A 56,702-nucleotide genomic window follows, 5' to 3' on the forward strand; every position below is an offset into this window, starting at 1 on the left:
GTTCATCGTCGCCATCGCCTGCGCCAGTCCTGTTATCACCAGTGAGCCAGATATTTCCTGACGGATGCCGCATTGAATTAAAGAAAATCACATCTCCCTCAAATAATCCAATCTGACGTCCGTTTTGATTAACAGTTCTGCCCAGATTGAGGATTTTATCATTCCCATCCAACAAGAAAGCAATCGCATCCAGATCGAACTCTTCTTCTTTTGGCGCGAATAGTTTACCTAAAAAACCTGTATTTTTTTGACGAACATCCCATCCCAGTCCCATGGTAACCTTCGATAAATCGAATGTTTCCCCCTTATCATTTTTGCGGAGGTCAATGGTTTGACCTTTTACTAAATTTATAGCCATAAAGCGTGTTTAGATATTATTTAATAATCTGTCCTTTAAAATATTTTGACAGGAAAAATGATAAATCTTCCCGGTAACCGATGCCAGATGCTTCAAACTTCCATTTGCCTTCACGTTTGTATAAGCGACCAAATTCTACTCCTGTTTCGATAGAAAAATCTTCACCCAGTTCATATTTAGCAACCTCTTGTCCATTACTGTCATCTACAATGCGGATATAAGAATTCCGAACCTGTCCGTAATTTTGTTTACGGCTAATGGCCTCATGAATGGTTACTACGAATAAAATTTCCTGGATCTGGGGATCAACTTTTGATAAATCAACCTGTATACTTTCATCATCACCATCTGCGCTATTTCCACCAGTTGGATCATCACCGGTATGATGTAAAGCCTGATCGGGAGAATCCGTATTGCCATAAAAAACAAAATACTCTTCTTCAGGGATCAATCTACTCGAGTTAATCATAAATGCTGATGCATCCAGGTCGAAGTCATAACCAGTACCTTCATTCGGGTCCCAGCCTAACCCTACAGTAATTTTCGATAGTCCGATATCAATTTTTTGTCCTTTTTGTAGATTAATAGCCATTATTAATTTGATTTTTTTTGAAATATTGTAAATAAATAGGATGTACATTATCAATACTGCATGTTAACGCAATAAAGCACGAAAGAAAAGAACACATTACTTTTTAAAAGCAATTGTTATTTTAACTTGAATAATAAGGATGTGGGATGGCTACAGCGACGTTGATTGAGCGCTAATTTTTTAATATCCTGTAGCCTTGATTATCTGTTTAAATGTTTATAAACAAATATATTAGTTTGGATGCTAATTCCAAATCCGGATTTAAAAAAAATGCCAGATTCTTTTTCGAATCTGGCATTAAAGATTATTGTTACCTGAACTTTTTCATCGCTGTCCAAAGTTTTTCATCCATACCATAAACATCAGGCCGGTATTCTATCTTATCGTTTTGAGACCAGGCTGTAATATAAGTGATAATTAATGGCACAGCTTTTTTAGGTCCAAACCACGCTGGTTTCAATTGAAATGGTTTAGTGGTATCTGCCTTTTGGGCCATGCGTTTTTTATACCATTTTACATGGGTGCTATCAATCGGCGGCAAATCTACCTCAGCCCTAAGTTTATCATAAGTATAAGAATCTTTCACTAAAAGTTCGGCGAACTCCAAAGGTTTTTCTATACGTACACAACCGTGGCTAATCGCCCTATTGGTTAAATTAAATCCGTTCTTATTATTGGTATCATGAAGATAAATACTCGAGCTATTATCGAAGATAAATTTGAACTTACCTAAGGCATTTCCACCACCTGATCCCTGCTTAAATTTGAATGGTAATTTATCCCTCGAATACTTGTTCCAGTTAATGGTATCAGGCTCGCCAATCAGCTTATCTTTATAGTAAACTTTGATGTTACTGTTCGACAAATAAAAAGGATCTTTCCGGGCCATCCAATAGATCTCACTTTGTGCAATACTTACCGGAATATTCCATATCGGATTGGCCTGAATGGAGTTGATTTTACTAAACAATAATGGCGTTTCATGGTTCTTAGGTTTATCATCTAAATTTCCCGATTTTGCATAAGCTTTTAGCTTGTCTTCATAACCACTTTCACGTTTACCCCCAACGCAAACTTTCATCGAAATTACAGTGTCTAATTTATCCATCCACGTTAACCTAAAATCAGGAATATTTACCTGCACATAATTGTCTCCGGTCTCAGGCATTTTCCAACGGAAGCGTTCCATGTTTAACAACAAAATCCGCTTTTCATCGGCAGCATCTGTATTTAAATATGCAGCCTGCAAAGCCTTATATTGAATTGATTTTGGCTGAACAGATTTTAACGTATCTAAAAGGTTTTTACTGTTCAAAAGATTAAGCATTCCAACGCTGTCCGGGCGCCTCACTTTTATGTAGTAACGCGAAAAAATAGAGCGGGGATTTATCACCCCATATTTGAGGTAATTATTATAATTTAAATAAGCATTTGCGGATAACAGCTCTAATTTGGCGATAACCGGATAGCTCTCCTCTACTTTTTTAATTTTATTAGCGGTTAGTTCTGCTAAAAGCGCTTTAATTTCTTCTCCTTTAAAAATCTTAGGATTAAAACCATGTACATTACTTTGATCTAAATAAGTCACCAGCGAATCTAATTCCCCGTTAATATAAAACCGGGTAACTAATTTAGGTTCAGCATTATTGCGTGCATAAAAAGCCTTTATGGTTTTAGGATTAACAAATTTACCAGAGAGACTGTCCATTGTCTTCACAAAAACGCTATCATAAGCTACAGTATCAAAATCTTTGTAGATTTTGTTCTTAAAATGTTCTGACAGTACTTTTCCAATCTCAGGGGGGCTTTTAAACCACCCACAGGCAGATATGAATAGAATAAAGGGTAAAATTAGAAAGCGAAACTTTTTCAACAGATTAAAATTTAAATACAAAATAAAGGTTAATGATACTAAAAACACCATAATGGCAAATTAAGTGCCATTATTTTTTGTTTTACCATTTCAAACACTATATTTGCCAGCGCTTATCAGCTAACGTATTGATACTGGCAGAAATAATTTATGAATTTAACTTTGAACCATCACTTACATTTACACCATCGCCGATAGGCGATATGATATGTTTGTTTTGTACTTCAAAACTTTTTTCCGTAAAATAATTTCCTGTTCACTCTATATTCAATACATTGAAAACACTTAAAATTGCTATCCAGAAATCGGGTAGGTTAAACGAAAAATCTGTAGAAATACTTAAAAACTGTGGTTTATCTTTCGAAAACTACAAAAGTTCCCTCATCTCAACCGTTACTAATTTTCCCTTAGAAATTCTTTTCCTTCGTGATGATGATATTCCAGAATATGTACAGGACGGCATTGCCGATCTGGGGATAGTTGGGGAAAATGTAATTGTGGAAACAAAAGCTGAGGTAAATTTTCTACAGAAATTAGGCTTTGGAAAATGCACCTTAAAAATCGCGGTTCAGGCCACCAGCAATATCCAAAATCTTGAAGAACTAAATGGTAAAGCCATTGCCACTTCTTACCCGGTAATACTCGAAAAATTCTTACAGGAAAAAGGTATCAAATCTGATATCAGAACCATTTCAGGATCGGTAGAAATTGGTCCGGGTTTAGGCTTAAGCGATGCCATTTTTGATATCGTTTCTACCGGTGGAACATTAAAGAGCAACGGACTAAAACCTTTTGCAGATGTAATGCAATCCGAAGCGGTTTTAATCGGAAATAAATCAATTGCAGATAATCCGGAGGTGGCAGAATTACTTCAACGTATCCGCTCTGTGCTTAGCGCAAAATCGAACAAATACGTGGTGCTGAATGTATCAAAAGATAACCTTCAAAAAGTAGTAGATCTTCTTCCAGGTGTTAAAAGCCCAACCGTTGTTCCACTCTTCGAACCAAACTGGGTAGCGGTTCATTCGGTAATTGCAGAAGAAGATTTCTGGGATAAAATAAACAGTTTAAAAGCTGCGGGTGCAGAAGGTATTTTAGTAATGCCTATCGAAAAAATTATCAGGTAAAAATATTTAAAATCATATTAACTATTAGTTAATTTTAAATTATAAAACATTGAAAATCTACAGCTATAAAGATTTATCTAAATCAAAAATTGAAGAGCTTTGTTCGAGGCAGATTGAAGACGATAAACTGATTGAAGAACGGGTAACTGATATCATCAACACGGTAAAAAAAGATGGCGACCAGGCGCTCTTTAACTTTGCAAAAACATTTGATAAAGTTGATTTAGAAAAACTTTTTTTAGATGCAGCGGAATTAAAAGCTATTGCAGCAACCATTCCGGCCGAGGCTAAAAAAGCAATTGATACGGCTTACCAGAACATCAAAACTTTTCACCAGTCGCAATTAAAAGAGGAGGCTAAAATTGAAACCATGCCAGGTGTTGTATGTTGGCGCGAATCAAGAGCAATTGAAAAGGTTGGGCTTTATATCCCAGGTGGAACAGCCGTTTTGCCAAGTACTTTTTTAATGCTGGCTACCCCGGCAATCATCGCAGGCTGTAAAGAAATTGTGGTGTGTTCTCCGCCACAAAGTGATGGTAAAACCAATTGTTATCTGGCTTATTGCGCAGTGCTCTTGGGCATCGAAAAAGTATTCCTGATTGGCGGTGCACAGGCCGTTGCTGCAATGGCTTTCGGAACGGAAAGTGTGCCACAGGTATATAAGATCTTCGGCCCTGGCAATAGATATGTAACTACGGCAAAAACCATGGTTCAAAACAAAGTGGCCATTGATATGCCTGCAGGCCCTTCAGAGGTGCTTGTAATTGCTGATGAAACTGCAAATCCATCATTTATTGCTGCAGATCTGCTTGCACAGGCTGAGCACGGAACGGATAGTCAGGCCATTTTAGTGGCTACCTCCAAGGAAATCATCAATCAAACTTTAAAAGAAATTGAAAATCAGCTTTCTGTATTACCCAGAAAGGACATTGCAGCCAAAGCAATTGCCAATTCTTATATAGTTTTAGCAGAAAACCTGGAGCAAGCGATGCGATTTTCGAATGAATATGCTCCTGAACACTTAATATTGGCTACAGAGCAATGCCAAGGCCTTATTCCATTGATTATCAATGCAGGATCGGTTTTTTTAGGCAACTTTACCCCAGAAAGTGTTGGCGATTATGCCTCGGGAACCAACCATACTTTACCAACGAGCGGCTTTGCAAAAGCTTATTCAGGAGTATCTACGGATGCTTTTTTGAAGAAAATCACTTTTCAGCAATTATCCCGTGAAGGTTTAAATAATATTGGCAAAACGGTTGAGATCCTTGCAGAAGCAGAAGGCCTGGAAGCACATAAAAATGCTGTTAGTATCAGACTGAGTTTTGAGTCCCGAGTCGGAAGACCGAAGACCGAAGATAAAACGGCATAAAAAATTAAAAAAAATCGGTGTAATCCCACAATCTGTGTAATCAACCCGAAGGAAAAGAATAGTATATCGGCGGTAGCAACCAATGATATAATGAACCTACAAACAATGGACATTAACGATTTAGTAAGAGAAAATATAAAAAACCTTCGCCCCTACTCTACCGCAAGGGACGAATTTAAAGGTCAGGCATCCGTATTTTTAGATGCAAATGAGAACAGTTATGGATCGCCATTACCGGCAAATTATAACCGTTATCCAGATCCGTTACAACTCGATTTGAAAGATGCGATCAGTAAAATAAAAGGTGTGCCGATCGAGAATACTTTTTTAGGAAACGGCAGCGATGAAGCGATCGATTTATTATTCCGCGCTTTCTGTAATCCAGGAAAAGATAACGTAATTGTGCTCCCTCCAACTTATGGAATGTACGAAGTTTCGGCTAACATAAACGATGTAGAAATACGCAAAGTAAGCCTGCTTCCGAACTTCCAATTAGACATGGAAAAGATCGCAGAAACGATTGATAAAAACACCAAATTAATCTTCATTTGTTCACCAAATAATCCGACCGGAAATTCGATAAACAGAGAAGATATTGAAACCATTTTGGCCAACTTTAACGGCATCGTTGTGGTGGATGAAGCGTATATAAATTACGCCCGTCAGAAGACCTTTATACAGGAGTTAACCGAGTACGGAAACCTGGTGGTTTTGCAAACTTTTTCGAAAGCATGGGGACTTGCTGCTTTACGTTTAGGCATGGCTTTTTCTTCAACAAAAGTGATCGACGTTTTGAACAAAATTAAGCCACCTTATAACATTAATCAGGCCACGCAGGATTTAGCTTTTGAAGCCTTAAAAAACATTGCCCAGGTTAACGATTGGATTAAAGAATCTGTTGCAGAAAGACAGCGTTTATCGATCGCTTTAAACAATGTAAATGCAGTAACAAAAGTATATCCATCAGATGCAAATTTCATACTCGTAGAAGTTACCGATGCATTGAAAATTTACGATACTTTGGTAGATCAGGGTATCATTGTACGCGACCGTTCTAAAGTAACTTTATGCGAAGGCTGTTTACGAATCACTGTGGGCACAAAAGAAGAAAACGATAAACTATTAACTGTACTAGAAAATTTTTAAGATGAAAAAAGTATTATTTATAGACCGCGATGGAACCTTAAATATTGAGCCTGATGATGAACAGGTAGACAGTTTCGCTAAGCTTAAATTTTATCCGCGTTCTTTATATTATTTATCAAAAATAGTAGCCGAGCTGGATTATGAACTGGTTATGGTAACCAACCAGGATGGACTGGGAACATTGTCAAACCCTGAAGAGAATTTCTGGCCAATCCATAATTTCATGTTGGATACTTTTGAAGGAGAAGGCGTTCATTTCAGCGAGATTGTAATCGATAGAACTTTTGCAAAAGACAATGCCCCTACCCGAAAACCCGGCACGGCTTTATTAACCAAATATTTTAGCGAAGATTACGACCTGAAAAACTCTTTCGTAATTGGCGATCGGTTGAATGATGTGGTTTTGGCGAAAAATTTAGGTGCAAAAGCCATTTTCCTCCGTCAGAATGATGCATTGGGCTCTACAGAAACATTGGATAAACATGAAACGCTTTTAGACGTTATCATTTTAGAAACCAGGAAATGGGAAGATATTTACAACTTGCTTAAAGCAGGAAGCAGAAAAATCCACCACGAGCGCAAAACCAACGAAACCGACATTACCATTAATTTAGATTTAGACGGAACCGGAAAAGCCAAAATTGAAACGGGCCTAAACTTTTTCGATCATATGCTTGACCAGATTGCCAGACATGGAAGTGTAGATTTAGAAGTAATTGCGAAAGGTGACTTACACATAGACGAACACCACACCATAGAAGATACCGGAATTGCACTAGGCGAGGCTTTTGCCCAAGGTTTAGGGAATAAACTGGGCATTGAGAGGTATGGTTTTTGCTTGCCAATGGATGATTGCCTGGCACAGGTGGCCATTGATTTTGGAGGAAGAAACTGGATTGTTTGGGATGCTGAGTTTAAACGCGAAAAAGTGGGCGATATGCCAACGGAAATGTTTTACCACTTCTTTAAATCGTTCAGTGATGCTGCAAAATGCAATTTGAACATAAAAGCCGAAGGCGATAACGAACACCATAAAATTGAAGCTATTTTTAAAGCATTTGCCAAAGCCATTAAAATGGCCATTAAACGCGACGCCGAGAAAATGGTATTGCCGAGCACCAAGGGAATGTTGTAAAAAAGGTGGAAGGCTGAAAGGTTTAAGGCAGAGGGTTTTGAAGCCCATCCGCTGTTAAATAAACCTGATAGCAGTGGAAAGTTTTTTATTCAGCAGCGACCTTGAATAAGCTGTCATGCTGAAGCACGAAGCATTTGCAACCGATAAAACAGATGCTTCGTACCTCAGCATGACAGAAGTTAAAAAACTTAAAACGGATAGCGGGACTACAGCACCTTTGAAAAACTGACATTCATTTTCAAACCTATAAAAGAAATCTGAACTATTAAACTATGGTTGGAATTATAAATTACGGAGCAGGCAACATTTTTTCGCTTACCGCAGCATTAGATCGCTTAAATGTAACCTACGGCATGGTAAATACAGAAAATGACCTCGAAAAATATAGCCACATCATTATTCCGGGAGTGGGCCACGCGGGTGCTGCCATGGAAAAACTAAAAGGTACCGGCCTTGTTGAAGCCATTAAAAAACTCACTAAACCCGTGCTGGGCATTTGTGTGGGCATGCAGCTGATTACCGAACACTCCGAAGAGGGTGATGCGGCGCTTTTAGATATCGTTCCGGTGAAAACCAAAAAATTCGATAAGTCGCTGAATATCAAAATACCACACATGGGCTGGAATGCGGTGAGCACAAAAAACAATCCGCTATTTACAGGTGTTGAAGATAATACACAATTTTACTTTGTGCATTCGTACTTTATTGAATATAACCCTACTTTTGACATCGCATCTGCTGATTACGGTTTAAAGTTTTCGGCAGCGGTACAAAAAGACAATTTTTACGGCGTTCAGTTCCACCCCGAGAAATCGGGAAAAGCCGGCGAATTAATATTAAAAAATTTTTCAAACTTAAGCTTATAAAATGTACATCATACCTGCTATTGATATTTTGGATGGAAAAGTTGTCCGTCTGCGTGAAGGCGATTATAACCAAAAAACAGAATACGACGTTTCTATTGCCGAGATGATAGAAAAATACCGCTCAAATGGTACGGATTTTATCCATATTATCGATTTAAATGGAGCCAAAGGTGATTTTAGCAACCAAAAATCACTTTTCGAGATCATCAAAAAAACCGAGATGAAAGTGCAGTACGGTGGAGGAATCAGGACGATTGAGCAGGTTACCAATCTGCTTGATGCTGGCATACACCGTGTAATTGTAGGTACGCAGGCCATTACCAATCCTGATTTCTTGCCTCAATTGAGTGAGACTTTCGCTAAAAAGGACGATTATGCCAACCGTATCGTCATAGCGATTGACGTTTTGGATGAAGTAATTAAATATTCGGGCTGGATGGAAAGTTCGCCGATTAAACTGATGGATTACGTTGACAAATGCCTTTCGCTGGGTTTTTTCCGTTTTTTATGCACTGATATCAGCAAAGATGGAAAATTGGGTGGCGCAGCAGTCGATTTATACAAAAAATTGCTTGAGCACTCTCCTATGATCAAATTAATTGCTTCGGGTGGAGTGAGTTCAATGGAGGATATCTACGAATTGGCTAAATACCCGATCAGAAGTGTAGTGGTTGGAAAAGCCATTTACGAAGACCGAATTACTATTGAAGAAATAAAAGATTGGAATTTGAAGGCGCTAAGTTCAATCTAATTCCATAAATATTTATGTCATCCTGAAGAATGAAGGATCTGCCCACGATGAAACAGATGCTTCGTTCCTCAGCATGACAACCAAACAAAACACATGCTTTCAAAAAGAATAATCCCTTGTTTAGACGTTAAAGATGGCCGCACCGTAAAAGGTGTAAACTTTGTTGATTTACGCGATGCGGGCGATCCTGTTGAGCTGGCTGCCCAATATGCACAACAAGGGGCAGATGAACTCGTTTTCCTGGATATTACGGCCACACACGAGCGTCGTAAAACGATGATCGAAATGGTTAAATCGGTCGCAAGGCAATTGAATATTCCTTTTACCATTGGTGGGGGAATAACAGAAATTGCAGATGCTGACGCGCTTTTAAACGCAGGTGCTGATAAAATCAGTATTAATTCTGCAGCCGTACGCAACCCTAAATTAATTGAAGACCTGGCCAAAACCTTTGGGGTACAATTTGTAGTTTTAGCAGTTGACACTAAACATGTAAACGGCAAAAACATGGTCCACTTAAACGGTGGCAGGTTAATTACCGAACTGGAAACCGAAAACTGGATTAAACAGGCGGAAGATTTAGGTGCAGGAGAAATTTTGTTAACCTCTATGGATCACGATGGCACCAAAGCAGGTTTTGACTGTGGATTATTGGGTAAAATAAACCAAATGATCAATATCCCGATTATTGCATCAGGCGGTGCAGGTAGCATGGAACATTTTACAGAGGTTTTCCAGAAAGCTAACGTTGATGCCGCACTTGCAGCTTCGGTATTTCATTATGGTGAAATTTTAATCCCCGATTTAAAACAGGAATTAAGAAGGAACAATATTCCCGTAAGGATATAATATAAGTCCGGAGTCGGCAGTCCATATTCATGAGTCTGTCTTTCCGAAATAAAAAAATAAAATGAACATCGATACATCAACCCTTGACTGGGATAAAACAGCTGGCTTACTTCCAGTAATTATTCAGGATTATAAAACTTTAGAGGTTTTAATGCTGGGTTATATGAATGCCGAAGCTTTGGAAAAAACACAGGCCGAAGGCAAAGTAACTTTCTTTTCGCGCTCTAAAAACCGTCTTTGGACAAAAGGTGAAACCAGCAATAACTTTTTGTTTGTTAAAGAACTTTTTGTGGATTGTGATAACGACACCATTCTGATTAAAGCTGATGCCGTTGGCTCAACCTGCCACACTGGTAGCCGCAGCTGTTTTAAAACAGATTTTAATCAGAATTTCATTTTCGAACTCGAAAACATCATTACTGATCGATATGAAAATCCTGTTGAAGGATCGTATATCAACAAAATGCGTGCTAAAGGTCTAAATAAAATTGCGCAAAAGGTTGGCGAAGAAGGTGTAGAAACCGTAATTGCCGCATTAGCCGAAACAGAAGAAGAATTTATTGGAGAAGCTTCCGATCTTGTTTTTCATTTGTTGTTTTTATTAAAAGAAAAAGGATTGTCTATCCAGGATATTGCCAAAAATTTAGAGAAAAGACATCAATAAGGTGGAGGGCTGGAAGGTTGAGGATTTCAACATCCTTCCAACCTTCTAACCCTCCAACCTTCCAACCTTACCCGTATGCTCAAACACCTACAAACCCTTCCCGGACATCAAAACCCTGTATATGCTTTAGCTAATGCTGATGAAGACGGCGTATTTTTTAGTGCCGGAAATGATAAGGGCGTAGTAGAATGGTCTTTACATAACATGGCTTTTGTGAAGGTTAAAATGCCGGTACAAAGCTCGGTCTATTGTCTTCACTACTATAATAATCAATTATTTATTGGAGAGCGTAGTGGCGCCTTTAGTGTTTATGATCTGAAAGAACAAAAGGTAATTGTAAGGATTAATGCTCATATTAAACCCATTTTCAATATACAAACGGTTAAAAGCAAAAATGAGCTTTTAACTACTGGCGAAGATGGTAGTGTTGCGGTTTGGTCTCTAAATGATTTTACAGAGATTTATCGTTTCCAGGTCGCTTATGATACCGTTAGGGCCATTGCAATTGCACCAAATGAAAACGAAGTCGCTTTTGGCTGTAAAGATCATCTGATCAGGATTTATAACCTGGCAGATTATAGTTTAAAACAATCTCTGGAAGGGCATTCATTACCAGTAACCTCTTTGGCCTACCATCCTACAGGCAAATACCTGATTTCGGGAAGCAGGGATGCCCAATTAAAAATATGGGATCTGCCGAATTATGAATTGCGGGAAACCGTTCCAGCGCATATTTTTACCATTTACGATATTGCCTTTCATCCTACTCTTCCCTATTTTGCCACCAGCAGTCAGGATAAAAGCATTAAACTTTGGGATGCGGAAAACTTTAAACTATATAAGATATTAAGCCTGGAAAAAGCAGAAACCGGGCATACCCATTCCATTAATAAAATTATTTGGAGCCGTGATGGTAAATACTTGATTTCTACAGGTGATGACCGGCAGGTAATGGTTTGGGAGATGGAATAGTTTAAGATTTCTTTTTATTTATTCTTTTCTGCAGTTCTTTTATATCAGCTAAGTCTTTGAGCCTTCCAGAAGCAACCTTATTGGCAATAAAGTCCTGAACATTGATAAAAGGCGTGACTAAACCATCAATTTCAGCATCAATTTTGTTTTCGTAAGCTTCGTCAAACTCAACACCCGAAATCGCATTCAAAATATCAATCCTTAATGGTGGATAGCCAATTTGTGAAACATAGTTTTCTTTTAAAAAATCATCTTTCTTAAACCCTAGTGATGCGAAACCGAATTCAGTCAATACAATAATCATTTTTTCAGCATTTTCTTGGTCTGGCTTAATCCAAATGTCCAAATCACCGGTATGCCTGGGTCTACCGTGATACGCTAAAGCATGAGCTCCCACAATTATATATTTAACATCATTCTTATTTAGAAGTTCAATAAACTCTATAAAGTCAGGTTCAAATATCATAATTTGCGGCGTGTTATAACCCTCTCCATTTTTTCAGGAAATGAACCGTTTAACCAAGTGAAGTAACTTTCTCTCAAAGAAACAACCGTTTTAAGCCGTTCTTCTGGGGCTTGATTTAGCCAAAAAGCAATATCTAAAGCATCCTCATCCTCCATTCTAACCTGATTGAACACCATTGCCATTTTCCTAATTTTCGGCTCCATTTTCGCTATAATTATCTACACAAATATAATCAAAATGGAATGAAAATGGACTATAAAAGGTTTTAGAACATCTGAAAACTAATTTCTCTTTGTATAAAATGGGTTAATATCCTTCAGTTGATTCTTTGCCTTATAAAGAATTCTTCTCCAAAGAGAATGCCTGATAACTACAACTTCTGGACCGCCTAAAACGTATTCACTCATGCATAATTCGAGGTTTAATTGGCCTCCTTTAGCTAAATTTACCTTCGAATTTAAAGTCTTATAGCCGATATAACTTATCGTTAAAACACAACTTTCATCATCAAAATTTGCAGGTAACTTAATTTCGAAGTTTCCTTTTTCATCGGTAGAAGCAAAAGCTAACCGCTGGTTTACCATAACAGATACTGAAGGAAGTGGCTGTTTATCATCTTTATCTATTACCCTACCCTTTATTGTTTTTAAGGTATCAGCTAGAATCTCTGTTTTCTTTTCAAAAGCAGTGCTACTGTGGTATCGATCTGTTTGATTAAAAGGTGTTTTGATCACTTTAGCATCGCTCAACTTAGGAAAACTCAAAAAAGCCAATAAAGATGCGGCGATCAGGCTTGGTTTAAATCTACTGAGCGAATAATTATCTTTTGCACTGATTAAACGGTCAAGTTGCTCCGGTTTTAACCTTCCACAGCTCTTCCCTTTGTTTTCACTAAACCAACGTTTCAGCTCTGCGTCCGTAAAATTGGTAAAATCAATAACTGATTTTTGACATGAACCACAAAATTTACCATTTGCATTTGGCTGCATCACTTCCCATTGTTCTTTGCATGGATTAGCAATCTGAATTTTAAACTTGAGCTCATCAATTCAATCTAATAAATTATCTAAAAATATTGATAACAGAGCTTACAATTCTCCTGGTTACCGTTGTTTTTATCGAAATGCCTCCAAGCCTCCCAACCAATTGCTCGCTTAAATTATCCATCACTATCTGATTTGTTAAATCCATTTGCATTGCAGGTTGTAACACAACTGTGATTTCTTTTTCCTCATCTAAAAGGAAAAAACTTTTTTTTGTTTCAAAAGCATTTGAAGTAAAGATTAACTCCGAGATTGTTCTATTTTTTGGTTTTTTAATTTTAATATAAAATGACCCGTCTGCTGCCGTTTTCACATCAATATTTTGCTCCTTTAATGCTATATTGATATGATTTAAACCTATACCATCCTGGTCGTACACTCTCCCTTTTATAAAAGTATATTCCCCTACCTGATCATCCAAAATTTTTTCATACTGTACTTCGGTTCCTTTTTCTAATACTTCAGCATGTTTTGCATAAGTAAATTTAGGAATACTTAAAAAGGTTAAAATTGAAGCCGCGATTAAACCAGGTTTAAAAACTTTGAAAATTGGATGATTTTTTCTACCACCGATATAGCGATCAAGCTGCTCAGGCCTAAATTTACCACATCTGTTCCCTTTGTTTTCACTAAACCAACGTTTCAGCTCTGCGCCCGTAAAATTGGTAAAATCAATAACTGATTTTTGACATGAACCACAAAACTTCCCATTGGCATGCGGCAACATCAATTCCCATTGTTCTTGACAAGGATTAGAGATTTGAATTTTAAATTTAGATGGCATAAAAAATGTACCTTTTATTATAGGATACATTTTTGGCTACTATTCCACAAAACGTTTAATAATTCTCAATTTATGTGAGTATTTCCCCAGTTCTTTATTAAAAATCCCCTGATCATCAATTGGATCAATTTTCACCTTGGCTGAAGAATGGATAATTTCATTTGGACTCAGCATAATACCCACGTGAGTAATTTTGCCTTCTTCATTATCAAAAAAAGCTACATCACCAGCTTTGCATTCGGCTAAAAAACCTACCAATTCACCTTGTTCGGCCTGTTGCGAAGCATCACGGTTTAACTTAATGCCCAACATTTTAAATACGGTTTGGGTAAAGCCTGAGCAATCTAAACCAAATAAATTCCTTCCGCCCCATAAGTATGGAATGTTTTGAAAAAACTTAGCAGTATCAGTCACCTTATCTTTAAAATTAACGGCACTATTGTCATGTACTTCAAAATTCAGTTTAAATTTTTCTTCACCGGCATAACAATGTCCATCTTTTAAAAAAGGAATGTTACTTGCCGGACTTAAATGATAGGCACTTCCATCTACAGCCGTTAATACATTGCTGAAGCTTAAAGGAGCTAGTAATTTACAATCGTGCATTTCTGCAAACTGGCTTTGACTGATCGGGGCCAACTGTCTGAAATCCATCCAACCCTCATAACCATCGTAGCCATTCTGGATCAGCCACCAACGCTCTTCTTTTTGAATAATTTCTACATGATCGCCAAATAAAAGTTGCGAAACAATTTCTGCTTTATCTGATGCATCTGCTCTCAAAGGCGCTACAGCAACCCTACAAATACCGTATTGATTTTCCATTTAAATCTGCTCGTGAAACTATTGTAAAACTAATAAAATACATCCATTGCCTAACATTTTGCATGCAAATTTGTTATTTTTATGATGTTCACCTTTTAAATGTACCGCCATGAATTTTAAAAAAATATTAATTGCCGTTGATAACAGTACCTGTTCAGAAAAAGCAGCTAAAGCCGGTTACGACATGGCTGAAAAATTCGGAGCAGAAGTAGCATTGGTTAACATTATCGAACCCGTTCCAGCCAATGTAAATCCCGATTTAACTCTGGCACCAGTATTTTTGGAAACATACGATAACAGCGAAGAAAACAGCCATATTTTATTAAAAGAAATGGAAACCAAATATGGTAAGGGTATTACAACAACTTATTTAAGCATAGTAGATACTGCAGCACATGGCATTATTCAACAATCAGATGAGTGGGGATCTGACTTAATTGTTATAGGCACTTATGGCCGTACAGGTTTGTACCACTTTTTAATGGGTAGCGTTGCTGAACATGTGGCACGGAAATCAGCCTGCCCGGTTTTGATTATACCTAATAAATGTGAAGTAGACTAGTTCACTGGTTCAATAGTCATTAGTTCATTGGTTAGCACGATGCAAAAAAACCTCCTTGTTAATCTTTGTATCCGTGGCAAAAATTTATTGGTACATGAATGTTATCTTGCTAGTTAACTGTAAATTGGTTAATTGCACAGAATTCCAATCTCCTCACGGTTGTCATCCTGAGGGTTAATTTATAGTATAAAATCAATTAATGACAGATGGATAAATAAGATAGTCTCTTAGAATCGTCATTTCGACCGCAATGGAGAAATCTGCCTGGGTAGATTTCTCCATTCCGTTAAGTTACAATCGAAATGACGAAACTTAGGATCCCATATAAATTCATTGATCATTGAATATTGTTTATTGGTAATTAAAAACAAAAATCCTTTTAAACAAAAAAATCCCGCTTTATGCGAGACTTTCATTATAAATATGTGATAAAAGTTTATCCTTCCTGGTGTAACCAGGCTTTCTTAGCCAATAATTCTTCTTCAGTTTCGCGGATATCCTCATCATCCACACAACAATCAACTGGACAAACAGCCGCACATTGAGGTTCGTCGTGAAAGCCCTTACACTCTGTACACTTATCGGATACAATGTAATAAACCTCATCCGAAACTGCCTCCTGAGCTGCATCAGCTTCGATTTGTTGATTACCAAAATCAATGATACCATTTAAATTGGTACCATCAGAAAAACGCCATGCAGTACCGGCATCGTAAATTGCGTTATTTGGACATTCCGGTTCGCATGCCCCACAATTTATACACTCATCTGTTATTTTAATCGCCATGTTTTCGTCTAATTCTTTTGCTTAGTTTACCTTTGCGCTGCAAATATAATATATAATCACTTAATAATAATTCTAAATATGTCAGCATTAACTCAAGAAAAAGTAATAACCGCGTTTAATAAACTGGGCATATTGCTTACAAACCCTACTGACATACTAGGAAATGCAATTTATAGTGCCGAAAATGCCAATGCCTGGTTCACTACAGAAAACGTAAAAAAATCTGTTTTATCTTTTGCCGAGATGTTAATTGAGGCAGATTTAACCGTTTGGTTTAAATCAATAGGCTTTAGCCAATCGCCTAAAAAGGTGGGATTGATCCTGGCAGGCAACATTCCGATGGTAGGCTTACATGATGTTTTATGTGTATTGGCTACCGGAAATATTGCATTAATCAAACTTTCTTCAGCTGACGACAAATTAATTAAAGCGGTTCTTGCCGAATTGATTAAAATAGAACCTGCATTTGAAGCTAAAATTGAATATGTAGAGCGTTTGAAAGATTTTGATGCGGTTATTGCCACAGGAAGTAATAATTCGTCACGTTACTTTGATTATTATTTTGGTAAAGTGCCAAACATCATCCGTAAAAACAGAAATAGTGTAGCAGTTTTAGATGGTTCGGAAAGTTTTGAAGATATACAGCACTTAGGCGCCGATATTTTTGATTATTTTGGTTTAGGCTGTAGAAATGTATCTAAAATCTATTTCCCAAAAGATTACGACATTGCAAATTTTTATGAAGGGATCGAAAGTTTTCAACCCATTATTAACCACTTTAAATACAACAACAACTACGATTACAATAAATCTATTTATTTGGTTAATGCAGCCAAACACTATGATAATGGCTTTTTGTTATTAAAAGAAGATACCAGCTTAACATCACCATTGGCTGTTCTTTTTTATGAAGAATACGATAATCTTCAAGAGGTAGAGGAGCAGTTAAAGGATAAATCAGAAAATATCCAATGCATTATTACCAAATCGCCATTAAGTTTTAACACTTTTGGCTTTGGTCAAAGCCAGCACCCGAAGCTCTGGGACTATGCAGATAATGTAAACACGATTGAATTTTTGAATAAGTTGAGTTAGTACGCTTTACTGAAAACACATTATTATTACAGTTAGTTATTCGTGTTTAAATTTTATTTAATATTGCATAAACCCTGAGCCAGTAAATGCACCGTTTAGTAAAATCACTATTCTTCCTTTATTTAGCAGTATTGGCTGGAACGGTAAAGGCTCAACCTTGCAAAGGTACTTTTGGAAAGCCTTTAATTAACCAAACATTTGGACAGGGCAACAATACAGACAGCTGGTATGGGCCATTGGAGCAATATGCACCAGGAGCCTATACTTTTACTACTTTCATGGGGCCTCCGGGCCGAAGCCCATCAGCCTTAAGCCCTAATCAGTCCGGATTAGTAAAAACACCTGCAACCCCAGGAAATCCTTACCCTATTTACTGGCAGCCGCACGCAGATCATACCGGGGATGATAATGGATTAATGCTTTTAATTGATGGTATTGCTACACCACTGTCTTTTTTGAACAAAAAATGGATAATCTTTGTCCAAATACCATTTTGCGGTTATCTATTTGGGTACTAAATGCGAACTCTCCGGCTGCAAATTCGCAGGATCCAAATATGATATTAAGGATTATCGATCCAGCTAACCGGGAATTAGGGAATAAGTCTACCGGAAATGTTCCTGCAGATCGAATTTGGCATCAATATTTTATAGATTTTAATAATGGGAACAGTTCAACCATCACGCTGCAACTGATCAACAATACCGCCACAAACAGTGGCAATGATTTTGCCTTGGATGATATTACTGTTCAGGCCTGCGGACCAAGTCTCAATCCATATTTTAATGGAAATGATCAATCGCTGAGCATGTGCGAAGGTAATACACAAAATTTTACGTTAAATGCCAACATTACTTCATCATACGCTGATCCGGTTTACCAATGGCAGGAAAATACCGGTAACGGCTGGACTGATATCGCAGGTAAGACCACCAGACAGGTTTCTATAGATTTTTTAAACCGCGCAAAAGGCACATATCAATATCGTTTACTTACGGCCACAAACGGAAATATTGATAAAATATATTGCAGAACTATATCAGATCCGGTAACCCTTACTGTTAATCCTCAATTAAATACTTCTGCAGGCAATAGTGGCCCTGCGTGCCCTGGTTCTAATGTACAACTTATGGCCGGTGATGGCAATTCATTTAAATGGATAGGTCCGAATGGCTATACTTCTGATTCAAAAAATCCAATTATTAATAATGTACAGGCCAATATGGATGGTGTATATACCGTTACAGCTAGCTTAAACGGCTGCACCATTACTGCATCTACAACATTAACCATGTTAAGTCCTGCCGTAATTTCTACCAATATCAATGCTATTTCTATATGCGAAAATAGCCCGGTACAGCTAATGGCAACCGGAGCAAGCAGTTACATCTGGTCGCCCAGCGAGGGCTTATCTGATCCTAACATTGCAAATCCAATAGCACAGCCTAAGGTTACTACAGTATACCGCGTTACCGCAAATGATGGAAGCTGTAGTACCACAGCCCAGGTAACGGTTAATATTTTAAAACCTTCTTCAACAGATGCAGGAACAGATCAAAAGATTATAACAGGCCAAAGCATCACCTTAAACGGCAAAGTAAGTGGCGATGACATTACTTATTACTGGGCGCCATCAGATTATCTTGATGATCCGACAAAGCTAAACCCCGTTGCCACCCCACCACACGATATCATTTATACATTAACCGCTGTGTCTAATTTAGGCTGCACCAGTAGCACTGATGATGTTTTTATAAAGGTTTACCCGGAAGTAGTTATTCCCAATACCTTACACCAAATGGTGATGGCGTAAACGATACCTGGAATATTCCTGCGGCTTCGGCCTTTCCCGGTCCGATTATTAAAATTACCAATCGTTATGGCCAGTTGGTGTATCAAAGCACTGGCACTTTTAAGCCCTGGGATGGCAAAATGAATGGAAAAGACCTCCCTCCGGCAGTGTATTATTACAGCGTTTATTTAAATGGAGACTTTAAAACCTATAGCGGCTGGCTAATGCTGATGAGATAAAAAGGACTTCTTGCTTCCGCTTCTCATTTGGAAATGCTATTTTTGAGCACAATGTATATCGTTAAAGTTAAAGGCATAGCCAAAATTCCGGATTACGTACAGCTAAGAGATGACAAGTTTACGCTTTTAGCTTATTTTAGGGTAGATAGGCCTGATAAATCTCTGGAAAAGCTCGGACTTGGCGACAAGCAGGATTACATTATGGAAATGGTTAAAGGTTTGCCTTTTGGGCAGATAGCAAAATTGGAAATATAATATGGCAGGCAACTCAGTAATTCATTTAAGCAACGTTGATGTTTTTCAACAAAAACATTTAGTCCTCTCAAACGTAAATTTACATATCGAAAAAGACGAATTTGTGTTCCTGATCGGTCAAACAGGTTCGGGCAAGAGCAGTTTGCTTAAAATATTATATGGCGATCTTCACATTGGTAATGGCGAAGGTAATATTGCCGGTTTCGACCTTAAAAACTTAAAAGAAAGTCAGGTACCATTTTTACGCCGCAAATTAGGGGTGGTATTTCAGGATTTTCAACTACTTACCGACCGTACCATCGAAAAAAACCTGGAGTTTGTGTTAAAAGCAACTGGTTGGAAAGACGAAAAACTGATTAACGAACGCATTAAAGATGTTTTGGATAAAGTTGGTTTACGTTCTAAAATAAAAAAAATGCCACACGAAATTTCTGGTGGCGAGCAGCAGCGTATTGTAATTGCAAGGGCTTTGTTAAACGACCCGGAGATTATCCTTGCTGATGAACCTACGGGCAACTTAGATCCAGAAACATCAGAAGAAATTGTAACCCTTTTAAAACAGATTAGCCAGGCCGGAACCGCGGTTTTAATGGCTACACACGATTATCATATTATCCGTACTTTCCCTTCGCGCATTATCAAATGTGAAAGCGGAGTAGTACATGAAGATGCCCAAATTGTATAAAAAATTCTGACATCCGTCAGCTAATCAGCCAAACTGTTCAGATAAATTCAAATAAATCTGACAGCTTGGCTGATTTCGGTTTATGGCAAAATAGTTGAGATTAACACAAAAAAATTCAGCCTAGTATTATGTTTAATAAGAAGAAAAATAACGATAAAGAAGAAAATATAATGAATACTGAAAATACATCAGAAAATACTGCTGAGAATGTAGAGAATACTGATGCTTCTACGAATGAAACTGAGCAGGCTCCAGAATTATCTGCAGAAGAAAAATTGCAGGCAGAGGTACAACAGCTTAACGATAAATATTTACGTTTATACGCAGAGTTCGACAATTACAAACGCCGTACCCAAAAAGAACGTGTAGAATTATTGCAAACAGCTGGTAAAGACGTAATTGTATCGCTTTTACCTGTTTTAGATGATTTCGACCGTGCGTTAAAAGCAATGGAAACAGCTGCTGATGTTGCTCCTGTTAAAGAAGGTATTTTATTGGTAAGCACTAAACTAAAAAACACTTTGGCACAAAAAGGACTGAAAGATGTAGAAAGCATCAGTCAACCTTTTAATACCGATTTCCACGAAGCAATTACCAATATCCCTGCCCCTACTGAGGATCTTAAAGGAAAAGTAATTGACGAAGTTGAAAAAGGTTATACTTTAAATGATAATGTGATCCGCTTTGCTAAAGTAGTAGTTGGAGCATAAGAAATAATTATTGAATGTGAGAATTTTGAATGATTGATTAAGATTCTCTCATTCCATCATTTAATCATTCAATCATTTTATAAAGAAGATGAGTAAAAGAGATTATTACGACGTATTAGGCGTAACTAGGGGCGCAGCTGCTGATGAGATAAAGAAAGCCTATCGCAAGATGGCAATTAAGTATCACCCGGATAAAAACCCTGGGGATAAAGCTGCTGAAGATAAATTTAAGGAAGCTGCTGAAGCTTACGAAGTTTTAAGCAGTGCGGAGAAAAAACAACGCTATGATCAATATGGTCATGCTGGTGTTGGCGGTGCCAGTGGTGGTGGCTACGGCGGTGGCGGCATGAATATGGACGATATTTTTAGCAATTTCGGAGATGTATTTGGTGGCCATAATCCTTTCGAAAGCTTTTTTGGCGGCGGTGGTGGTCAGCAACGTGGCGGTCGCCGTGTAGCTAAAGGCTCCAACCTGCGTATAAAAGTTAAATTAACCTTGGAAGAAATTGCACACGGTGCAGAAAAGAAAATTAAGGTTAATAAACTAATTGTTTGCAAAACCTGCGATGGTTCTGGCGCAAAAGATAAATCATCAGTAAGTACCTGTGGTACCTGCGGTGGCAGCGGCCAGGTACGCAGGGTAACCAATACCATTTTAGGACAGATGCAAACCGCATCTACCTGCCCTACCTGTAACGGAAGCGGGCAACAAATTACTTCAAAATGTACAGTTTGTCATGGAGATGGCGTAGTACGTGGCGAAGAAACGATTACCATTAACATTCCTGCAGGTGTAAGCGAAGGCATGCAGTTAAGCATGAGCGGAAAAGGAAATGCAGCACCAAATGGTGGTATCCCGGGTGATTTGATCATCCTGATTGAAGAAATCCCTCACGAAACCTTGAAACGCGAAGGAAACAACATTGTTTACGATCTACATTTAAGCTTTGTTGACGCCGCTTTAGGGATGAGTATCGAAGTACCAACCATTGATGGTAAAGCAAAAATCAAAATAGATCCAGGCACACAAAGCGGAAAATTATTACGCTTAAAAGGTAAAGGTTTACCTGAAGTTAATTCTTACCACAGAGGTGATGAAATTATCCATATCAACATCTGGACACCAAAGGCCTTAAGCAGCGAAGAACGCAGTGCTTTAGAGAAGTTACGCGAATCACCAAACTTTAAGCCTCAGCCGGGTAAAAATGATAAGAGTTTCTTCGAAAGAATGAAAGAATATTTCGAGTAATTAATTCAATATAAATTGAAAAGCCGATGTTTATAACACCGGCTTTTTTCGTTTTAACATTAATCTACAAAATTGTTGTAAGCAGAGCGCATACTGTCCTGGTCACGAACCAATTCTTCAATATTATAGTCGGTTAGCTTGCCAGAAACAGCTGCATCACGCATCATTTTTCTTGCAGCAATTAAATAATCATTTAGTCTTTCGTTAAAATTTCTAAAATAACCGTCTTTTCCAGGATATTTGGTCGCATCAGGTGCAGCCATAGCTACGTGTTTATTGTGCTGGTCTTCAAGCGCCTGATAAGCGGCTTTAGCCTTTGCCTCGATCGCTTTATAACTTTTGCTACCCGCCAATAATTTAGTGAACTCAGCAGCTTTACTTCGGTCATCTTTTAACGCGAATATATACTCTTTTAGCGGGTGTGTTTTTAAAATCACACGTTCTGCATCGTCTCCAATCAAATTTAATTTGGCAAGAACCACTTCATCATAAGTATAATATTTTTTTCCCATGCTGTAAATAGAATCTACCAGAGTTTTCCCTTTAGCACCCTTGTCGTCTTTCCAGTCTTCTGCTTTGATGTATTCATCTAAAGATTTATACGTTTCTTTAATTTTATCCAGCAAACTGGTCATCGATACCACATTTTCCTTAAAAAATTTCTGATCATCATTATTTAAAGCACTTGGAGGTGTATCTGGTTTTATTCTGCTGTTACTAATGGTACTCATCGAAAAAGGTGTCATTAAACCAAGGAAAGCAAAACGGTCATTCGGCTTAGCAAGGCCCTTCTCGATTCTATCCAAATTGCTTTCAAGACTCTTGAGATAACTATTGTTTTTATCTGTAAAGCTTACCATCACATTATTATACTCAATAATGGCATTTACATCTTTTTCATCCGCTTCAGCATAGGCGGTTTTGGCATTATTGTCTTTTTTCTTATCATTTTTGCAGGCAGTAAAAGACAGTGCGAGCGCAAGGGCAGTTAATTTTAAGATTGTTTTCATAGTTTTTAATTTGTTTTCATCATCTGATCTCCGATAACAGCAATTTTTAAACCAAAAAGTTGTGTTGGTTATAAGGATTTTCTGATTCCAAAGTTGGTGGCTCGTCAGTGTAGTCATTTTGTTTAAATAAATAACTCCCCTCGAGCTATCGTCATTTCGAGCGGACCCGATAGCTATCGGGTGCAACGCAGTCGAGAAATCTATTTGGATAGATCTCTCCATTTCGCTACACTTTAGTCGAGCTCACGATAGTATGTTTTTCACATTTATAAACCTTTCCGTTTATAACCTGTTTTCTATACATGAAATGGAGAATTGGTTGTTCAGGATTTTATTACCGGGAGTGGAAAGAAATTTTCTATCCAAAAGGATTGGCACAAAAAGATTGGTTTAAATATTATTGCGAGCATTTCAACACCATAGAAATCAATTCTACCTTTTATAAAATGCCTACGCAAAAGTCGTTTGATAAATGGTACGGCGAGAGTCCGGACGATTTTTTGTTTACCATTAAAGCACCGCGGTTAATTACCCATTACAAACAACTAAATGATTGTGAACAACTCATTAACGATTTCTATGAAGCCATTCAATTGGGTTTAAAAGAGAAATTGGGATGCGTATTGTTCCAGTTTCCACCAAAATTTGATTATACTGAAGAAAGATTAAAGCTATTGATTGATCTTTTAAGCCCAGAATTAAAAAACGTGGTAGAATTCCGCCATTTAAGTTGGTTTAAAGAAGATATTTATAAGAAACTAACCAAAAACAATATCATTTTCAGTGGACAGAGCTATCCATCTGCCCTATCCGATGATGTAATTCAAAATACAGGAACTGTTTATTACCGTTTTCATGGGAAACCTGTTTTGTATAAATCTGAATACGATATTAAAGTGATTAATGATTTTAAAAACCAGATTGGAGATAAGGAGAAAGAGGTTTTTGTGTACTTTAATAATACATGGGGCGTTGGCGCATTACACAATGCCAAACAATTGCAGGAATTGATAAAACAGTAAATCATTTCAGTTTTTCAGAAAAGCAATTGCAGTGCTTATTTTAATGTTAGCCGGGCTATACGCTGTAGTCCCGATGAAAAATCTGGAGCTGCCGCTTCTATCCCGTTTATTTAACCCGTGTTTGTGCTGCTATTTATGGAAACCTGACAATAGTCCGGTTTTTTTATACCCTTAGCTATCTTGCCAAAACCTGCTAACGTAAAAAAATAAACCTGATAGCAATGATATTTCGGTGCACTAACTTTAATTTAGCACGAATATTAACGAAATTTAATGGATAGCAGGACTGCAGCCCCCGAAGAAATGCTGTTTCTGCTTTCCAAAAAAATAAAACAAAAAATATGCGTGTTGCCGTTATCGATCTTGGAACCAATACCTTCCACTTACTTATTGCTGAAACAGCAGGGAAAGAGTTGAAAATCCTCTACAAAACTAATGTCCCTGTCAAACTGGGCGAAGGTAGAATTAACGATAACATCATCATTCCGGCAGCATTTGAAAGGGGCATAAAGTGCCTAAAAGATTTTAGCCATAGCATTGCCGAATATCAGGTAGAACAAGTAAGGGCTACAGCAACTTCAGCCGTTCGGAGTGCAGAAAACGGTCAGGATTTTGTTAATGCTGTAAAAGAACAGGCCGGAATAACGATCGAAACCATTAGTGGGGATGAAGAGGCTGAGCTGATTTACCAGGGCGTTAAACTGAGCGGTGCCATTACCGATCTTTCACTGATTATGGATATTGGTGGTGGCAGTGTAGAATTTATCCTTTGCGATACCGAAAAACTGATCTGGAAAAAAAGTTATAACATCGGTGCAGCACGTTTAATGCAACAATTTTTTAAATCAGATCCTATAAATGATGGGGATAAAAATGCCATTTTATTCCATGTTCAAAATCAATTGGCCAATCTTTTCGACATCTGCGAAAAACACCAGCCAAAAGTGCTGATCGGATCAGCTGGGGCTTTTGAAACCTTTGCAGAGCTCATCATCAGAAAAAATAACCTGAAAGCAGATATAAATACCATCAAAACTTTCGAATTCAACTTTGATGATTATATCGAAATTACAGGTAAATTATTGAATTCTACCCATCAGGAAAGATCAGCAATGCCTGGAATAATTCCATTAAGGGTTGATATGATTGTAATTGCGGCTTTAATTACCAATTACGTTTTGGGCCGATCGAAGATAAACAGGTTAAGGCTTTCCACTTACGATTTAAAAATGGGCGTATTGGCTAGCCTGATATAAAAAAATGATCCATCAGCAGATGGATCACAGAGAGTTTAGCGTATATTAATTTAGGATTAATTCTTTTTTGGCGCAATCATGATTCTACCCATAATCATTGGTTCAGCTTTATTAAGCTTAAGATTATTTTGTTTCTCTTTAGAAAAATCGAGTGTTAAAAAGGCTGAATAACGGATACTTTCAACTACCAATTGGTTTTTACTTAGATCAAATTTATTATCCAAAAGCATTTCATAGCGACCATTTTTATCAGTCAAGGTTGCGTATCTGGTGTCGAGAATGGATAACCTGATTCCAGCTGCCGGTTTATTATCGGCACCGATAACATAACCGTAGACTTTTTTGGGCGCAACCGGTTTTTTATCGTCGGTTTTATGGTGGATCGTTGTAGTGATTTCAACAGGAGTATTAAGCTTTTCGGCCTTCGCATCCATTACAAAAATGCTCATGCCAATAGCAAGTACGCCGAGGTACTTCATCCAGTTTCTATTGGTAGTTGGCACAATTGACAGGTGAAGGTTTAGCTGGTTTAATTGGCTTTGGCCCATACGACCGCATACTGAAGAACCAGCATTAGCCAATACCTGGATAATTTCTGCATTGGTATAACCCGAAAAATCAATTACATTTTTGCTGCAGGCTGTACAGAAATTAAAACCTGCTCCTTTTTCCATTTTATCCCAGTTCTGTAAGCAGGGTTCGGCGATGCTAACTTCGTTAATTCTCGGTTTCATTGTGTGTTTTTCTTAGATGATGATAATCTTAAGAAAATTCCACAAAGCGATTTAAATAAATTTTAACAGCTCGTTATAAAGCTTCTCTGTTGGCAAGCCCATTACATTGGTATAAGAACCTTCGATACGCTCTACCACAACAATACCCCACCAATCTTGCACACCATAACTTCCGGCTTTATCAAAAGGCTGGTAGTTGTCGATATAGAAATCGATTTCCTCACTTGTAACGGCTTTACATAAAACTTCTGTCCGATCATAAAAGGAATAAGTTTTATCCCCTTTAACAATGGTTACTCCTGTAAAAACCTCGTGTTTACTGCCCGAAAGTTTTTTTAACATTTCCTGTGCATGCGCGCGGTCGGTTGGTTTGCCTAAAATTTCGCCATTTAAGGCCACGATGGTATCGGCGGTGATTACAATTTCGCCATCACCAGTAAAAGCCTTTGCTTTTTGTTCTGAAATATAAACCGCAATTTCTGCCGGACTTAAACCGTCAGGATAACTTTCATCCACATCTTTTAATTCTACTTTAAAGTTTAAACCCATTAAAGTTAAAAGTTCTTGCCTACGGGGCGATTTAGAAGCTAAAACGATAGGAGGAAAATTTACTGGCATATTTTAATTTTTTGCTAAAATAAGAAAAGCGGCATAAAGCCGCTTTCTTATTTGATATTTTAACAAGATTTAGTTGTTTCCACCACCTTGTCTACGTTTTTCCATTTCGGCACGTTGCTCTTTTTGCCAGGCTTCATAAGCTTTTTTCTGATCGTCAGTTAATACTGCAGTAACTTTTGCATCGTTATCAGCACGCATTTTCTGCATTTTCTCTCTCATTGCATCTCTATCACCACCACCTTGCATTTCATCACGCATTTTTTTCATGGTTTCTGCCTGCTCAGTAAAAACAGCTGTTAATTTTGTTTTTTGATCATCAGATAACTTTAATTTTTCGTCTAACTGTTTTACACGTTCTTCAGGTTTCATCATCATCCTGCCTTGTCCACCACCTTGCTGCGCGTTAGCGAAACCAGCTATTCCTAGCATCAATCCGCAAATCATCATTAATTTTTTCATGTTGTTTTTGTTGTTTTTGGTTGAAAATTGAGCATGTTGGAGTATCAAAAAGGATAAAAGTTTAATCTATAAATGTAACTTAGCTGTTGCAGATTAATACAGGTTAATCCTTCAATAACAGCACAGGAACATGCGATTTAATCGTCAATTTTTGAGATACACTTTCGTGCAGTAAACTTTCGAAAAAACTATATTTTTTAGGTAATGCGATAATCAGCTGTGCTTCTTCGCTTTTGGCAAATTTTACAATGCCTTTTATGGTATCAGGATGATCTGAGTAATGATAAGCCGGAGAAAAATCTTTAAGCATTTCGTGTAGAAAATGTTCTTCTTCTGAATCTATAGTATGCCCGGAATTGATGTTGAGCACCAAAAGTTCGAGGGCATGTTTGCTTAAGATATTCTTTAGGGCATGCATCGGGATTACTTCTTTAACTTTTTTAAAATCGCAGGCTAAAATCGCTTTACGGATAGATTGATAATCGGCTTTAGGCGGAACAACCAAAACTGGTACCGGACTTGATTTAGAAATTTTAATGGCATTCGAACCGATATCACTTTCATCTTTAGCCTTTTTACCATTGCTGCCAATAATAATGAGTTCGATCTCCTCTCTATTTACCCGATCGATAATGGATCTCAGCAATGTTTCCCTTGTTAAATAAATTTCTATTTCAGCACGAGAATTAATTTCCAGCATTTTTGACTTTAGTTTTTCAAGGGCCTCCATCCTTTTGGTTATTTCGTCGGCAATGTGATCATCAGTAGTGATGACCATATCAGGTGTAGGAAGGATGCTCTCATATTCTGAAACATAGTAAGCATTAAGCAGGATAATTTTTGAGTTCTCCATCGCAAAACTCAGCCTGGCGGCATATTTGGCAGCATGATCTGCTGTTTTAGAAAAATCTACGGGTACAAGGTATGTGCTCATAATATTAAAATTAACATTTTTTACATTTATAAATTAATCAATCGATTGATTAATTTATAAATGTAAATTTCGGATATAATCTTATTTATTACAAATTTTGAGGTTGAAGATTTATAATGGGAACGTCATTCTGATGGGTAGTGTGTAGCTAAAGATCCTTCGACTACGCTCAGGATGACAATCGCGGTTATGGTAGTGACCAATATTCTACTAGCAATTACTAATGAACCAATGACCAATGAACTAACAAATCTATTTACCAGAATCGGCAGCGTTTGGGTTTTCATCGTGCCATCTGCCCTGCACTTTCATTACTTTTTCAATGATGTCGCGGACAGCGGTTTTGCCTCCGTTATAAGGAGATATAAATGTAGAAATGGCTTTTATTTCTTCTACGGCATCAGCCGGACAAGTTGGAAGTCCAACCAGCTTCATTACTTTGAGATCAGGAATATCATCGCCCATATAGAGCACTTCTTCTGCAGTAATATTTTTATCCTGAAGATATTGGTTAAAAATAGCCACCTTATCTCCAGTACCAAGGAAAACATCAGTTACGCCAAGGTTAAAGAAACGTTTGCCCATGGCAATACCATCACCGCCAGAGATAATACAGATGTTGTATCCCCTTTTAACGGCCAATTGCATGGCATAACCATCCTTGATATTAAAAGTACGCAAAGATTGACCGTTATCAGTAACCTGAACAGATCCATCGGTAAGCACACCATCTACATCGAAGATAAAAGTGGTGATTTCTTTTAATTTCTGGAGAAACATTAGCGTGTTTGGCGTTAAGGGTTAAGCGTTCGGAGTGGACTCAGGACTAAAGACTCCGAACTCATGACTTATTTACTGATTATCTCTCCACTCGTAAACCCAGGCAGATTGAATTTGCTCTAAATGGCCTTCACTGCTTTCTTCACGGGTACCTTTAAAGTTTGGCAAAGATAATACCCATTCTAAAAGTTCGGTAAAGCGGATGCGGTAGATTTTAGCTTCAGTAAAATCATCGCCAAATTTCTCATATAAAGACATCGCAATATCTTCATAATCGTTCCAGTAAAAAGGTAAGGCAAATTTATCGTTGTTCATGTTTTGTTCGTTGTTGTAAGGTTGAAAAGTTTTAATATTGTAAGGCTTCGGACTCCCGACTAAAGACTCCGGACTAATTAGTGTCCCATAAAACCAGACTGATCTGGAATGGTTACTTCGATATCGCCGTTAATCACTACACACTGACATCCAAGGCGGGAAGTAATTTTCGGACGTACAGCCCTATCAATAAAATCTTCTTCCTTATCAGAAATCTCTTCGATATTATCCATGCCCTTTGTTACGTAAACGTGGCAGGTACTGCAACCACAAACGCCGCCGCAGTTGTGCTGTAACTCGATTCCGTTATCCAGACAAACATCTAAAACAGATTCGCCCGCTGCTATTGGCAATTCAATAGATTCGTGATCTGCTTCTTCAAAATTTATTTTTAGTTTAAAAATGCTCATAATTATTTTGCAAAAGTAACAAGCAAAAGCCGTAATTATGCTATTTCGGCATTAATTTTATGCTATTGCTTAGTGTTTGATAAATGTTTTGCAATTCGGGCATATCATTTAACATGCTCAAATGCTTATTTAAGGTGTTTTCGTCGGCCCTCACCGCAGGTCCGGTCTGCACATTTTCGGGCAAATTGCCCATTACCTTGTCCGCTGTTTCAGCGATTAAAGGTCTAATGATTTCAAAATCTAAACCATTCTGATTTAAAATTTTATTGGCCAGTGCGTACAAGTGGTTTGGAAAATTACAGGCAAATACTGCAGCAAGGTGCAACACTTTTCTCTTCTCGCCATCCAGCTCATATACCTGAGTGCTGATTTTATTTGCAAGCTCTTTTAAAATAGCCAACTGATCTTCATCACTTGCTTCAATACAAAGCGGGATATTTTCAAATGAAACTTCCTTACTTTTTGAAAAAGTTTGCAAAGGATAAAAAACACCCGCCTTTTTTACCTGGAAAGCCAGTACATTAATATCGGTAGTGCCAGAAGTATGTACGACCAAACCAGTGACATTTTTTAAAGATGCAGCTACCGTATCAATGGCATCATCCTTTACTGAAATAATATATAAATCAGCGTTCTGTTTAACCTCATTTAAATCACCTGTTGCTTCAGCTCCGATAGCTTTGGCCAATAAAACTGCATTACTCAGGCTTTGGCTGTATACCTGCATCAGTTCTTCGCCTTTACTTATTAAAGCTTTAGCTAAGTGTGTAGCAACATTTCCAGAACCTAATAAAACAATTTTCATGATTTTATGCGGCTTTGGCTTCTTTTCTTCTTCTAAAAATTGAAAGTAAGAAACCAACAACCATTACAATAGTACCAGCCCAATACAAATTAATGAAAGGAAATTCGATCGCTTTAAAAACTACCCAGTCTTTAGCCTGCTGCGGTTTCTCGAAAATTTGAAGCTCTACTTTTTTCTCATCAGGTAATACTTTAGAAAAACGGAACTTTAAGTCTAATTCATCCACTTTACGGGCGAAATCGAAAGTATTATTACCTTTTATTAAGAAGATGGGTTCAGTGTTGTAAATTTTACCGGCAGCATTAATTTCCAACGGCAAACCAACAGCATAATCGCCTTGCGCCAAAGCTAAATCCTTAGCAGTAGGTTTTCTGTTTAGATCTTTAACCGTAACAATGCCACTGGTGGTGTGGATGGTATCTCCTACCGAAACCTTAACAATACGTGGCTCTTTATAATTTTCATCATCCGAATGACCTTCATGATCATCATGTGATGTTTTTTTAATGGCAGCACTGGTGATGTGGGTATATACATCATAAGTTAAATAGTGCTTGGTATCAGGAGAAGCAATTAAGCCCATTTTCTCATTGTCCTGCACATGCGGATGTAAGTTAAAATCCTCCTTAACTTTCCCTGTTTTTTCATCTAATACCTTAAAATTAAGGGTATAAATGGTATTTGGTGCTTTTGTGGTATCGCTGACATAAGTTACCGTATACTTACCCATCTTTTTGGGTTCGTTTTTGTATAACATGATGTTTTCACCCGGTTTTTCTGTTTTTTCGAAATCCTTTACCGGAATAAAATTATTCGCATTGATTGATAAGGGCTTGTTGGTGGCCGCAGAAATTAAAGCACCTAAGATTAAGAAAGCAAAACCGATGTGTGCAATAGCTGATCCGGCCAGTTTGGCCTTTCCGCCAAAAGCCTGATATAATATGGCTGCATTAGAAAGTACAGCAAACAAACAGCTAAAAGTAATCAGGATATACATCGTATTGGTATAAATACCGGCCACATATACCAAACCCGCTGTTAACACCATCGAGAAAATGATGGCTGATACTAAACTGCTGTAAAACTTGCGTGGATCGGTTCTTTTATATTTTAAATACTGAGAAAAACCAGAAATCAAGGTAATTAATACCGCAAATGGAGCCTGCCATTGGTTGTAATATTTAACGGCATCAATCGGTGGGGTAAATTTAGTACCAAACGCTTTGTTAAAAACAGGTACCGAAGTAGAGAAGATTACCTGGATACAGGCAATAGTTACTACCAAAGCACCAATAAACATCCAGAATTCGCGGGAATAGGTTTCTTCATCTTTAGTGGTAATCGGCAATTCTTTCCACCGTACCACAATCAATGCTACAGCCAAAACGGCAAATACCACATTGTACAGGATCAAATGGCCAAACATCCCCATATCGGTGAATGAGTGAACTGATGTATCGCCCAAAATTCCGCTTCGGGTTAAGAATGAGGCATAAAGGACCAATAAGAAACTTAAAAATACCAGGGCAATTGCGGTAAAATAGGCATGACCAGTATTTTTATAGGCAATCATTACGTGCACCGCTCCGATTAGGGTTAACCATGGAATTAAAGATGCATTTTCAACCGGATCCCAGGCCCAGAAACCACCAAAGTTTAGCGCTTCGTAAGCCCAGAAAGACCCCATAATAATACCTGTACCTAAAACCATCACCGCAAAAAGCGTCCATGGCATAGCAGGTTTAATCCATTCTTTATATCTTTTTTGCCATAAAGCAGCAATTCCGTAAGCAAAAGGCACCACCATACTGGCAAATCCCAAAAACAAAGTTGGTGGATGGATTACCATCCAATAGTTTTGCAATAATGGGTTTAATCCCCTACCATCGGTAATAAATTTAAGGTAATCTTTAAAGTTTTCCGGATTGGCAAAAACAACGGGCGCCATTGCTTTTAAATCAACAGCGTCTCTTAACAGGATAAATGGAGAGCTACCGATACGTTCGCCGAAAATTGAAATTCCCAATAACATGGAGCTTAAAAACACCTGAGAAAAGGCTACAACCGTCATTACAGGATTTTCCCATGTTTTGGCTTTCCAGATCAATAATGCACCCAAAAATGACTGCCAGAAAGCCCAAAGCCAAAAACTTCCTTCCTGCCCTTCCCAAAAGGCCGAAATGATATAGTAAACAGGTAATTCTTTTGAAGAGTGGAAATAAACGTAACTGTATTCGTTATAATGACCAAGTACGAGGTAAAACAAAATGGCACCGATACCGATGATACTGGCAAAGTTGATCAGAAATCCAATCCGGCCAAGGTTTCTCCAGGATTTTTCTTCTAAATTTTTATCGCGACTGGCAAAAAAATACGATATAGTTGATAGTAATGATGCACTAAATGCCAGAACAATAAAAAACTGTCCGATTTTACCTGGTAACAGGTGTTCGCCTACAAATTGAATATCCATTAAATAAATTAGTTATATTTTTTCCCGCCGTCCTTGCTTATTTCTTCGACCTTGCCGTCCTTATTAACCTCTACCAGGTTATCATTATATTTAGAAGGGCACTTCATTAAAATTTTCGATGCGTAGAATTTGTCCTGATCCATTTTACCGATCAGTACTAGTTTTTCTGATTTTTCAAAATCCTGTGGTTTGGTACCTGCATAGATTACCTCTCTCACTTCTCCTTTTTCATCTTTCATGTGAAATGAAAAATGATTGGCGTCTTTCAAAGCGTCATAATAAGTACCCATTGATTTTTCCCAGTAGCCCATAACGTGCTCTTCTTTACCAGAAAGCGTAGCCTGTTTGAAATTAGAGTAGGTATCAGTATTTGCATTTAAGCTAAATAAAATCCCTACGGAAATTGCGATGGTAATTAATCCAATGATTGCACTTTTCTTCATGTTTATATGTATTGTAAAAGCTGGCAACAAAGATAGAAAAATAGGCTTAGCAAGCATTCTTTTACATTTTTCTTGTCTTTATATTGACAATTACCTGATTTTTGAAGTACAATATTTTGAAGAATGACAAAATTCATCACCCATTTTTGCGAATATCTTAAATCGTTCAAAATTCCGGACTGAAATTCTTAAGTTTGGCCCATCAGATAATCATTTCCTTTTTACATTTCATTGTAAAACGTAAACCTCTTTAATATGAACCCGAAACAACTGTATAAGCTACTTTTATTTGTATTGCTGATTCCCATTTTAAGTTCTTGTTTTGAAGTAATCGAAGAAATTAGCATGAAAAATGATGGTACAGGTGATGTTGTACTCACGATTAACTTAAGCCAAAGTAAAACCAAAGTGGCTTCAGTTATGCTGCTGGATAGTGTACAGGGTTATAAAGTACCCAGCAGGCAAAAAATCCAGCAAGAATTGAATGAAGCTGTTGCCTATTTAAAAAAATCAGAAGGAATATCGAATGTAAAAAGCAGCAGTGATTTTAATAATTATATCGCCACCATCAGTTTTTCGTTTAAAGATGTTTCAAATATCAACAACATTACTAAAAATATCCTTGCTCAGCAGAAAATCAAGGCTACCAATACCTCATCTTATAGCTATAATAAATCAACAAAAACATTCAGCCGGAAATATCAGGCCGTGAGTACCGCAAAAACCGAATTCAATAAATTAAAAGCGAAAGACAAAGCTGTTTTTAATGGCGCAACCTATACGAGCATTTACCGTTTCGAATCGCCTGTAACAAGTAGCACCAACCCGGCATCAAATGTATCAAAATCAAAAAAAGCCGTGATGTTAAAAAGCAGCATCATGGATTTAATCAACGGAAAAATTAACGTATCGAACACCATACAACTATCTAAATAAAATCATCGTGGTTTTTGGTCAAAGGGCCCAGAACGTAAACACGACCATCATCTCTAAAAAATCTATCTAAATGAAAAAAATTCTAATTGCAATCTCCCTCTTTTTATCATTCAATTTGGCTAAGGCGCAAGATCTGGTCAAGAAAATTCCATCAAATGCTTTCACTGTAGCCACCATTAAAGGCGATAATGTTTTTAAACTCATGTTTGTAAAAGATTTTAACGAATCTTTTGTAGGCAAGAAATTATTGACGGAAACCTCTAAATCTCTGGATAAAAACTTCACCAGTATCGAAGATTTCGGTATCAACCTGGAGAAAAACATGTATTACTTTAACCAATTGAGTGATAGTATTACCTATAACTGTTTTTTGATCCCGATAAAAGATGCCAGGAAATTTGAAAGCCTGATTGAAAATAAAGAGAAAAAATTTACACAGCAGGGCGATATCCGTACGATGGTTTTGCCTGATAGCACGAGTATCATCAAGTGGAACAATAACATGCTTTATTTTGTAACAGGAAGCATCAGGGGTTCATTTTTTGCCGATTCGGTTAAATCTGCGAAATATGGCATAAAAGATATCAGGTTCCAGAGTGAACAGACTTTGATTGATAGCGTAGCGATAGATTCTGCTGTAGGAGTTACGGCTGAACCTATGGTAGAAACAGTTGAGGCCCCGGTTATTGAAAAAGCAAAGGTTCAGAAAAAATCGACGGTCAAAAAGAATACTAAAAAAACTGTTGCTTCAAAAAAATCAGGCAAGAAGAAAAACGCTAAAAAAGTTAAGGACGAACCTCTTGAGATCATTTATCCTGAAGGGACAAGCGATAGTACAGGTATGACTCCTGCTCATGGCCAGGTTGATGAACAATATGATGTTTACCAGAAAGAACTGGCAGAACAGGATTTAAAGAAAAAAAGACTGGCATTTACCTGGATGACTGTTCAGGCGGATCAGATTTTCAACGGTACTTACGAGTCTATCGAAACAAATAAATCTTATACCGCAAGTTTGGATAATAAAGCCATAGCAGAGCTTTGGGTATCGAGCTTACAGGATGTTTACAATTCAATTGCGCCCGAATTTGGCACTTATGGCAAAGCAGGCCTTATGAAAGGTTATGGCAGCTTAAACGCTAAACTTTTTATGGATAACAAAAGTTTCCGTATTTCTACCGGTTTAGAAATGGCTCAGGAACAGGCTGATGCTTATAAAAAAATCATGAACAGGAAATTAAACAAAAAATTTCTGAATTATGTAAACAGCGAAAAAGCCCTTGGTTTTATGAGCTATTCGATTGATACCAAAGCGTATTTAGAAGAATTTCCGAAATTATTAAAGCAAACTTATGGTTCTTTCCTGGGCGCTAAAATGGATGAGGAAATTGATCTTGGCACTGAGCTCTTCAGTCTATTGTTAGATGAAGAAGCAGTAAGCAAGGTAATTAAAGGTGATGCTCTATTTGTAATTAACGGATTAAAAACCAAAGAAGTTACTTATACCACTTACGAGTATGACGACGATTACAAACAGAAAGAGGTAACAAAAACCAAAAACGAAACTTTGCCTGATTTCCTTTTCATGTTTTCATCAGAAGATCATAGGTTGATCGACAAACTGATTAAATATGGCATCCATAAAAATATGGTAACGGTTGAGAACAACATTTATAAAATCCAGGAGAAGAAAAGTCCGATTGATATATACTTTATGATTAAAGACGGAATTGTGTTTTTTGGCAATTCGTTAAGCGAGATGCAAAGCATCAGCAACAATCAATACAATAGCAAAATCAGCAAACTGCACAAAGACCTGTTGAGCAAAAATAATTTCAGCTTTTTATTCAATGCTAAAAACCTGGTAGGTAAAGTTCCTGATTCGGAAATCGGCGGTGCAGAAACCGCTAAGAAATTTAACAGTACGCTAGAAAAGATGGGCAACGTGTACATGAAATCGAACCCGATAAAAGGCAGATTGGTTTCAGCAGATATCAGCGCAGAAATTCCGAATGGACATGAAAATGCGTTGAAATATTTGTTTTCGCTAATTGAGAATGCGGCTAAATAGACCAGTTGGCAGTTAACCGTTGGCGGTTTGCAATAACCAATGAACTATTGACCAGTGAACGAATGAACCAATCTAAATGAAGAAATTTCTAAAAATAACAGCAGCGATAGTAATATTGCTGCTTATTTTTTTTGCTGGTGTTTTAAAATACCGGAGATATCAGGCAGGACAAACTTTGATTCCAAAAAATGTAACGGGGATTGTCAAAATCAATGTTGATGAGCTTTATCAAACAATAGCTTTGAATATGCTCGGTAATCCTGGCTATTATTTTAAATCTGACGTTAAAAAAGATAATGCCATTAAAACAGATAAACTAGCAACAGGATTAGCGATTCCTGCCAGTATCTATCTTTATAATCTTAACGGACAGCCTACTGGTACTATATTTTCACGTCTGGAGGTAAAAAACAGTGAAGATTTTGAAAATTTCGTTAAAAATGTGCTTCACCTGCAGGTTATCAAAAACGCTAAAGGCATAACTACCGCTAAATCCAGATTGGTGAATTTAGTGCTTTGTTACAACAACAAAGCGGTGGCGGTGGTAATAACGACCCAGATTAAAGACTTTGAACCTGTTTTGATTGATATTCTAAACCAGAAAAATGTGGTTAAAGCGAATGAAAGCCCTTTTAAAGTGGCTTTGGATCAAAAACAGCATGTGGTATTTGCCAACGGAGAAAATAATGGCTGGATTGATTTTAAAAGCGGTAGTATAAATTTTAGTAATGTGTTTTTAGCTAATAATATTTTGCCTTCAACGAAGCCTGCACATCATCAATCCAGTAAAAATAGTACAGTTTCTTTTTGGATAAATGCCAACCTAAAGCCAAACAAAGACAAAATCTATAAGTTCAGGAATTATACTATCGAGCAGGATAGTTTAATTAAATATTACAACGGCAATCTCGATTTCGAATGGACAAATTCCATTACACAAACCGATTCTGTTATCACTTACGAATACAATGATGATTTTGAAAAGGTTGAAAAAGTAAGCTTACAAAAGCGCAACATCCCTTCCATCTCTGTTAATATTGGTTCGAAAGGTAATGGACTGAAAAATTACCTGACCAGACAGGGATTGATCTATTCTGATAGCAATACTGTAAACAAAAATGCTTTTCCGCTTTATAAGGTGTTTGTGAACAGCAATCAGGAAAACTTAAATTTCTCGACAGTTAAAAAGCAGAATATCCCAACCTCAAAGGTCGAATCAACTGATTTCCTTTACTTAAATGTTGATCTGATCAAACTGGGCAAACAATTGGAAATCCCATTCTTCACCAACTATTTTAAAACCCTAAAACGTTTAGAAGTTAAAGGTAAATTGATGGAAGGCAAAAAAGTTAAAGTTGATGGTAAGCTTGAATTGAAAGACGGAAATATTAATTCGTTGTATCAGATTTTGAAAAGTTTATGAAATAGAAAGATCGTCATTTCGAGCGCAGCCGAGAAATCTATCTAGATAATTTTTAACATTAAGGTCGTCTTTCCCGCGCAGGCGGGAATCTTAAAGCACCTGCATTACGATTCCCAATCTAGTTGGGAATGACGATTCTTCGCAACCTATCAATTCACTAAAATCCCCATGTCATTTATATCGATTTTTATGAAATAAATTTCCGCTCGAAATGACGAGTACTTTGTACGATCCCTTAATCATAAACCTGATGGGACGCATGCCGATCCTTCTATCGGCAGGAGGTACAGCAGGGCCAACCTACCGCTATGAAACACAGTCCTTTCATTTCCAAAACAAAAAAATATGCTCTGTTATATTTTTCCCGCAGATCTAAGATGATTTACGCAGATTAAATATCAACACTGATCCAATAGCTATCGGATGAGGCGCAGTCTCGAATTTTCGGGAAAGAGATATACTTAGATAGATTTCTCGACTTCGTTGCACTCCGCTCGAAATGACGATTACTCCATAAAAAAGCCCTGCAGTTTTTAAATTCTGCAGGGCTTTTCGATAAGATTGCTTCATCCTGATGAAAAACCAGGATTCGCAATAACGATTAGTCGGTTATGGCCAAACGCCTAAGTTCATATAAGAAACCGCAATTTTATCGATTGAATTTACAAAAGCAGCAGTTCTTAAGGTTTGCGTGCCTGGTTTGTTCATCAATGTTTCGCGGATTTCGTGGTAAGAATGGATCATGGTATCCTCTAAACCAGAGTTTACCAATTCCATTTCTGATGCACCTTTAACAATCATTAAACGGTGTTCAGGAAGGATGGTTTTACCGGTTAAGTTCTCTAAAGTAGCAATTAAGTTAGCGTTTGAGTTAGCCGCATAACGGTTCTCCATACGACCGAATGCTACATGAGAAAGATTTTTCAACCACTCGAAATATGATACCGTTACACCACCTGCATTACAGTACATATCAGGAATGATGATACCGCCCATTTCGGTAAAAATGGCTTCAGCTTCTGGTGTAGTTGGTCCGTTTGCACCTTCAGCAATAATTTTTGCTTTGATGTTGCGGATGTTAAGCTCAGTAAACTGGTTTTCTAAAGCCGCAGGAACGATAATATCGCAATCTTGCTCTAAACCTTCCATCGAGTTTTTGAAGCTTGTAGCACCCGGGAAGTCTAAGATTGAACCTGTATTTTTACGGTGTGCAAAAACCTCATCAACGTTTAATCCGTTAGCATTATAAATGGCACCTTCAAATTCACAAAGTCCAACAATGGTAGCACCAAATTCAGCTAAGAATTTAGCAGAGTGGTAACCCACATTACCTAAACCTTGAACAATTACTCTTTTATCGCTTAAACCTGCTTTAAAACCGATTTTAGCCATATCTTCTGCAACCTCAACACACTCGCGTACTGCATAAGCCACACCACGGCCTGTAGCTTCTTTACGTCCACGGATACCGTGTAAAGCAATTGGTTTACCAGTTACGCAACCCAGTGCATCAAGCTGACCTGGATTCATGGTCATATAGGTATCGGCAATCCAGCTCATTTCGCGTTCACCAGATCCATAATCAGGAGCAGGAACATCGATACCAGGACCGATAAAGTTTTTCTTAATTAATTCTGTTGTATAACGACGGGTAATGGTTTCCAGTTCGGCAACACTGTATTGTTTAGTGTTGATTTTGATACCACCTTTTGCACCGCCAAATGGAACGTTAACAATAGCACATTTGTAAGTCATTAGAGCTGCAAGTGCCATCACCTCATCTTCGTTAACCATTTCGCTGTAACGGATACCACCCTTTGTAGGGCTCATGTGGTGAGAGTGCTCTACACGCCAGGCGTCAATTACTTCAAAACCGTTTCCGCGGCGGATTGGGAATTGGAAACGATATACACTATTACATGTTTTAATCTGGTTCAATAAACCTTCCGGATGATTGGTGAATTGAGCCGCACTGTCAAAGTTTTTACAAACATCTGCAAAGAACTTGTTCTCGTCTGCTAGATTAGCCATTATTTATTTTTTATATTGAATAAGTTTTCGGTGCAAAATTGCCTAAAAAAACTGCACATATCCAAATGCAAAAACACTTAGTGTACAGCTAACACCACCCTGTTTCGGCTATATAACAGGCTTTATACCGATTGTGGAATATCGTCCAAAAACAGCCATAACACACCCCTAAAGGCAGATATATACTGTACAAAACCTAATTAAAACGACTAATTTTATAGGTTTTTTTGACCTCAATTATGATGTGAAAAAAATTATAAAAAAAATATCCACAAGGCTATTTTATTACAATACTCGTTAAACAAAGAATAAAAACACTATCTAAATTACGAATATTGTAAATTTTGCCTCAGCAATAAGACATAAAAAAAGAGATCAAAATTATTTTGATCTCCCTTAAAATTTAATCCAGACTACGTAAATAACGGTCCGTTTTATTTATTTCCCGATATGGTTTTCTTTTTCGATTTTCTTTAATCTTTTATCAATAGAGAAAAGATAGGCCAGCAAGCCAACCAGGATAATTACGATACACATTACAACAACATAAATTTTTCCGCTGCTGCGAAGGCTATCAGCCATTTCAACACCATTGTCCTGTGCAAATAACTGCATTGTGGCCATCAATAATATTAGGGAGAAAAATATCTTCTTCATTTTAGTTATGTTGTTGTTTGTTTTCTATTGAACGAATTCTGAAACGGATGGTGTACACCCAGTAACCGATTAATATCCAGCCTAAACATGCAGGATAAAACACCATACGCATGCGACTATCTAAATCGTAACTGTTAAAACCAGGGTTACCGCCGTTGCCCGGATGTAATGAATCTTTTAAACGTGGAAGCACAAAAAGCAATACCACCATCATCGGGAAGGCAAAAATATTGTAAATGGCCGAAATTTTAGCCCTTTTTTGTTCTTCATCTATCGCATTGCGGAGAATAAGGTAGGCAAAATACAATAAGATGGATATGGCTGCAAAATTTTGCTTTGGATCGAAGCTCCAAAACTGTCCCCAGGTATATTTAGCCCAGATAGCACCAGTAATTAATCCTAAAATACCAAAAATAATCCCAGCATTTACACTTTCTACGGCCTTTATATCGTCTATTTCGCTTTTGCTGCTCAACGATTTTACACTGTAAAAAACAGAGATCGAAAAAAGAACGATCATGGCAAACCACATCGGAACATGGAAATACAGGTTACGGATCGTTTCGTTTAAAATAGCCAAATGAGGTACACCTAATAACAATCCTGCAATTGCAGTATAAATTACTAAAACTGAACCTAAAATTTTCCACCAGGTTTTATGCATATATATTTAATTATTGAATGAATCAGTTTTGAATGAGTGAACATCTTTCTGATTCATCATCCATTTTCCATCTTCCATATTTAATCTCTCCAAAGGTAAGGAAATAACAATAAAGAGGTTGCTACCATCAGTACATTCACTACCAGCAACATCGCAATTTCATCGTAACTATTCTCCCATGGCAAGCCATCTACCGCATTTTTAGCCAGTTTGATCAAAAGAATCAATACCGGTATAATAATTGGGAAACTCAATATGGCCATTAGCATACCCCCATTACCCGCCTTACTGGCAATGGCCGAAACCATGGTAAATACCGTAGAGAAACTCATACTCCCCAATACCACGGCTACATAATATAGCACCATATCAGGTGGTGTAAAGGAATCGAAAACCAAAGTATAAAATCCAAGTGCGATGGTGGTAAGCACCAGCATCAGCAGTGTATTGTAAACGGTTTTAGAAATTAAAACCGCTGCCGGACTGGCCAGAATATAACTGTAAAGCTGTTGTCCCTTCGTTTCCTGCAAAAAGCTTTTTGAAACACCATTGATGGAAGCAAAAAGCATAATAATCCAGAACAGGGCATTCCAGGTTAATTTGTCGCCAAGGCTCACAAAAGACAAATAGCAGGTAAAAATAGTAGAAACCACATAGAGCAACACACCGTTAATGGTATATTTGGAGCGCCACTCTAACAATAATTCTTTGTGTATTAAATATTTAACCTCTTTGGCCAATTGCATAACCGCAAAGATAAATAATTGCTTTATTGTTGGATGGCTTTATTGTTGTATTGTTGTAATTTTGTTTGATAGCTAAAGGACATATAAAAAAGTTTTAACCACAGATGAATAGGATAAACACAGATGGTGTTTTTTTCACAGCCAACTGAAGTTTCTGATCATTTTAAGAATATAATTGGCCACGGAGGCACAGAAAACATGCAGAAAGACCATTAACAACAGATAAAAAGGATAAATACAGATGGCATTCTTTCGAAGTAGCATAAACGAGATTACAGGCATTTAAAATTTAATTGGCCACGGAGACACAGAAACACGGAGAAAAACAATATGCACAAAAATCTGTGTTCATCTGTGTAAATCTGTGGTAAAAAAAAATGAACTACGCATCAGTTATAGAAACACCTATTGGCAAATTAAGCATCCTGGCTGATGATGATTTTGTGCATGCAGTTACTTTTGACGAAAAAGATATTGCTGATTTAACAGAAAACGAACTGACCATAAAAGTTGCCAACCAGTTAAAAGATTATTTTAGCGGAACGCTTCGCGATTTCGATTTTCCCATGCAACAGAAAGGAACCGATTTTCAGCAGGAAGTGTGGCAGCATTTATTGGCGATACCTTATGGCGAAACCACTTCTTACGCTAAATTTTCGGCACATAAACCTTTAGCCATCCGTGCAATTGCTTCTGCAAATGGAAAAAACAATATCGCCATTGTAGTCCCCTGTCACAGGGTAATTGGCAGCAATGGTAAACTGGTAGGTTATGCCGGCGGTTTATGGCGCAAGCAGTGGCTGCTACAGCACGAACGTGAGGTTACCCAACAAGGACAAACAGAATTAAAATTTTAAAACTATATATTTTTTAGCAGATGAGTACAAACCAAGCCGAAACACCAAATTATTTAAAAGCCATACGTTTAATTAATATCGAAGGAGATAAATGTACATTCGAAACAGGTAGAATTCCCATCCGACAGCACATTAATGCAAACTACTTTTTTGCACAAACGGATGTATCTACTTTAGAAAAAATCCCCCATCCTGCCCCACGTCGTCAATACGTAATTACACTTAAGGGCAAACTGAAATTTACAGTAAGTAATGGAGAAACTTTTATCATTGAGCCAGGCATTGTACTGATAGCCAATGATACTGCTGGCGAAGGGCACATCTGGGAAATTGTGGATGGTAACGAATGGGAAAGAATTTATATCCCGCTGGAAGAAGATACAGACGACTACTTTACAATAGATTAACATTTTCAAAACCAGGATCAGCACAAATCCGTAAATAATATCAAAACCGATGATATTATGAAAACGATTTGCTCACTGCTGCTTGTTCTTTTAACTTATCTGCCTATGGAAAAAAATGTTCCTGTGGCTAAACTGGATTTAAAAAAATACGCGGGAACATGGTATTCGTTATATTCTATTCCTACAATTTTCGATAAAGGCAGCAGAGAAACAACAACGAAATACACCTTGAATAAGGATGGTTATTACAATGTGTTAACTACCTACAAAAAGCCCGGGGATGAAAAGATTTATTCGAGAAACTCGAAAATGTTTCCCTCAGAAAGTGGAGATAGTGGAGAATTGCAGGCGCAATTTATCTGGCCGATTAAGGTTGATTACTGGATTATTGAACTTGCTGATGATTATTCTTATGTGGTGGTTGGTCACCCGGACCATAAATTTTTGTTCATCATGAGCCGTAATCAGACGATGCCGAAGAAAACTCATGATGAAATTGTGGCCAGATGTAAGGCAAAAGGCTATGAAGTAGCCAAACTTACCTCACAGTTGCACGACAAGGCCTAGGCTGTTATTTTTTCGCCACGTTTAGCGCTGAAAAGCATAAATATTACACCCACTAAAAGCACAATCCAGCCCCATTGGAAATGAACTACTTTACCAATCAGTTTATTGGCAAAACCGTATTTGGTATAATTATTTGCGGTAAAGTAAACTGCAACCACAGCTAAAACATACCAGATAGCCATTACAAAACTCATAAACCTAAATGCACCAACTTTTCTAATAAACAGAAACAATACTGAAATGGCAATAATGGCGTAAGTGATTAAAAATAAACGCGCATCGGATTGGTACAAATTCCAGTTGCCTTTAATCGGCACTTTTAAGATCGGGCAGAAACCTGCAATAACGCATAATAAAATGCCTAACCAAGCCCTGAATTTATTTAATACTAACATAATAGAGTGATTTTATAGATTTTTTCCTGCGGGTTGATTACACAGTTTTGGTTAATCGGTTAATTGTTTGAATTGGTTAACTGACTGATAGTTAATGGCCCATGATTGATAGTTCAATCGCAAATTTTTGCCGTTTCAATAACTCAATAAACAAATGACTACTGAACCAATGAACCAACTATTGTCCTTCAATAATTCCCATTTTATCTGCGAAATGTGCACAATAATCACGCAGATCTTCAACAATCAAAGTTTCGTTTGTGGCTTTTAAAAAGCTATCACCCATGGTCTGTAAAGTTTCGTAGAAGAAACGTTTCATTTCATCAACAGGCATATCTTTTGTCCAAAGATCGATACGCATCGAATTTTTATAGTTATGGTCCCAAAGGGCTAAAATCATCGATTTTACAGGCACTTTATCCGTTGTTTGTGCATCGGTACTTTCCCAAAGAATGTTCTCTGGCATATTGTTATCATCTAACTCAACGGTTATTTTAATTTCTGCTTTTCTCATTTTTTAAGTTGATTACACCGATAAATGGATTCCACAGATGACGGGATTACACAGATTACCGGTTATTTTTTCGGATGCAAAGATGATGAATTTACCAAATACTTTAATCTTGTATTATACTACTTTTTGTAATATTAACATCAAGATTGCCGCGATAACGATGAATATCAGCTCTACCACCCAGATTCTTTTAATATCCTTCAGCGTAAAACGAAAAATTAAATCGGTTATAAAAGTTACAAGGATAAGGCAACCTAAAATAAGGAGGTAAAAACCGCTCATATTTACCTGGCGGGGTGCTGTAGTTTTTTCTGATAGAAGATTTATAGTTACCAGCGCTAAACCAATGGCACTAACGATATTTAAAGGTGTAATCCTAAGGCTCATTACTTTTTCTTATCGAATTTTTTACCTTTTTTAAAACTCTTTATTTCCTTACCGGCCTTTGCCTTCGCTTTTTCCCTTGCTTTTTTATCAATCGCAGCTGCATGTTTTTTCTCGTGGAAAGCCCCTTTAAATTCAGGATCTTCCTTACGTTTCTGCATATCAATTTCTTTGGCGATGTGCTGGCGTTCTTCGTAGGGGGTTTCGTCAATAAAAACACCTTCAGGAATTTCGGCAACAGGAATATACTGGCGGATTAATTTTTCGATTTTACGGATATAATATTTTTCGCCTTCCGTCGCAAAAGTTATGGCATCACCTTTGGCAAATGCCCTTCCGGTACGGCCTATACGGTGTACATAATCTTCGATGATGATTGGCACATCAAAGTTGATTACATGGCTTACATCGCTCACATCAATTCCCCTGCTCGCCACGTCTGTAGCCACCAAAACGCGGATATTACCTTCTTTAAAACTATTTATAGAATTAATCCTGGTATTCTGCCCTTTATTGGCGTGGATTACACGAACGTTATCTGCACCGTACCTGCGTTCGATAAAGCTAAAAATATTATCAGCAACCGTTTTAGTTTTACAGAAAATGATCAGGCGGTTAAATGCCTCATCATTCTTGAGTAAATGTTGCAACAAGTTAATTTTTGTTTTAAAATTCGGAACGTAATATAAAGTCTGCGTTACGTTTGCAGCAGGAGTTGCTTGCGCAGATGCCTCAATTACAAGTGGGTTATTCAAGAAATCGCCTGCAATTTTTTGTACCAGATCACTCATCGTTGCCGAGAACAATAAATTCTGGCGTTTGCGCGGAACAATTTCCAGAATACGGTGAATTGAGCCGATAAAACCCATATCCATCATTTTATCTGCTTCATCCAGTACCAAAAACTTTAAGCTTTGCGTATTGATATCGCCGGCTAAGTATAAATCCAAAAATCTTCCGGGCGTAGCAATTAAAATATCAACCCCTTTTGCAATTTGCTCTTTTTGCGTTTTCGGACCAATTCCGCCGAAAATCACCAATGATCTTAAATCGGTATAAGTAGAGAATAATTTCACTTGTTCGGCAATCTGCATGGCCAGTTCGCGCGTTGGCGACAAAATTAAAGCCCTCGGGTTTTCGCCCTGGGCGTATTTCAATTGCATTAAAATCGGCAAAACAAAAGCTGCGGTTTTTCCCGTTCCCGTTTCTGCAATACCAAAAATATCCTGCCCTGATAATACAGGCGCAATTGCTTTCTCCTGTATCGGTGTGGCAACGGTATAACCAGCATCGGCAACTGCATTTAAAATTTGCCTGTTTAACTTAAATTCTTCGAACGATTTTGCCATAGCGCACAAAGATAGTGATTAAGGTTGAGGGTTTGAAGGTATAAGGCAGAAGGTTTAAACCCAATGGTAAACTTAAAGTCCCCTTTAAGAGATTATGGGGTAAAGCAATTTCAGTAAATCTTTGGTTCTGACAGCCCTGCTATCCACTTTATCCCGATGAAGATCGGGATGCCCGCTACTATCAGGTTTATTTAACCTAAAACAGTAGCATTAAATTCAGTTCTGTATCTTTCATCAACCGAAATAGGGCTGTCGAAATTCTCAAATCTCCTATCTAACTTCTCAAATCTATTTTTACCTTTGAAACCATGAATACTTATCTGATAAAAGCTGCGACAATTGTAAATGAAGGACAAAAAATTGTTGCCGATGTATTGATAAAAGATGGATTAATCGCCAAAATCGGTCAAAATCTATCTGCACCCGAAGCACAGGAAATTAACGCAGAAGGACAATACCTTTTACCAGGAATGATTGATGATCAGGTGCATTTCCGCGAACCAGGTTTAACCCACAAAGCCGATATTTTTACCGAAAGTATGGCCGCGGTGGCCGGGGGAATTACCTCTTTTATGGAAATGCCGAATACAGTACCCAATACGCTAACCCAAGACCTATTGGCAGATAAATATGAAATTGCGGCTCAAACCTCACTGGCCAATTATTCATTTTATATGGGTGCCAGCAATGACAATATTGAAGAAGTTTTAAAAACCGATCCAAGAAATGTATGTGGCATTAAGGTTTTTATGGGTTCATCAACTGGAAACATGTTGGTAGATAATGAAAAAACATTAGAAAACATTTTCAGTAAAGCACCAATTTTGGTAGCCACACATTGCGAAGATGAAGCAACCATCCGCTATAACCTTGCCGAGTTTAAAGCTAAATATGGTGATGACCTCACGATTGAAATGCATCCGCTGATCCGTAGCGCAGAGGCTTGTTATAAATCTTCTTCACTAGCGGTCGAATTGGCAAAAAGCTACCAAACACGTTTGCATATCCTCCATATCTCTACAGCAAAAGAAATCGCACTGTTTGATAACATTACACCATTAAAAGATAAAAAAATCACTGCAGAGGCTTGCATACATCACCTTTGGTTTAACGATAAAGATTATGCTGCAAAAGGCAATTTTATTAAATGGAACCCTGCGGTAAAAACAGAAGATGATCAAAAAGGAGTGCTTAAAGGTGTGCTGGAAGATTATATTGATGTAATTGCAACAGACCATGCGCCACACACCTTGGCAGAAAAGCAGCAACCGTATTCGCAGGCACCATCAGGCGGACCTTTGGTTCAGCATGCATTGCCAGCATTGTTAGAAATGCATTTACAGGGGAAAATCTCACTGGAAAAGATTGTTGAAAAAACCGCACATAATCTTGCCATCTGTTTTGATATTGAGAAACGTGGTTTCATCCGCGAAGGTTACTGGGCAGATTTGGTTTTGGTAAACCTTAAAGACTCATGGACTGTAACCAAACTCAATAATTTCTATAAATGCGGCTGGAGCCCTTTTGATGGGGACACTTTCCAATCCAGCATTACACATACCTTTGTATCAGGTAATTTAGCCTATCAAAATGGCAAATTCACGACGGATCAGATTGGAAAGCGACTAACTTTTGCGAGATAGATTTGTTATATTTGTTTTATTAATTGTCAGAATATATGGAAACATTAATTGCACATCCTAAAAACGAAGAACAAGCGACTGCTTTAAAAGTTGTTATGAAAGTTTTGAAGATTGATTTTGAGACAGAAGAAAGTCCATATAAGGCTGAGTTTGTAGAGAAAGTTCTTAAGGGTGTAAATGCTAGAAAATCTGGCAAATCTGGAAAGAAAATAGACGTTAAAAGCATGTGGAAATAGTACTTTAATTATCCCCGTTTACTGCATCCCGATTTAATTTAGTTTTTTGGTATGCAAGTAGAATTACACGAACAAGCGATTATTGATTTAGAGCTTTGGAAAAAATCAGGTAATAAATCAATTCAGAAAAAGATTGAACGATTAATCTTGGCAATTCAAGAAAATCCTTTTATGGGCATTGGCAAACCAGAACAATTAAAATATGAGTTATCTGGCCAATGGTCTAGAAGAATAAATGAAGAACATCGAATTGTTTATGATATAACTGACAATATTTTAAATATTTATTCATTAAGAGGTCATTATAAATAGTTAATGATAACCCGCCCATTATCTATCAGGTCCTTTACTTTAGTTGGCATTGCCATCTTAGTGTATCTTTTTGGCTTATTCCCCACCCTGGTTCAAAAATATTATTCAACAGGTTTTTATCCTTATATCTCTTCAGCCATAAGGTTTATATCTTCTCTTTTTCCTTTTGCTATTGGCGATATTATTTATGTTTTACTCATTGGCTTTGTACTTTATAAAATCGTAAGGTTTTACAAAAGGCGTAAATCATTAAAAAAGCAGGATAGAATTGCCATTCCTCTACAGGTTCTCAACTTCTTTTTAATTCTTTATATCATTTTCAAAATAGTTTGGGGTTTAAATTACAGTCGGCCAAGTATTAGCGAAGAGTTAGGTATTGGTAATGAAAAATATAACGTTAAAGAATTAGTCGTACTCGGCAATTATTTCGTTAATAAAACCAATGCTTTAAAATTAAAGCAAGGAAAGGTGCCTGTGTATACTGTCAATGAGCTGGAGTTTAAATCTGCGGCGGCTTATACGCTAATGACACAAAAAAATAAGGTATTCCGCTATCAAAATCCTTGTTTAAAATCAGTTTTAAATTCGTGGATCATCAGCAAAATCGGTATCGAAGGCTATTACGCCCCACTTTCTGGCGAAGCCAATATGAATATGAATTTGCCCGACTTTGTAAAACCTTATGTAAGCTGTCACGAAATTGGGCACCAGTTAGGTATTGCTTATGAGGATGAAGCTAATCTTCTAGGCTACCTTACTGCAAGTAATAGTCCTGATGTGAATTACCAATATTCTGCCAATTATGAAATGTTGCGGTATATTTTATTCGAAATCAGGATGAAATCGCCGGAAGATTATAAAACGCTTCGCGCAAAACTCCTACCGCAGATTTTAGCCGATTTTAAAGCCGAAAAGGAATTCTGGCGAAAATACAATGGAGATATGTTCGGTTACATGGATGCCGCTTTCGATCGCTTTTTAAAACTGAACAACCAGAAAAAGGGAATCGACAGCTATCAGGATATTGTGATTTGGCTGTGGAATATTTATAAGTCGGAGGTCAGAAAGACCGAAGTCCGAAGATAATAAGTAGAAGTTATGCGCTAAAAACTTCCGACTTTCGGACATCCGACTTCGGACTACCCGTGTATCGCTTCTCTCGTCCCAAAACTTTGGATCAATTCTCCTTCAAAATCAAGCCATTCTTTCCAGCGCTTGTCAACATCAACGTCTGTACTGTATTTGCGTGCAAAATTTAAGAAAGTCGTATAATGGCCAGCTTCCGAAACCATGAGTTCGTGATAAAACTTAGCCAGTTCCTGATCTTTAATATTTAATGAAAGTACCCTAAAACGCTCACAACTTCTGGCCTCGATCATTGCGGCAAACAAAAGTCTGTCGATAAAAGCCATGTTTCGGCTACCGTCTTTTTTGCTAAACTTAACTAAACGGCCAACATAATCATCTTTACGTTCGCGGCTTAAAGTATAGCCACGTTTTTTTATAATTTCAATTACCATCTGGAAATGCTGCATTTCTTCGATAGCAATGGCTGTTAATTCATCAACCAAGTCCTGATGCTCTGAATTTTGGGTAATCAAAGTAATGGCATTGGTTGCAGCTTTTTGCTCACACCAGGCATGATCAGATAAAATTTCTTCTAAGTTCGATTCCGCAATATTTGCCCAACGTGGGTCTGTCAACAATTTTAATCCTAACATCTGGTGCTTTGTAATTGAGCTGCAAAATTAGAAATAATCGGCACGGTTTTAAAATTGTGAGCTAAAAAGCCTTTATTTTGCAGAAATTTAAATCATGAACGCAAAGAAATTATTGATTATTGGATTTGTTTGGCCTGAGCCAACCTCTTCGGCGGCAGGTACGAGGATGATCCAACTGGTTGATTTATTTCTGACCAAAGGTTACGAGATCACTTTTTCCTCAGCAGCATCTAAAAGCGATTTCAGTTATGATTTTAGTAACACGAACGTTGTAGAGCAAGAAATTAAACTAAACGACGAAAGCTTTAATACTTTTTTGAAAGAATTAAAACCGGATTTAGTGCTTTTTGATCGTTTTATGGTAGAAGAACAATACGGCTGGAGGGTACAGCAGGAATGTCCTGATGCGCTTAGGATTCTGGATACCGAAGATTTACACTGCCTGCGGAGCGCACGGCAACAAGGTGATAAGAAAAAACAAGCCATCGATTTGTTCTCTGATACCGCTAAGAGGGAAATTGCATCAATATTACGTTGCGATTTATCTTTAATCATTTCAGAAGTGGAAATGGATATCCTGAAAGATAAGTTTAAAATAGATTCATCATTGATTTGTTATTTACCCTTTTTAGAAAATGAGATTACACCACAAACTATCGAAAAATGGGTTCCTTATGAAGATCGGGCTGATTTTATTTTTATTGGCAATTTTCTCCACGAACCCAATTGGAATACCGTACAGGTTTTAAAAACAAAAATCTGGCCTTCACTAAGAAAAAAACTTCCAAATGCCGTTTTGAACATATACGGTGCTTATCCATCACAAAAAGTGCTACAATTGGATAATAAAACTGAAAAGTTCTTCATTAAAGGACGAGCAGTTGATGCGAAAGAAACGATTTCTAAACACCGCGTTCTGCTTGCCCCTATCCAATTTGGTGCAGGTGTAAAAGGTAAATTTATAGATGCCATGCAGGTAGGTACGCCATCAATTACTACATCCGTTGGCGCAGAAGCCATGAAAGGGGATTTAGATTGGAATGGCACCATTGAAGACGACCTGGAACTTTTTATAGAAGAAGCCGTAAAACTCTATCAAGATAAAAATGCATGGCAAATTGCCCGGAAAAATGGGGTAAAAATCATCAATGAGCGATACGCTGCCAAATATTTTACTGATCAGTTTATAAACGAAGTAGAAAAATTGGCCTCAAACTTAACCAAACACCGCCAGAACAACTTTTTCGGACAGATTTTAAACCACCATACCGCACAGAGCACAAAATATATGTCGTTGTGGATTGAGGAGAAAAATAAGTTTGGAGTTCGGAGTTGAGCGTTTTTAGTCCGAAGTTTGATAGTTGCTGTACGAACCATTGTTAAATAAACCTGATGGTACGGATGCCGATCCTTCAATCGGCAGGAGGTACAGCAGGACTGCAACGGTCAAGGAATTACCGAACCTCTCATTTCCAAATCCTTATTCAATTCATTAAAAATGAAATTCAATCTTTACAACATTAAAACATTTCGCCCCTAAAACCTTACAACATTATTGTAAATTTGCAGCCATGGCAAAAATATCAATTAACCTTGCTACAGGTTCGTTTCAAAAGGAAGAAATTATAGTTGGAATAGATTTAGGCACAACCAATAGTTTGGTGGCATTTATCAATCCAGATAAAAATCCACAGGTAATAAACGATGCTGGCAAAGGGATATTGGTGCCATCAGTGGTATATTTCAACAGCCAGAATGAGGCTATTGTAGGTAACGAGGCGAAAGAATTTTTAACCACCGATCCTGCTAACACCATTTTTTCGGTAAAAAGATTACTTGGCCGCTCTTACAAAGATGTGGCCGAGCACAAAGACATTTTCTCTTACAAAATTATCGACGACGATACGGATGCTTTGGTGAAAATACAAGCCGGTGATCGTTTTTACACCCCAATAGAATTATCTGCAGAAATTTTAAAAGAACTTAAGGCAAGGGCAGAACACGCTTTAAAAACTCCGGTTAACAGGGCTGTAATTACCGTTCCCGCATATTTTAATGATAGTCAGCGTCAGGCCACCCGGGATGCGGGCAAACTTGCCGGTTTAGACGTAATGCGTATTGTAAACGAACCTACTGCAGCAAGTTTGGCATATGGAATCGGTTTAGATCCATCACAACAGAAAACCATTGCGGTTTACGATTTAGGCGGAGGTACCTTTGATGTTTCCATCCTACAAATCCAGAACGGCATTTTCGAAGTTTTATCTACCAATGGCAATACCTATTTAGGAGGTGATGATTTTGACCGTGCCATTTTAAATTACTGGTTAGAGAAAAACAACCTTGATGTAGCCGTGGTTGCGCAAGATAATATTTTGATGCAAACCCTGCGTTTACAGGCCGAAGCTGCAAAAAAAGCATTATCAACCCAAAATTTATACAATGAACAGGTTGGCGAAATCTGGTGCACACTTGATAAGCAAACTTTTGAGCAGTTAATTACAGCAAAAGTGGAAGAAACCATCACTGCTTGTAAAAATGCATTGAAAGATGCTGATTTAACGGCAAGTGATATCGACGAAGTGATCCTTGTTGGTGGTTCTACCCGCACACCTTTTGTAAAACAGGCAGTAGAAAATTTCTTTGGCAAAAAACCGCAGGATAATATCAATCCTGATGAAGTAGTGGCATTGGGTGCAGCCATACAGGCTGATGTTTTGGCCGGAAACCGTTCTGATATATTATTGTTAGATGTTACACCACTCTCATTAGGTATCGAAACTATGGGCGGTTTAATGGACGTGATTATTGCCCGTAACAGTAAAGTACCTACTAAAGCAGGTCGCCAATACACCACTTCGATAGATGGACAGGTAAATATGAAAATATCTGTTTACCAGGGCGAACGCGATCTGGTGAAAGAAAACAGAAAACTTGCGGAGTTCGATTTAAAAGGAATTCCGGCAATGCCTGCAGGTTTACCGAAAGTAGATATTAACTTTTTACTTAATGCCGATGGGATTTTAACCGTTCAGGCCATAGAATTACGTTCTGGCGTGAAACAAGAGATTGAAATTACGCCTAGTTATGGACTAAGTGATGATACAGTAGAAAAAATGCTGATTGATAGCATTACCCATGCGAAAAGTGATGTAGAGCAACGGATGCTGATTGAAGCCAGAAGCGAAGGTGAACAATTGGTTTACACCGCAGAAGGTTTTATCAAAAAACATGCAGAACATTTAACCGAAACTGAAATTGCAGAAATGGTGGCATATATTGAAGCGCTAAAAACGGCTTTAGCATCACAAGAAAAAGACACCATTTTAAAGAAAGCAGACGAGCTTAACGAATTTACACGTCCGTTTGCCGAGCGTGTAATGGATGCTGCGATTTCTACTGCGATGAAGGGCAAGAAAATAGAGTAATTTCAGCTCAAATCCCTCATTCTGAACTTATTTCAGAATTTTTCATGCTATTGTTGGTTGTATTTTTAGATGCTGTTATATTTCTAAAATATGGTTCAAAGTTATTATAGATAGTTATTCTGATTCAACAGCTATGCATTTATTTTTTCTGGAAAGCAATATCAGTGCTAATCGGATTCGATAGTCCCGCTTTTGGTACGAGTTCCAATTGAAGGATCGGAAGCTCTTCCCTCCAATCGTGTTTAAATAACACAGGTACAGCGAAAAAACGCAGGTCGCGATGCCAATAAAACAGATACAAATAATTATCTTCGGTTACGGATCAAATCAAACACTTTCTGATATCTTAACCAATGTATAAATTTAAAATCTTAATTGGCTTTCTCTTCTTTCTCATTACAGTTTATAACAGCGCTTTTGCCCAATCAGATACAAGCCTAATCAAAAATTATTTAAAAACCTTAACTAAAACGCCTCAGTTCCGCAATTACAGCAATATCGATCAACTCAATCTAACGGCCGGTTACATTACAACTGTTTTTAAAAACTCTACCGATAGCGTTTACGCACAGGAATATACTGTTGATCAGAAAATTTATAAAAATATCATATGCTCTTTTGGTACGGAAAATAAAAAACGGATTATTGTTGGTGCTCATTACGATGTTTGTGGTGATCAGGAGGGGGCTGATGATAATGCCAGCGGTGTAATTGGTTTACTGGAACTTTCGAGGTTGCTTAAAGGTAAAAAGCTAGATTATCGAATCGATCTCGTAGCTTATACATTAGAAGAACCACCTTATTTCCGTACCGAATTAATGGGCAGTTACATTCACGCCAAATCGCTAAAAGAATCAAAAGCCGAGGTATTTGGAATGATTTCACTCGAAATGATCGGTTATTTTAAAGATGAAGCAAAAACTCAATCCTACCCTATTGGCATACTATCTATGAAGTATGGAAACAAGGGGAATTACATAACGTTGGTTAAAAAATTCGGATCAGGCGAATTTGTAAATCAGTTTTCTAAAAATTTTAAAACAAGCAAAAGTATTTTAACTAAAACATTTGCCAGCCCCCCTTCATTGCCAGGCATCGATTTTTCTGATCATTTAAACTACTGGAAATTTGACTACGATGCCATGATGATTACCGACACTTCCTTTTACCGGAATAAAAATTATCACCAAAAAACCGATACCATTGAAACTCTTGATATACAGAGAATGGCCAAAGTAATTGATGGAGTTTATAATGGATTGATTTCTTTGAAAGAAAATTAGATACACAATGATGACAGGCTCACTGGGGTCGTCATTTCGAGCGAAGTGCAACGCAGCCGAGAAATCTAACTTATAGATCTCTCCATTCCGCTACGTTTCAGTCGATATGACGACGTTTCAATATAGTTAATTTGTATTTCTTTCAGCATCTTTCGTGCTATAAAGACCCTGAAATAAATTCAGGGTGACGACACAGTCTATCTTATTTCAACAAAATCCAATCAGCACCAATAATTTACCTCCTTTTCTTACCATACATCAAAAACCACTTCATCCTCATCCATTAACTTTGTTAAAATTATTTAGCATTATGGAATTAGGTATCGGAATGTTTGGCGATCTGCAGATCAATGCAAAAGGAGAAATCCAGCCTGCTCAGCAAAGGCTTCAGGAAATTATAGAAGAAATAAAACTCATGGATGAAGTGGGTTTGGATTTTTATGGCATTGGTGAACACCACCGTCCTGATTATGCTGTATCCAGTCCTGAAATTATATTGGCTGCTGCTGCTACCGTAACCAAAAACATTAAACTGAGCAGTGCGGTTTCGGTTTTAAGTTCATCCGATCCGGTTAAACTTTATCAAAATTTTGCTACGATAGATTTAATTTCGAATGGCAGAGCTGAATTAATGGCCGGTAGAGGCAGTTTTATCGAATCATTCCCTCTATTTGGTTACGATCTTCAGGATTACGATCAGCTTTATGAAGAAAAATTAGAATTGCTCCTAAAAATAAACGCATCACCTAAAATCAGCTGGAAAGGTAAGTTCAGACCAGAATTGAATAACCAGGAAATATTACCAAGAGCAGTAAACGACAATTTAAAAATATGGGTTGCTGTTGGCGGAACACCAGAATCAGTAGAACGTGCGGGCAGATTGGGCTTACCTGTAATGTTCGCCATAATTGGAGGTCAACCCATACAGTTTAAGCCACTTTTCGATTATTATAAAAAAGTTTACCAGGCATATGGACATGACATGGGCAAGTTCGAAGTTGGCGTGCATATGCATTCCATATTTGGCGAAAACAGCAATGAGGTTGCTGATTATTATTACCCGCTTTATTCGGCTCAAATGAACCGCATCGGCCGCTCACGTGGCTGGGCACCGTACCAACGCAATCAATTTGATTCAGGAAGAGGTGATGGCGGTGCTTTAATCATCGGCGATGCAAACGAATCAGTAGATAAAATTTTGGCAATGGAAGAAACTTTTGGTTTAACCCGTTTCTCAGCTCACATGGATGTCGGTGGACCATCTCACGCAGCTTTAATGAAATCGATAGAGATTTTCGGGACTAAAATTGCTCCAAAAGTACGCGAAGCATTAAAAAAAAAATAGATTAGGCCTCATTCTTCTTTACAAAAACCTGCAAAAAAGAATAGATGTAACAACCCACACAAATGGCAAATAAACTCTCCAATAATGCAAAAACTGTCATAATAAAGGTTAAGATGAGCGCAATTGTATAAAAATTAAATAAAAATGTCGCGGTAATCAACAGGCAAAACACAAAGCCTAAGGTTGCCGCGAACTTTTTTGGTGCCAGGTCTTTCATTTTCGGAGGAATTGAAGATACATTTGAAATTCTAATTGCTATAAATTTCAGGAGGCTAAA

At 37.6% G+C, this 56,702-nt stretch carries 64 protein-coding genes (2 of these 64 running past the window's edge); 34 read left to right on the forward strand and 30 right to left on the reverse strand.

The window, feature by feature from the left end; translation table 11 throughout:
- The 3 genes from U859_RS0109275 to U859_RS0109290 all read right to left on the reverse strand — a co-directional run.
- Positions 1–358, reverse strand: partial view of a TerD family protein gene (locus U859_RS0109275; protein ID WP_025143107.1) — the 5' portion only. Its footprint begins 311 nt before the window's first position; only the first 358 of its 669 coding nucleotides appear in the window; it begins with the start codon at positions 356–358; its stop codon lies off the left edge, out of view.
- A gap of 16 nt (positions 359–374) precedes the next feature.
- On the reverse strand, positions 375–950 hold the full coding sequence (locus U859_RS0109280) for a TerD family protein (protein ID WP_025143108.1): 576 nt from the start codon (positions 948–950) through the stop codon (positions 375–377).
- A gap of 310 nt (positions 951–1,260) precedes the next feature.
- Positions 1,261–2,658 (reverse strand): L,D-transpeptidase family protein, encoded by a 1,398-nt coding sequence (locus U859_RS0109290; RefSeq protein ID WP_240183033.1) that lies wholly within the window; start codon positions 2,656–2,658, stop codon positions 1,261–1,263.
- Between the two features lie 440 nt (positions 2,659–3,098).
- Here U859_RS0109290 and hisG point away from each other — a divergent pair, with 440 nt between their 5' ends.
- From hisG to U859_RS0109340, 9 genes are all read left to right on the forward strand, one after another.
- Entirely contained in the window at positions 3,099–3,950 is an 852-nt protein-coding gene (gene hisG, locus U859_RS0109295) for an ATP phosphoribosyltransferase (RefSeq protein WP_025143110.1), read from the forward strand.
- 49 nt (positions 3,951–3,999) lie between these two features.
- Complete coding sequence (hisD, locus tag U859_RS0109300) at positions 4,000–5,322, forward strand: histidinol dehydrogenase (protein ID WP_025143111.1); 1,323 nt, start codon at positions 4,000–4,002, stop codon at positions 5,320–5,322.
- A 90-nt stretch (positions 5,323–5,412) separates the two neighbouring features.
- Positions 5,413–6,468 carry a histidinol-phosphate transaminase gene (gene hisC / locus U859_RS0109305; RefSeq protein WP_410477222.1) on the forward strand — a complete coding sequence of 352 codons (1,056 nt, stop codon included), beginning with the start codon at positions 5,413–5,415 and terminating at the stop codon, positions 6,466–6,468.
- 1 nt (position 6,469) lies between these two features.
- Positions 6,470–7,603 carry a bifunctional histidinol-phosphatase/imidazoleglycerol-phosphate dehydratase HisB gene (gene hisB / locus U859_RS0109310; RefSeq protein ID WP_025143113.1) on the forward strand — a complete coding sequence of 378 codons (1,134 nt, stop codon included), beginning with the start codon at positions 6,470–6,472 and terminating at the stop codon, positions 7,601–7,603.
- 272 nt (positions 7,604–7,875) lie between these two features.
- The gene (hisH, locus tag U859_RS0109320; RefSeq protein WP_025143114.1) at positions 7,876–8,469 is read left to right on the forward strand and encodes an imidazole glycerol phosphate synthase subunit HisH; all 594 of its coding nucleotides are present in this window, start codon (positions 7,876–7,878) and stop codon (positions 8,467–8,469) included.
- Between the two features lies 1 nt (position 8,470).
- On the forward strand, positions 8,471–9,220 hold the full coding sequence (gene hisA, locus U859_RS0109325; RefSeq protein WP_025143115.1) for a 1-(5-phosphoribosyl)-5-[(5-phosphoribosylamino)methylideneamino]imidazole-4-carboxamide isomerase: 750 nt from the start codon (positions 8,471–8,473) through the stop codon (positions 9,218–9,220).
- Positions 9,221–9,313: 93 nt separating this feature from the next.
- Positions 9,314–10,069 carry an imidazole glycerol phosphate synthase subunit HisF gene (gene hisF, locus U859_RS0109330; RefSeq protein WP_025143116.1) on the forward strand — a complete coding sequence of 252 codons (756 nt, stop codon included), beginning with the start codon at positions 9,314–9,316 and terminating at the stop codon, positions 10,067–10,069.
- 61 nt (positions 10,070–10,130) lie between these two features.
- On the forward strand, positions 10,131–10,733 hold the full coding sequence (gene hisIE, locus U859_RS0109335) for a bifunctional phosphoribosyl-AMP cyclohydrolase/phosphoribosyl-ATP diphosphatase HisIE (RefSeq protein ID WP_025143117.1): 603 nt from the start codon (positions 10,131–10,133) through the stop codon (positions 10,731–10,733).
- Positions 10,734–10,808: 75 nt separating this feature from the next.
- Entirely contained in the window at positions 10,809–11,705 is an 897-nt protein-coding gene (locus U859_RS0109340; RefSeq protein WP_025143118.1) for a WD40 repeat domain-containing protein, read from the forward strand.
- Between the two features lies 1 nt (position 11,706).
- On the opposite strand, the gene U859_RS0109345 is transcribed toward U859_RS0109340, so the two are convergent.
- From U859_RS0109345 to U859_RS0109365, 5 genes are all read right to left on the reverse strand, one after another.
- The gene (locus U859_RS0109345; protein WP_025143119.1) at positions 11,707–12,171 is read right to left on the reverse strand and encodes a nucleotidyltransferase; all 465 of its coding nucleotides are present in this window, start codon (positions 12,169–12,171) and stop codon (positions 11,707–11,709) included.
- Positions 12,168–12,374: a hypothetical protein gene (locus U859_RS0109350; protein WP_025143120.1), complete on the reverse strand. Its 207-nt coding sequence runs from the start codon at positions 12,372–12,374 to the stop codon at positions 12,168–12,170. The genes U859_RS0109345 and U859_RS0109350 overlap by 4 nt, the downstream gene beginning before the upstream one ends.
- 78 nt (positions 12,375–12,452) lie before the next feature.
- A complete protein-coding gene (locus U859_RS31000) occupies positions 12,453–13,160 on the reverse strand; it encodes a carboxypeptidase-like regulatory domain-containing protein (protein ID WP_025143121.1) in 708 nt (235 codons plus the stop codon).
- A gap of 73 nt (positions 13,161–13,233) precedes the next feature.
- Positions 13,234–14,028: a hypothetical protein gene (locus U859_RS0109360; protein WP_025143122.1), complete on the reverse strand. Its 795-nt coding sequence runs from the start codon at positions 14,026–14,028 to the stop codon at positions 13,234–13,236.
- A gap of 9 nt (positions 14,029–14,037) precedes the next feature.
- Positions 14,038–14,823, reverse strand: coding sequence for a C40 family peptidase (locus U859_RS0109365; protein WP_025143123.1), 786 nt, complete (start codon positions 14,821–14,823; stop codon positions 14,038–14,040).
- 109 nt (positions 14,824–14,932) lie between these two features.
- Between U859_RS0109365 and U859_RS0109375 the strand changes: the two genes are divergently transcribed.
- Positions 14,933–15,385 carry a universal stress protein gene (locus U859_RS0109375; RefSeq protein ID WP_025143124.1) on the forward strand — a complete coding sequence of 151 codons (453 nt, stop codon included), beginning with the start codon at positions 14,933–14,935 and terminating at the stop codon, positions 15,383–15,385.
- A 436-nt stretch (positions 15,386–15,821) separates the two neighbouring features.
- Here U859_RS0109375 and U859_RS0109380 read toward each other — a convergent pair whose 3' ends face one another.
- Positions 15,822–16,172, reverse strand: coding sequence for a 4Fe-4S dicluster domain-containing protein (locus U859_RS0109380; RefSeq protein ID WP_025143125.1), 351 nt, complete (start codon positions 16,170–16,172; stop codon positions 15,822–15,824).
- A 78-nt stretch (positions 16,173–16,250) separates the two neighbouring features.
- On the opposite strand from U859_RS0109380, the gene U859_RS0109385 reads away from it, so the two are divergent.
- The 8 genes from U859_RS0109385 (at position 16,251) to dnaJ (ending at position 22,197) form a co-directional block, all read left to right on the forward strand.
- A complete protein-coding gene (locus U859_RS0109385) occupies positions 16,251–17,267 on the forward strand; it encodes an acyl-CoA reductase (RefSeq protein WP_025143126.1) in 1,017 nt (338 codons plus the stop codon).
- Positions 17,268–17,353: 86 nt separating this feature from the next.
- A complete protein-coding gene (locus tag U859_RS0109390) occupies positions 17,354–17,785 on the forward strand; it encodes a hypothetical protein (RefSeq protein WP_025143127.1) in 432 nt (143 codons plus the stop codon).
- Positions 17,734–19,080, forward strand: coding sequence for a hypothetical protein (locus U859_RS0109395; RefSeq protein ID WP_025143128.1), 1,347 nt, complete (start codon positions 17,734–17,736; stop codon positions 19,078–19,080). Before U859_RS0109390 ends, U859_RS0109395 begins: the two co-directional genes overlap by 52 nt.
- 14 nt (positions 19,081–19,094) lie before the next feature.
- Entirely contained in the window at positions 19,095–19,298 is a 204-nt protein-coding gene (locus U859_RS32640) for a gliding motility-associated C-terminal domain-containing protein (RefSeq protein WP_410477224.1), read from the forward strand.
- Positions 19,299–19,349: 51 nt separating this feature from the next.
- The gene (locus tag U859_RS0109400) at positions 19,350–19,553 is read left to right on the forward strand and encodes a hypothetical protein (protein WP_025143129.1); all 204 of its coding nucleotides are present in this window, start codon (positions 19,350–19,352) and stop codon (positions 19,551–19,553) included.
- A gap of 1 nt (position 19,554) precedes the next feature.
- Complete coding sequence (locus tag U859_RS0109405) at positions 19,555–20,238, forward strand: cell division ATP-binding protein FtsE (protein ID WP_025143130.1); 684 nt, start codon at positions 19,555–19,557, stop codon at positions 20,236–20,238.
- Positions 20,239–20,366: 128 nt separating this feature from the next.
- Complete coding sequence (locus U859_RS0109410) at positions 20,367–20,948, forward strand: nucleotide exchange factor GrpE (protein ID WP_025143131.1); 582 nt, start codon at positions 20,367–20,369, stop codon at positions 20,946–20,948.
- Between the two features lie 88 nt (positions 20,949–21,036).
- On the forward strand, positions 21,037–22,197 hold the full coding sequence (gene dnaJ / locus U859_RS0109415; protein WP_025143132.1) for a molecular chaperone DnaJ: 1,161 nt from the start codon (positions 21,037–21,039) through the stop codon (positions 22,195–22,197).
- Positions 22,198–22,256: 59 nt separating this feature from the next.
- Here the strand turns inward: dnaJ and U859_RS0109420 are convergent, their stop codons facing one another.
- Complete coding sequence (locus U859_RS0109420; RefSeq protein WP_162799908.1) at positions 22,257–23,207, reverse strand: DUF3829 domain-containing protein; 951 nt, start codon at positions 23,205–23,207, stop codon at positions 22,257–22,259.
- Between the two features lie 302 nt (positions 23,208–23,509).
- On the opposite strand from U859_RS0109420, the gene U859_RS0109425 reads away from it, so the two are divergent.
- Positions 23,510–24,229 carry a DUF72 domain-containing protein gene (locus U859_RS0109425; RefSeq protein WP_025143134.1) on the forward strand — a complete coding sequence of 240 codons (720 nt, stop codon included), beginning with the start codon at positions 23,510–23,512 and terminating at the stop codon, positions 24,227–24,229.
- A gap of 341 nt (positions 24,230–24,570) precedes the next feature.
- Entirely contained in the window at positions 24,571–25,485 is a 915-nt protein-coding gene (locus U859_RS0109430) for an exopolyphosphatase (protein WP_025143135.1), read from the forward strand.
- 56 nt (positions 25,486–25,541) lie between these two features.
- Here the strand turns inward: U859_RS0109430 and U859_RS0109435 are convergent, their stop codons facing one another.
- The 10 genes from U859_RS0109435 to U859_RS0109480 form a co-directional block, all read right to left on the reverse strand.
- Positions 25,542–26,219, reverse strand: a complete 678-nt coding sequence (locus tag U859_RS0109435) for a hypothetical protein (RefSeq protein WP_025143136.1) — start codon at positions 26,217–26,219, stop codon at positions 25,542–25,544.
- Between the two features lie 51 nt (positions 26,220–26,270).
- Positions 26,271–26,837 carry a Maf family protein gene (locus U859_RS0109440; protein ID WP_025143137.1) on the reverse strand — a complete coding sequence of 189 codons (567 nt, stop codon included), beginning with the start codon at positions 26,835–26,837 and terminating at the stop codon, positions 26,271–26,273.
- A gap of 69 nt (positions 26,838–26,906) precedes the next feature.
- A complete protein-coding gene (locus U859_RS0109445) occupies positions 26,907–27,296 on the reverse strand; it encodes a Spy/CpxP family protein refolding chaperone (protein ID WP_025143138.1) in 390 nt (129 codons plus the stop codon).
- A gap of 103 nt (positions 27,297–27,399) precedes the next feature.
- Positions 27,400–28,230, reverse strand: a complete 831-nt coding sequence (locus U859_RS0109450) for a universal stress protein (protein WP_025143139.1) — start codon at positions 28,228–28,230, stop codon at positions 27,400–27,402.
- A gap of 252 nt (positions 28,231–28,482) precedes the next feature.
- Positions 28,483–29,010 (reverse strand): KdsC family phosphatase, encoded by a 528-nt coding sequence (locus tag U859_RS0109455; RefSeq protein ID WP_025143140.1) that lies wholly within the window; start codon positions 29,008–29,010, stop codon positions 28,483–28,485.
- A gap of 72 nt (positions 29,011–29,082) precedes the next feature.
- Positions 29,083–29,325 (reverse strand): Fe-S cluster assembly protein IscX, encoded by a 243-nt coding sequence (gene iscX / locus U859_RS0109460; protein WP_025143141.1) that lies wholly within the window; start codon positions 29,323–29,325, stop codon positions 29,083–29,085.
- 77 nt (positions 29,326–29,402) lie between these two features.
- Positions 29,403–29,735, reverse strand: coding sequence for a 2Fe-2S iron-sulfur cluster-binding protein (locus U859_RS0109465; protein WP_025143142.1), 333 nt, complete (start codon positions 29,733–29,735; stop codon positions 29,403–29,405).
- Positions 29,736–29,775: 40 nt separating this feature from the next.
- Positions 29,776–30,540, reverse strand: coding sequence for a Rossmann-like and DUF2520 domain-containing protein (locus U859_RS0109470; RefSeq protein ID WP_025143143.1), 765 nt, complete (start codon positions 30,538–30,540; stop codon positions 29,776–29,778).
- 4 nt (positions 30,541–30,544) lie between these two features.
- The gene (locus tag U859_RS0109475) at positions 30,545–33,013 is read right to left on the reverse strand and encodes a heme lyase CcmF/NrfE family subunit (RefSeq protein ID WP_025143144.1); all 2,469 of its coding nucleotides are present in this window, start codon (positions 33,011–33,013) and stop codon (positions 30,545–30,547) included.
- Between the two features lie 8 nt (positions 33,014–33,021).
- Complete coding sequence (locus U859_RS0109480) at positions 33,022–33,456, reverse strand: cytochrome c maturation protein CcmE (RefSeq protein WP_025143145.1); 435 nt, start codon at positions 33,454–33,456, stop codon at positions 33,022–33,024.
- Positions 33,457–33,711: 255 nt separating this feature from the next.
- On the opposite strand from U859_RS0109480, the gene U859_RS0109490 reads away from it, so the two are divergent.
- From U859_RS0109490 to U859_RS0109500, 3 genes are all read left to right on the forward strand, one after another.
- Positions 33,712–34,392 carry a hypothetical protein gene (locus tag U859_RS0109490; RefSeq protein WP_025143146.1) on the forward strand — a complete coding sequence of 227 codons (681 nt, stop codon included), beginning with the start codon at positions 33,712–33,714 and terminating at the stop codon, positions 34,390–34,392.
- A gap of 70 nt (positions 34,393–34,462) precedes the next feature.
- The gene (locus tag U859_RS0109495; RefSeq protein WP_025143147.1) at positions 34,463–36,463 is read left to right on the forward strand and encodes a hypothetical protein; all 2,001 of its coding nucleotides are present in this window, start codon (positions 34,463–34,465) and stop codon (positions 36,461–36,463) included.
- A gap of 76 nt (positions 36,464–36,539) precedes the next feature.
- Entirely contained in the window at positions 36,540–37,886 is a 1,347-nt protein-coding gene (locus U859_RS0109500) for a hypothetical protein (protein ID WP_025143148.1), read from the forward strand.
- A gap of 609 nt (positions 37,887–38,495) precedes the next feature.
- On the opposite strand, the gene U859_RS0109505 is transcribed toward U859_RS0109500, so the two are convergent.
- The 4 genes from U859_RS0109505 to U859_RS0109520 form a co-directional block, all read right to left on the reverse strand.
- Positions 38,496–39,917 carry a Glu/Leu/Phe/Val family dehydrogenase gene (locus U859_RS0109505; RefSeq protein ID WP_025143149.1) on the reverse strand — a complete coding sequence of 474 codons (1,422 nt, stop codon included), beginning with the start codon at positions 39,915–39,917 and terminating at the stop codon, positions 38,496–38,498.
- A gap of 438 nt (positions 39,918–40,355) precedes the next feature.
- Entirely contained in the window at positions 40,356–40,574 is a 219-nt protein-coding gene (locus U859_RS0109510; RefSeq protein WP_025143150.1) for a CcmD family protein, read from the reverse strand.
- Position 40,575: 1 nt separating this feature from the next.
- Positions 40,576–41,238 carry a cytochrome c biogenesis protein CcsA gene (gene ccsA / locus U859_RS0109515; protein ID WP_025143151.1) on the reverse strand — a complete coding sequence of 221 codons (663 nt, stop codon included), beginning with the start codon at positions 41,236–41,238 and terminating at the stop codon, positions 40,576–40,578.
- Positions 41,239–41,318: 80 nt separating this feature from the next.
- Positions 41,319–41,984 carry a heme exporter protein CcmB gene (locus U859_RS0109520; protein ID WP_025143152.1) on the reverse strand — a complete coding sequence of 222 codons (666 nt, stop codon included), beginning with the start codon at positions 41,982–41,984 and terminating at the stop codon, positions 41,319–41,321.
- Positions 41,985–42,361: 377 nt separating this feature from the next.
- On the opposite strand from U859_RS0109520, the gene U859_RS0109525 reads away from it, so the two are divergent.
- From U859_RS0109525 to U859_RS0109535, 3 genes are read left to right on the forward strand one after another with little or no spacing between them, the layout of a single operon-like run.
- Positions 42,362–42,841: a methylated-DNA--[protein]-cysteine S-methyltransferase gene (locus U859_RS0109525; RefSeq protein WP_025143153.1), complete on the forward strand. Its 480-nt coding sequence runs from the start codon at positions 42,362–42,364 to the stop codon at positions 42,839–42,841.
- A gap of 20 nt (positions 42,842–42,861) precedes the next feature.
- Complete coding sequence (locus tag U859_RS0109530) at positions 42,862–43,248, forward strand: hypothetical protein (protein ID WP_025143154.1); 387 nt, start codon at positions 42,862–42,864, stop codon at positions 43,246–43,248.
- Positions 43,249–43,305: 57 nt separating this feature from the next.
- Positions 43,306–43,815, forward strand: a complete 510-nt coding sequence (locus tag U859_RS0109535) for a lipocalin family protein (protein WP_051584671.1) — start codon at positions 43,306–43,308, stop codon at positions 43,813–43,815.
- Here U859_RS0109535 and U859_RS0109540 read toward each other — a convergent pair.
- The 4 genes from U859_RS0109540 to U859_RS0109560 all read right to left on the reverse strand — a co-directional run bounded on the left by U859_RS0109540 (position 43,812) and on the right by U859_RS0109560 (position 46,457).
- Positions 43,812–44,210, reverse strand: coding sequence for a hypothetical protein (locus tag U859_RS0109540; RefSeq protein WP_025143156.1), 399 nt, complete (start codon positions 44,208–44,210; stop codon positions 43,812–43,814). The genes U859_RS0109535 and U859_RS0109540 overlap by 4 nt on opposite strands.
- 178 nt (positions 44,211–44,388) lie before the next feature.
- Positions 44,389–44,724 carry a gliding motility protein GldC gene (gldC, locus tag U859_RS0109545; RefSeq protein WP_025143157.1) on the reverse strand — a complete coding sequence of 112 codons (336 nt, stop codon included), beginning with the start codon at positions 44,722–44,724 and terminating at the stop codon, positions 44,389–44,391.
- 114 nt (positions 44,725–44,838) lie between these two features.
- Positions 44,839–45,111 (reverse strand): hypothetical protein, encoded by a 273-nt coding sequence (locus U859_RS0109555; protein ID WP_025143158.1) that lies wholly within the window; start codon positions 45,109–45,111, stop codon positions 44,839–44,841.
- Complete coding sequence (locus tag U859_RS0109560) at positions 45,111–46,457, reverse strand: DEAD/DEAH box helicase (protein ID WP_025143159.1); 1,347 nt, start codon at positions 46,455–46,457, stop codon at positions 45,111–45,113. Before U859_RS0109560 ends, U859_RS0109555 begins: the two co-directional genes overlap by 1 nt.
- A gap of 308 nt (positions 46,458–46,765) precedes the next feature.
- On the opposite strand from U859_RS0109560, the gene U859_RS0109565 reads away from it, so the two are divergent.
- The 4 genes from U859_RS0109565 to U859_RS0109580 are packed head-to-tail and all read left to right on the forward strand — an operon-like array spanning position 46,766 to position 49,734.
- Positions 46,766–48,100 (forward strand): dihydroorotase, encoded by a 1,335-nt coding sequence (locus U859_RS0109565; RefSeq protein WP_025143160.1) that lies wholly within the window; start codon positions 46,766–46,768, stop codon positions 48,098–48,100.
- Between the two features lie 35 nt (positions 48,101–48,135).
- Positions 48,136–48,336, forward strand: coding sequence for a DUF2683 family protein (locus U859_RS0109570; RefSeq protein ID WP_025143161.1), 201 nt, complete (start codon positions 48,136–48,138; stop codon positions 48,334–48,336).
- A gap of 51 nt (positions 48,337–48,387) precedes the next feature.
- On the forward strand, positions 48,388–48,648 hold the full coding sequence (locus U859_RS0109575; RefSeq protein ID WP_025143162.1) for a Txe/YoeB family addiction module toxin: 261 nt from the start codon (positions 48,388–48,390) through the stop codon (positions 48,646–48,648).
- A 3-nt stretch (positions 48,649–48,651) separates the two neighbouring features.
- A complete protein-coding gene (locus U859_RS0109580) occupies positions 48,652–49,734 on the forward strand; it encodes a DUF3810 domain-containing protein (protein WP_025143163.1) in 1,083 nt (360 codons plus the stop codon).
- A gap of 53 nt (positions 49,735–49,787) precedes the next feature.
- Here U859_RS0109580 and U859_RS0109585 read toward each other — a convergent pair whose 3' ends face one another.
- The gene (locus U859_RS0109585) at positions 49,788–50,369 is read right to left on the reverse strand and encodes a tRNA-(ms[2]io[6]A)-hydroxylase (RefSeq protein ID WP_025143164.1); all 582 of its coding nucleotides are present in this window, start codon (positions 50,367–50,369) and stop codon (positions 49,788–49,790) included.
- A gap of 94 nt (positions 50,370–50,463) precedes the next feature.
- Between U859_RS0109585 and U859_RS0109590 the strand changes: the two genes are divergently transcribed.
- The 4 genes from U859_RS0109590 (at position 50,464) to U859_RS0109605 (ending at position 56,425) form a co-directional block, all read left to right on the forward strand.
- Positions 50,464–51,705, forward strand: a complete 1,242-nt coding sequence (locus U859_RS0109590; RefSeq protein ID WP_025143165.1) for a glycosyltransferase — start codon at positions 50,464–50,466, stop codon at positions 51,703–51,705.
- A 235-nt stretch (positions 51,706–51,940) separates the two neighbouring features.
- Positions 51,941–53,797: a molecular chaperone DnaK gene (gene dnaK, locus U859_RS0109595; RefSeq protein ID WP_025143166.1), complete on the forward strand. Its 1,857-nt coding sequence runs from the start codon at positions 51,941–51,943 to the stop codon at positions 53,795–53,797.
- A gap of 353 nt (positions 53,798–54,150) precedes the next feature.
- Entirely contained in the window at positions 54,151–55,080 is a 930-nt protein-coding gene (locus U859_RS0109600; protein WP_025143167.1) for a M28 family peptidase, read from the forward strand.
- 310 nt (positions 55,081–55,390) lie between these two features.
- Positions 55,391–56,425, forward strand: a complete 1,035-nt coding sequence (locus tag U859_RS0109605; protein WP_025143168.1) for an Atu2307/SP_0267 family LLM class monooxygenase — start codon at positions 55,391–55,393, stop codon at positions 56,423–56,425.
- A gap of 1 nt (position 56,426) precedes the next feature.
- Here the strand turns inward: U859_RS0109605 and U859_RS0109610 are convergent, their stop codons facing one another.
- A protein-coding gene (locus U859_RS0109610; RefSeq protein WP_025143169.1) for a DUF4395 domain-containing protein crosses the window boundary here: on the reverse strand, positions 56,427–56,702 show its 3' portion. The gene runs 168 nt beyond the window's last position; only the last 276 of its 444 coding nucleotides appear in the window; the start codon falls outside the window, past its right edge — the gene reads right to left on this strand; the stop codon is at positions 56,427–56,429.

Source organism: Pedobacter jeongneungensis (genome assembly GCF_000633455.1).
GTDB classification, from domain to species: domain Bacteria; phylum Bacteroidota; class Bacteroidia; order Sphingobacteriales; family Sphingobacteriaceae; genus Pedobacter; species Pedobacter jeongneungensis_A.

What these genes read in the sequence shown, in the direction of transcription:
- U859_RS0109280 (WP_025143108.1), bottom strand. Translation starts at nt 950, where the DNA reads ATGGCTATTAATCTACAAAAAGGACAAAAAATTGATATCGGACTATCG.
- U859_RS0109290 (WP_240183033.1), bottom strand. Translation starts at nt 2,658, where the DNA reads ATGGACAGTCTCTCTGGTAAATTTGTTAATCCTAAAACCATAAAGGCT.
- hisC (WP_410477222.1), top strand. Translation starts at nt 5,413, where the DNA reads ATGAACCTACAAACAATGGACATTAACGATTTAGTAAGAGAAAATATA.
- hisB (WP_025143113.1), top strand. Translation starts at nt 6,470, where the DNA reads ATGAAAAAAGTATTATTTATAGACCGCGATGGAACCTTAAATATTGAG.
- hisH (WP_025143114.1), top strand. Translation starts at nt 7,876, where the DNA reads ATGGTTGGAATTATAAATTACGGAGCAGGCAACATTTTTTCGCTTACC.
- hisA (WP_025143115.1), top strand. Translation starts at nt 8,471, where the DNA reads ATGTACATCATACCTGCTATTGATATTTTGGATGGAAAAGTTGTCCGT.
- hisF (WP_025143116.1), top strand. Translation starts at nt 9,314, where the DNA reads ATGCTTTCAAAAAGAATAATCCCTTGTTTAGACGTTAAAGATGGCCGC.
- hisIE (WP_025143117.1), top strand. Translation starts at nt 10,131, where the DNA reads ATGAACATCGATACATCAACCCTTGACTGGGATAAAACAGCTGGCTTA.
- U859_RS0109340 (WP_025143118.1), top strand. Translation starts at nt 10,809, where the DNA reads ATGCTCAAACACCTACAAACCCTTCCCGGACATCAAAACCCTGTATAT.
- U859_RS0109345 (WP_025143119.1), bottom strand. Translation starts at nt 12,171, where the DNA reads ATGATATTTGAACCTGACTTTATAGAGTTTATTGAACTTCTAAATAAG.
- U859_RS0109350 (WP_025143120.1), bottom strand. Translation starts at nt 12,374, where the DNA reads ATGGAGCCGAAAATTAGGAAAATGGCAATGGTGTTCAATCAGGTTAGA.
- U859_RS31000 (WP_025143121.1), bottom strand. Translation starts at nt 13,160, where the DNA reads ATGCAGCCAAATGCAAATGGTAAATTTTGTGGTTCATGTCAAAAATCA.
- U859_RS0109360 (WP_025143122.1), bottom strand. Translation starts at nt 14,028, where the DNA reads ATGTATCCTATAATAAAAGGTACATTTTTTATGCCATCTAAATTTAAA.
- U859_RS0109365 (WP_025143123.1), bottom strand. Translation starts at nt 14,823, where the DNA reads ATGGAAAATCAATACGGTATTTGTAGGGTTGCTGTAGCGCCTTTGAGA.
- U859_RS0109375 (WP_025143124.1), top strand. Translation starts at nt 14,933, where the DNA reads ATGAATTTTAAAAAAATATTAATTGCCGTTGATAACAGTACCTGTTCA.
- U859_RS0109380 (WP_025143125.1), bottom strand. Translation starts at nt 16,172, where the DNA reads ATGGCGATTAAAATAACAGATGAGTGTATAAATTGTGGGGCATGCGAA.
- U859_RS0109385 (WP_025143126.1), top strand. Translation starts at nt 16,251, where the DNA reads ATGTCAGCATTAACTCAAGAAAAAGTAATAACCGCGTTTAATAAACTG.
- U859_RS0109390 (WP_025143127.1), top strand. Translation starts at nt 17,354, where the DNA reads ATGCACCGTTTAGTAAAATCACTATTCTTCCTTTATTTAGCAGTATTG.
- U859_RS0109395 (WP_025143128.1), top strand. Translation starts at nt 17,734, where the DNA reads ATGGATAATCTTTGTCCAAATACCATTTTGCGGTTATCTATTTGGGTA.
- U859_RS0109400 (WP_025143129.1), top strand. Translation starts at nt 19,350, where the DNA reads ATGTATATCGTTAAAGTTAAAGGCATAGCCAAAATTCCGGATTACGTA.
- U859_RS0109405 (WP_025143130.1), top strand. Translation starts at nt 19,555, where the DNA reads ATGGCAGGCAACTCAGTAATTCATTTAAGCAACGTTGATGTTTTTCAA.
- U859_RS0109410 (WP_025143131.1), top strand. Translation starts at nt 20,367, where the DNA reads ATGTTTAATAAGAAGAAAAATAACGATAAAGAAGAAAATATAATGAAT.
- dnaJ (WP_025143132.1), top strand. Translation starts at nt 21,037, where the DNA reads ATGAGTAAAAGAGATTATTACGACGTATTAGGCGTAACTAGGGGCGCA.
- U859_RS0109420 (WP_162799908.1), bottom strand. Translation starts at nt 23,207, where the DNA reads ATGAAAACAATCTTAAAATTAACTGCCCTTGCGCTCGCACTGTCTTTT.
- U859_RS0109425 (WP_025143134.1), top strand. Translation starts at nt 23,510, where the DNA reads ATGAAATGGAGAATTGGTTGTTCAGGATTTTATTACCGGGAGTGGAAA.
- U859_RS0109430 (WP_025143135.1), top strand. Translation starts at nt 24,571, where the DNA reads ATGCGTGTTGCCGTTATCGATCTTGGAACCAATACCTTCCACTTACTT.
- U859_RS0109435 (WP_025143136.1), bottom strand. Translation starts at nt 26,219, where the DNA reads ATGAAACCGAGAATTAACGAAGTTAGCATCGCCGAACCCTGCTTACAG.
- U859_RS0109440 (WP_025143137.1), bottom strand. Translation starts at nt 26,837, where the DNA reads ATGCCAGTAAATTTTCCTCCTATCGTTTTAGCTTCTAAATCGCCCCGT.
- U859_RS0109445 (WP_025143138.1), bottom strand. Translation starts at nt 27,296, where the DNA reads ATGAAAAAATTAATGATGATTTGCGGATTGATGCTAGGAATAGCTGGT.
- U859_RS0109450 (WP_025143139.1), bottom strand. Translation starts at nt 28,230, where the DNA reads ATGAGCACATACCTTGTACCCGTAGATTTTTCTAAAACAGCAGATCAT.
- U859_RS0109455 (WP_025143140.1), bottom strand. Translation starts at nt 29,010, where the DNA reads ATGTTTCTCCAGAAATTAAAAGAAATCACCACTTTTATCTTCGATGTA.
- iscX (WP_025143141.1), bottom strand. Translation starts at nt 29,325, where the DNA reads ATGAACAACGATAAATTTGCCTTACCTTTTTACTGGAACGATTATGAA.
- U859_RS0109465 (WP_025143142.1), bottom strand. Translation starts at nt 29,735, where the DNA reads ATGAGCATTTTTAAACTAAAAATAAATTTTGAAGAAGCAGATCACGAA.
- U859_RS0109470 (WP_025143143.1), bottom strand. Translation starts at nt 30,540, where the DNA reads ATGAAAATTGTTTTATTAGGTTCTGGAAATGTTGCTACACACTTAGCT.
- U859_RS0109475 (WP_025143144.1), bottom strand. Translation starts at nt 33,013, where the DNA reads ATGGATATTCAATTTGTAGGCGAACACCTGTTACCAGGTAAAATCGGA.
- U859_RS0109480 (WP_025143145.1), bottom strand. Translation starts at nt 33,456, where the DNA reads ATGAAGAAAAGTGCAATCATTGGATTAATTACCATCGCAATTTCCGTA.
- U859_RS0109490 (WP_025143146.1), top strand. Translation starts at nt 33,712, where the DNA reads ATGAACCCGAAACAACTGTATAAGCTACTTTTATTTGTATTGCTGATT.
- U859_RS0109495 (WP_025143147.1), top strand. Translation starts at nt 34,463, where the DNA reads ATGAAAAAAATTCTAATTGCAATCTCCCTCTTTTTATCATTCAATTTG.
- U859_RS0109500 (WP_025143148.1), top strand. Translation starts at nt 36,540, where the DNA reads ATGAAGAAATTTCTAAAAATAACAGCAGCGATAGTAATATTGCTGCTT.
- U859_RS0109505 (WP_025143149.1), bottom strand. Translation starts at nt 39,917, where the DNA reads ATGGCTAATCTAGCAGACGAGAACAAGTTCTTTGCAGATGTTTGTAAA.
- U859_RS0109510 (WP_025143150.1), bottom strand. Translation starts at nt 40,574, where the DNA reads ATGAAGAAGATATTTTTCTCCCTAATATTATTGATGGCCACAATGCAG.
- ccsA (WP_025143151.1), bottom strand. Translation starts at nt 41,238, where the DNA reads ATGCATAAAACCTGGTGGAAAATTTTAGGTTCAGTTTTAGTAATTTAT.
- U859_RS0109520 (WP_025143152.1), bottom strand. Translation starts at nt 41,984, where the DNA reads ATGCAATTGGCCAAAGAGGTTAAATATTTAATACACAAAGAATTATTG.
- U859_RS0109525 (WP_025143153.1), top strand. Translation starts at nt 42,362, where the DNA reads ATGAACTACGCATCAGTTATAGAAACACCTATTGGCAAATTAAGCATC.
- U859_RS0109530 (WP_025143154.1), top strand. Translation starts at nt 42,862, where the DNA reads ATGAGTACAAACCAAGCCGAAACACCAAATTATTTAAAAGCCATACGT.
- U859_RS0109535 (WP_051584671.1), top strand. Translation starts at nt 43,306, where the DNA reads ATGAAAACGATTTGCTCACTGCTGCTTGTTCTTTTAACTTATCTGCCT.
- U859_RS0109540 (WP_025143156.1), bottom strand. Translation starts at nt 44,210, where the DNA reads ATGTTAGTATTAAATAAATTCAGGGCTTGGTTAGGCATTTTATTATGC.
- gldC (WP_025143157.1), bottom strand. Translation starts at nt 44,724, where the DNA reads ATGAGAAAAGCAGAAATTAAAATAACCGTTGAGTTAGATGATAACAAT.
- U859_RS0109555 (WP_025143158.1), bottom strand. Translation starts at nt 45,111, where the DNA reads ATGAGCCTTAGGATTACACCTTTAAATATCGTTAGTGCCATTGGTTTA.
- U859_RS0109560 (WP_025143159.1), bottom strand. Translation starts at nt 46,457, where the DNA reads ATGGCAAAATCGTTCGAAGAATTTAAGTTAAACAGGCAAATTTTAAAT.
- U859_RS0109565 (WP_025143160.1), top strand. Translation starts at nt 46,766, where the DNA reads ATGAATACTTATCTGATAAAAGCTGCGACAATTGTAAATGAAGGACAA.
- U859_RS0109570 (WP_025143161.1), top strand. Translation starts at nt 48,136, where the DNA reads ATGGAAACATTAATTGCACATCCTAAAAACGAAGAACAAGCGACTGCT.
- U859_RS0109575 (WP_025143162.1), top strand. Translation starts at nt 48,388, where the DNA reads ATGCAAGTAGAATTACACGAACAAGCGATTATTGATTTAGAGCTTTGG.
- U859_RS0109580 (WP_025143163.1), top strand. Translation starts at nt 48,652, where the DNA reads ATGATAACCCGCCCATTATCTATCAGGTCCTTTACTTTAGTTGGCATT.
- U859_RS0109585 (WP_025143164.1), bottom strand. Translation starts at nt 50,369, where the DNA reads ATGTTAGGATTAAAATTGTTGACAGACCCACGTTGGGCAAATATTGCG.
- U859_RS0109590 (WP_025143165.1), top strand. Translation starts at nt 50,464, where the DNA reads ATGAACGCAAAGAAATTATTGATTATTGGATTTGTTTGGCCTGAGCCA.
- dnaK (WP_025143166.1), top strand. Translation starts at nt 51,941, where the DNA reads ATGGCAAAAATATCAATTAACCTTGCTACAGGTTCGTTTCAAAAGGAA.
- U859_RS0109600 (WP_025143167.1), top strand. Translation starts at nt 54,151, where the DNA reads ATGTATAAATTTAAAATCTTAATTGGCTTTCTCTTCTTTCTCATTACA.
- U859_RS0109605 (WP_025143168.1), top strand. Translation starts at nt 55,391, where the DNA reads ATGGAATTAGGTATCGGAATGTTTGGCGATCTGCAGATCAATGCAAAA.